55 protein-coding genes (2 of these 55 cut by a window edge) are annotated in these 57172 nt (G+C 56.1%); 39 read left to right on the top strand and 16 right to left on the bottom strand.

Annotated elements, in window-relative coordinates:
* From mnmG to AC0T7J_RS17630, 19 genes are all read left to right on the top strand, one after another.
* Positions 1-738 carry the end of a tRNA uridine-5-carboxymethylaminomethyl(34) synthesis enzyme MnmG gene (mnmG, locus tag AC0T7J_RS17720; RefSeq protein ID WP_473795604.1) on the top strand. The gene continues 1152 nt to the left of window position 1, outside the view, so the window shows 738 of its 1890 coding nt (coding positions 1153-1890); its start codon lies off the left edge, out of view; it ends in the stop codon at positions 736-738.
* 47 nt (positions 739-785) lie between these two features.
* Positions 786-1403: a 16S rRNA (guanine(527)-N(7))-methyltransferase RsmG gene (gene rsmG / locus AC0T7J_RS17715; protein ID WP_473795602.1), complete on the top strand. Its 618-nt coding sequence runs from the start codon at positions 786-788 to the stop codon at positions 1401-1403.
* Positions 1404-2114: 711 nt separating this feature from the next.
* Positions 2115-2495 (top strand): F0F1 ATP synthase subunit I, encoded by a 381-nt coding sequence (gene atpI / locus AC0T7J_RS17710; RefSeq protein WP_283546691.1) that lies wholly within the window; start codon positions 2115-2117, stop codon positions 2493-2495.
* A gap of 8 nt (positions 2496-2503) precedes the next feature.
* Positions 2504-3322: a F0F1 ATP synthase subunit A gene (gene atpB / locus AC0T7J_RS17705; RefSeq protein ID WP_283546690.1), complete on the top strand. Its 819-nt coding sequence runs from the start codon at positions 2504-2506 to the stop codon at positions 3320-3322.
* Positions 3323-3427: 105 nt separating this feature from the next.
* The gene (gene atpE / locus AC0T7J_RS17700; RefSeq protein WP_003849523.1) at positions 3428-3667 is read left to right on the top strand and encodes a F0F1 ATP synthase subunit C; all 240 of its coding nucleotides are present in this window, start codon (positions 3428-3430) and stop codon (positions 3665-3667) included.
* Between the two features lie 105 nt (positions 3668-3772).
* A complete protein-coding gene (gene atpF / locus AC0T7J_RS17695; protein WP_003849528.1) occupies positions 3773-4243 on the top strand; it encodes a F0F1 ATP synthase subunit B in 471 nt (156 codons plus the stop codon).
* A gap of 14 nt (positions 4244-4257) precedes the next feature.
* Entirely contained in the window at positions 4258-4791 is a 534-nt protein-coding gene (gene atpH / locus AC0T7J_RS17690) for a F0F1 ATP synthase subunit delta (RefSeq protein ID WP_003849530.1), read from the top strand.
* 14 nt (positions 4792-4805) lie between these two features.
* A complete protein-coding gene (gene atpA, locus AC0T7J_RS17685; protein WP_010258868.1) occupies positions 4806-6347 on the top strand; it encodes a F0F1 ATP synthase subunit alpha in 1542 nt (513 codons plus the stop codon).
* Between the two features lie 52 nt (positions 6348-6399).
* Positions 6400-7266: a F0F1 ATP synthase subunit gamma gene (gene atpG, locus AC0T7J_RS17680; protein ID WP_031590993.1), complete on the top strand. Its 867-nt coding sequence runs from the start codon at positions 6400-6402 to the stop codon at positions 7264-7266.
* 30 nt (positions 7267-7296) lie between these two features.
* The gene (gene atpD, locus AC0T7J_RS17675; protein ID WP_010258870.1) at positions 7297-8694 is read left to right on the top strand and encodes a F0F1 ATP synthase subunit beta; all 1398 of its coding nucleotides are present in this window, start codon (positions 7297-7299) and stop codon (positions 8692-8694) included.
* A 24-nt stretch (positions 8695-8718) separates the two neighbouring features.
* The gene (locus AC0T7J_RS17670; protein WP_031590994.1) at positions 8719-9138 is read left to right on the top strand and encodes a F0F1 ATP synthase subunit epsilon; all 420 of its coding nucleotides are present in this window, start codon (positions 8719-8721) and stop codon (positions 9136-9138) included.
* A gap of 160 nt (positions 9139-9298) precedes the next feature.
* Positions 9299-10669 (top strand): bifunctional UDP-N-acetylglucosamine diphosphorylase/glucosamine-1-phosphate N-acetyltransferase GlmU, encoded by a 1371-nt coding sequence (glmU, locus tag AC0T7J_RS17665; RefSeq protein ID WP_473795598.1) that lies wholly within the window; start codon positions 9299-9301, stop codon positions 10667-10669.
* A gap of 154 nt (positions 10670-10823) precedes the next feature.
* Positions 10824-12653 carry a glutamine--fructose-6-phosphate transaminase (isomerizing) gene (gene glmS, locus AC0T7J_RS17660; RefSeq protein ID WP_473795596.1) on the top strand — a complete coding sequence of 610 codons (1830 nt, stop codon included), beginning with the start codon at positions 10824-10826 and terminating at the stop codon, positions 12651-12653.
* A gap of 165 nt (positions 12654-12818) precedes the next feature.
* Positions 12819-13862 (top strand): phosphate ABC transporter substrate-binding protein PstS, encoded by a 1044-nt coding sequence (gene pstS, locus AC0T7J_RS17655; protein ID WP_473795594.1) that lies wholly within the window; start codon positions 12819-12821, stop codon positions 13860-13862.
* Positions 13863-13949: 87 nt separating this feature from the next.
* Positions 13950-14912: a phosphate ABC transporter permease PstC gene (gene pstC, locus AC0T7J_RS17650; RefSeq protein WP_473795592.1), complete on the top strand. Its 963-nt coding sequence runs from the start codon at positions 13950-13952 to the stop codon at positions 14910-14912.
* Entirely contained in the window at positions 14909-15799 is an 891-nt protein-coding gene (gene pstA, locus AC0T7J_RS17645; RefSeq protein ID WP_136196686.1) for a phosphate ABC transporter permease PstA, read from the top strand. Before pstC ends, pstA begins: the two co-directional genes overlap by 4 nt.
* 44 nt (positions 15800-15843) lie before the next feature.
* Complete coding sequence (gene pstB / locus AC0T7J_RS17640) at positions 15844-16617, top strand: phosphate ABC transporter ATP-binding protein PstB (RefSeq protein ID WP_473795590.1); 774 nt, start codon at positions 15844-15846, stop codon at positions 16615-16617.
* A gap of 17 nt (positions 16618-16634) precedes the next feature.
* Entirely contained in the window at positions 16635-17369 is a 735-nt protein-coding gene (phoU, locus tag AC0T7J_RS17635; protein WP_003849553.1) for a phosphate signaling complex protein PhoU, read from the top strand.
* A gap of 107 nt (positions 17370-17476) precedes the next feature.
* Complete coding sequence (locus AC0T7J_RS17630; protein ID WP_010258883.1) at positions 17477-18715, top strand: MFS transporter; 1239 nt, start codon at positions 17477-17479, stop codon at positions 18713-18715.
* Between the two features lie 118 nt (positions 18716-18833).
* Here the strand turns inward: AC0T7J_RS17630 and xylB are convergent, their stop codons facing one another.
* Together xylB and xylA are read right to left on the bottom strand one after the other, a co-directional pair.
* On the bottom strand, positions 18834-20276 hold the full coding sequence (gene xylB, locus AC0T7J_RS17625; protein ID WP_473795587.1) for a xylulokinase: 1443 nt from the start codon (positions 20274-20276) through the stop codon (positions 18834-18836).
* A 17-nt stretch (positions 20277-20293) separates the two neighbouring features.
* A complete protein-coding gene (gene xylA / locus AC0T7J_RS17620; RefSeq protein WP_473795585.1) occupies positions 20294-21616 on the bottom strand; it encodes a xylose isomerase in 1323 nt (440 codons plus the stop codon).
* A gap of 344 nt (positions 21617-21960) precedes the next feature.
* On the opposite strand from xylA, the gene xylF reads away from it, so the two are divergent.
* The 4 genes from xylF (at position 21961) to xylR (ending at position 26951) form a co-directional block, all read left to right on the top strand.
* On the top strand, positions 21961-22953 hold the full coding sequence (gene xylF / locus AC0T7J_RS17615) for a D-xylose ABC transporter substrate-binding protein (RefSeq protein WP_425024506.1): 993 nt from the start codon (positions 21961-21963) through the stop codon (positions 22951-22953).
* Between the two features lie 28 nt (positions 22954-22981).
* Positions 22982-24502: a xylose ABC transporter ATP-binding protein gene (locus AC0T7J_RS17610; protein ID WP_473795583.1), complete on the top strand. Its 1521-nt coding sequence runs from the start codon at positions 22982-22984 to the stop codon at positions 24500-24502.
* Positions 24495-25679, top strand: a complete 1185-nt coding sequence (gene xylH / locus AC0T7J_RS17605; RefSeq protein ID WP_424996767.1) for a xylose ABC transporter permease XylH — start codon at positions 24495-24497, stop codon at positions 25677-25679. Before AC0T7J_RS17610 ends, xylH begins: the two co-directional genes overlap by 8 nt.
* A gap of 93 nt (positions 25680-25772) precedes the next feature.
* Positions 25773-26951 carry a D-xylose utilization transcriptional activator XylR gene (gene xylR, locus AC0T7J_RS17600; protein ID WP_010258893.1) on the top strand — a complete coding sequence of 393 codons (1179 nt, stop codon included), beginning with the start codon at positions 25773-25775 and terminating at the stop codon, positions 26949-26951.
* Between the two features lie 57 nt (positions 26952-27008).
* Here the strand turns inward: xylR and AC0T7J_RS17595 are convergent, their stop codons facing one another.
* From AC0T7J_RS17595 to AC0T7J_RS17575, 5 genes are all read right to left on the bottom strand, one after another.
* Positions 27009-28142, bottom strand: a complete 1134-nt coding sequence (locus AC0T7J_RS17595) for an ROK family protein (RefSeq protein ID WP_473795581.1) — start codon at positions 28140-28142, stop codon at positions 27009-27011.
* Positions 28143-28445: 303 nt separating this feature from the next.
* On the bottom strand, positions 28446-29186 hold the full coding sequence (gene dnaC / locus AC0T7J_RS17590; protein ID WP_010258898.1) for a DNA replication protein DnaC: 741 nt from the start codon (positions 29184-29186) through the stop codon (positions 28446-28448).
* On the bottom strand, positions 29186-29722 hold the full coding sequence (gene dnaT, locus AC0T7J_RS17585; protein ID WP_473795579.1) for a primosomal protein DnaT: 537 nt from the start codon (positions 29720-29722) through the stop codon (positions 29186-29188). Before dnaT ends, dnaC begins: the two co-directional genes overlap by 1 nt.
* A gap of 111 nt (positions 29723-29833) precedes the next feature.
* Positions 29834-30514 carry a hypothetical protein gene (locus AC0T7J_RS17580; protein WP_010671597.1) on the bottom strand — a complete coding sequence of 227 codons (681 nt, stop codon included), beginning with the start codon at positions 30512-30514 and terminating at the stop codon, positions 29834-29836.
* A 75-nt stretch (positions 30515-30589) separates the two neighbouring features.
* Positions 30590-31276, bottom strand: coding sequence for an autotransporter (locus AC0T7J_RS17575; RefSeq protein WP_473795577.1), 687 nt, complete (start codon positions 31274-31276; stop codon positions 30590-30592).
* Between the two features lie 153 nt (positions 31277-31429).
* Between AC0T7J_RS17575 and AC0T7J_RS17570 the strand changes: the two genes are divergently transcribed.
* The 4 genes from AC0T7J_RS17570 (at position 31430) to AC0T7J_RS17555 (ending at position 34978) form a co-directional block, all read left to right on the top strand.
* On the top strand, positions 31430-31996 hold the full coding sequence (locus AC0T7J_RS17570) for a DNA-3-methyladenine glycosylase I (RefSeq protein ID WP_473795575.1): 567 nt from the start codon (positions 31430-31432) through the stop codon (positions 31994-31996).
* Between the two features lie 110 nt (positions 31997-32106).
* Positions 32107-32769 carry an OmpA family lipoprotein gene (locus tag AC0T7J_RS17565; protein ID WP_154210660.1) on the top strand — a complete coding sequence of 221 codons (663 nt, stop codon included), beginning with the start codon at positions 32107-32109 and terminating at the stop codon, positions 32767-32769.
* A 134-nt stretch (positions 32770-32903) separates the two neighbouring features.
* Complete coding sequence (locus AC0T7J_RS17560) at positions 32904-33887, top strand: LacI family DNA-binding transcriptional regulator (RefSeq protein ID WP_473795573.1); 984 nt, start codon at positions 32904-32906, stop codon at positions 33885-33887.
* A 65-nt stretch (positions 33888-33952) separates the two neighbouring features.
* Positions 33953-34978, top strand: coding sequence for a LacI family DNA-binding transcriptional regulator (locus AC0T7J_RS17555; protein ID WP_010258906.1), 1026 nt, complete (start codon positions 33953-33955; stop codon positions 34976-34978).
* A 170-nt stretch (positions 34979-35148) separates the two neighbouring features.
* Here AC0T7J_RS17555 and AC0T7J_RS17550 read toward each other — a convergent pair whose 3' ends face one another.
* The 3 genes from AC0T7J_RS17550 to AC0T7J_RS17540 all read right to left on the bottom strand — a co-directional run bounded on the left by AC0T7J_RS17550 (position 35149) and on the right by AC0T7J_RS17540 (position 37933).
* Positions 35149-36945 carry a DUF2235 domain-containing protein gene (locus AC0T7J_RS17550; protein WP_473795571.1) on the bottom strand — a complete coding sequence of 599 codons (1797 nt, stop codon included), beginning with the start codon at positions 36943-36945 and terminating at the stop codon, positions 35149-35151.
* Positions 36946-36947: 2 nt separating this feature from the next.
* Positions 36948-37496, bottom strand: a complete 549-nt coding sequence (locus AC0T7J_RS17545) for a DUF3304 domain-containing protein (protein ID WP_473795569.1) — start codon at positions 37494-37496, stop codon at positions 36948-36950.
* Positions 37497-37687: 191 nt separating this feature from the next.
* Positions 37688-37933: a hypothetical protein gene (locus AC0T7J_RS17540; RefSeq protein ID WP_473795567.1), complete on the bottom strand. Its 246-nt coding sequence runs from the start codon at positions 37931-37933 to the stop codon at positions 37688-37690.
* An 807-nt stretch (positions 37934-38740) separates the two neighbouring features.
* On the opposite strand from AC0T7J_RS17540, the gene AC0T7J_RS17535 reads away from it, so the two are divergent.
* The 5 genes from AC0T7J_RS17535 to AC0T7J_RS17515 all read left to right on the top strand — a co-directional run bounded on the left by AC0T7J_RS17535 (position 38741) and on the right by AC0T7J_RS17515 (position 44150).
* A complete protein-coding gene (locus tag AC0T7J_RS17535) occupies positions 38741-39490 on the top strand; it encodes a sugar phosphate isomerase/epimerase (protein ID WP_473795565.1) in 750 nt (249 codons plus the stop codon).
* Between the two features lie 9 nt (positions 39491-39499).
* Positions 39500-40456, top strand: coding sequence for a sugar kinase (locus tag AC0T7J_RS17530; protein ID WP_473795563.1), 957 nt, complete (start codon positions 39500-39502; stop codon positions 40454-40456).
* Between the two features lie 32 nt (positions 40457-40488).
* Positions 40489-41769: an MFS transporter gene (locus tag AC0T7J_RS17525; RefSeq protein ID WP_010258909.1), complete on the top strand. Its 1281-nt coding sequence runs from the start codon at positions 40489-40491 to the stop codon at positions 41767-41769.
* Positions 41770-41843: 74 nt separating this feature from the next.
* The gene (gene ghrB / locus AC0T7J_RS17520) at positions 41844-42818 is read left to right on the top strand and encodes a glyoxylate/hydroxypyruvate reductase GhrB (protein WP_473795562.1); all 975 of its coding nucleotides are present in this window, start codon (positions 41844-41846) and stop codon (positions 42816-42818) included.
* 81 nt (positions 42819-42899) lie between these two features.
* Complete coding sequence (locus AC0T7J_RS17515; protein ID WP_473795560.1) at positions 42900-44150, top strand: valine--pyruvate transaminase; 1251 nt, start codon at positions 42900-42902, stop codon at positions 44148-44150.
* On the opposite strand, the gene AC0T7J_RS17510 is transcribed toward AC0T7J_RS17515, so the two are convergent.
* On the bottom strand, positions 44147-45607 hold the full coding sequence (locus AC0T7J_RS17510) for an aminotransferase-like domain-containing protein (protein WP_473795558.1): 1461 nt from the start codon (positions 45605-45607) through the stop codon (positions 44147-44149). The genes AC0T7J_RS17515 and AC0T7J_RS17510 overlap by 4 nt on opposite strands.
* A gap of 168 nt (positions 45608-45775) precedes the next feature.
* Between AC0T7J_RS17510 and AC0T7J_RS17505 the strand changes: the two genes are divergently transcribed.
* Genes AC0T7J_RS17505 through AC0T7J_RS17480 form a run of 6 tightly spaced genes read left to right on the top strand, consistent with a single transcriptional unit; the run spans position 45776 to position 51498 of the window.
* Entirely contained in the window at positions 45776-47242 is a 1467-nt protein-coding gene (locus AC0T7J_RS17505) for a hypothetical protein (protein WP_473795556.1), read from the top strand.
* A 17-nt stretch (positions 47243-47259) separates the two neighbouring features.
* The gene (locus AC0T7J_RS17500; protein WP_473795555.1) at positions 47260-48534 is read left to right on the top strand and encodes an ATP-grasp domain-containing protein; all 1275 of its coding nucleotides are present in this window, start codon (positions 47260-47262) and stop codon (positions 48532-48534) included.
* Positions 48522-49229 (top strand): class II glutamine amidotransferase, encoded by a 708-nt coding sequence (locus AC0T7J_RS17495; RefSeq protein WP_473795553.1) that lies wholly within the window; start codon positions 48522-48524, stop codon positions 49227-49229. The genes AC0T7J_RS17500 and AC0T7J_RS17495 overlap by 13 nt, the downstream gene beginning before the upstream one ends.
* 5 nt (positions 49230-49234) lie before the next feature.
* The gene (locus tag AC0T7J_RS17490; protein ID WP_473795551.1) at positions 49235-50035 is read left to right on the top strand and encodes a 2OG-Fe(II)-dependent halogenase WelO5 family protein; all 801 of its coding nucleotides are present in this window, start codon (positions 49235-49237) and stop codon (positions 50033-50035) included.
* A gap of 29 nt (positions 50036-50064) precedes the next feature.
* Positions 50065-50565: a YbaK/EbsC family protein gene (locus tag AC0T7J_RS17485; RefSeq protein ID WP_473795549.1), complete on the top strand. Its 501-nt coding sequence runs from the start codon at positions 50065-50067 to the stop codon at positions 50563-50565.
* Positions 50566-50586: 21 nt separating this feature from the next.
* The gene (locus AC0T7J_RS17480) at positions 50587-51498 is read left to right on the top strand and encodes an EamA family transporter (RefSeq protein ID WP_473795547.1); all 912 of its coding nucleotides are present in this window, start codon (positions 50587-50589) and stop codon (positions 51496-51498) included.
* Positions 51499-51560: 62 nt separating this feature from the next.
* Here the strand turns inward: AC0T7J_RS17480 and ibpA are convergent, their stop codons facing one another.
* Positions 51561-51977 (bottom strand): small heat shock chaperone IbpA, encoded by a 417-nt coding sequence (gene ibpA / locus AC0T7J_RS17475; protein WP_010258920.1) that lies wholly within the window; start codon positions 51975-51977, stop codon positions 51561-51563.
* A gap of 290 nt (positions 51978-52267) precedes the next feature.
* Here ibpA and AC0T7J_RS17470 point away from each other — a divergent pair, with 290 nt between their 5' ends.
* Complete coding sequence (locus AC0T7J_RS17470; RefSeq protein ID WP_473795626.1) at positions 52268-52636, top strand: YceK/YidQ family lipoprotein; 369 nt, start codon at positions 52268-52270, stop codon at positions 52634-52636.
* On the opposite strand, the gene AC0T7J_RS17465 is transcribed toward AC0T7J_RS17470, so the two are convergent.
* From AC0T7J_RS17465 to gyrB, 4 genes are all read right to left on the bottom strand, one after another.
* Positions 52611-53870 carry a DUF3748 domain-containing protein gene (locus tag AC0T7J_RS17465; protein ID WP_473795545.1) on the bottom strand — a complete coding sequence of 420 codons (1260 nt, stop codon included), beginning with the start codon at positions 53868-53870 and terminating at the stop codon, positions 52611-52613. The two genes, AC0T7J_RS17470 and AC0T7J_RS17465, sit on opposite strands and share 26 nt — an antisense overlap.
* Positions 53871-53985: 115 nt before the next feature.
* Positions 53986-54795: a sugar-phosphatase gene (gene yidA, locus AC0T7J_RS17460; RefSeq protein ID WP_473795543.1), complete on the bottom strand. Its 810-nt coding sequence runs from the start codon at positions 54793-54795 to the stop codon at positions 53986-53988.
* 99 nt (positions 54796-54894) lie between these two features.
* A complete protein-coding gene (locus AC0T7J_RS17455; RefSeq protein ID WP_010258925.1) occupies positions 54895-55374 on the bottom strand; it encodes a NanQ anomerase/TabA/YiaL family protein in 480 nt (159 codons plus the stop codon).
* Between the two features lie 189 nt (positions 55375-55563).
* Positions 55564-57172: the 3' portion of a DNA topoisomerase (ATP-hydrolyzing) subunit B gene (gene gyrB, locus AC0T7J_RS17450; RefSeq protein WP_473795542.1), read on the bottom strand. It continues 800 nt past the right edge of the window; the window shows 1609 of its 2409 coding nt (coding positions 801-2409); its start codon lies beyond the right edge, outside the window; it ends in the stop codon at positions 55564-55566.

The following is a 57172-nucleotide window of genomic DNA, read 5'->3' as shown; positions in this document are numbered from 1 at the left end:
ATGCTGGCGGGGCTGAACGCCGCCCGCCAGTCTGCGGACAAAGAGGGTTGGGCACCCCGTCGTGACCAGGCTTATCTGGGCGTACTGGTTGATGACCTCTGTACGCTCGGCACCAAAGAGCCATACCGGATGTTTACCTCCCGTGCTGAATATCGTCTGATGCTGCGCGAAGACAATGCCGATCTGCGTCTGACCGAAACCGGTCGTGAACTGGGTCTGGTGGATGATGCGCGCTGGGCACGTTTCAATCAGAAGCTGGAAGCGATTGAACAGGAGCGTCAGCGCCTGCGCGATATCTGGGTCCATCCGAAGTCAGAACACGTGACGGAAGTGAATACGGTACTCAGCGCGCCGCTGACCAAAGAAGCGAGCGGCGAAGATCTGCTGCGCCGTCCTGAGCTGACCTATCTGAAACTGATGACGCTGGATGCCTTTGGTCCGGCACTGGCTGATGAGCAGGCCGCTGAGCAGGTTGAGATTCAGGTTAAATATGAAGGTTATATCGCGCGTCAGCAGGAAGAGATCGATCGCCAGCTGCGTAACGAGAACACACTGTTACCGGTGGAGCTTGACTATCGCCAGGTGAACGGCCTCTCAAATGAGGTTATCGCCAAGCTGAACGATCACAAACCGAGTTCGATTGGTCAGGCGACGCGTATTTCCGGCATTACGCCGGCGGCCATCTCAATTCTGCTTATCTATCTGAAAAAACAGGGTCTGCTGCGTAAAAGCGCCTGATCTGAAACGGGGCGAGGAGACTCGCCCCCGCTGAATGGACTTATGCTGTGATCAACACACTCACGTCGCTGCTACAGGCAGCCGGTATTTCCCTCTCCGATCCACAAAAACAGCAGCTGGTTGCCTATGTCGGCCTGCTGGATAAGTGGAACAAAGCCTACAATCTGACATCAGTGCGCGATCCGCAGCAGATGCTGGTACGCCATATCCTCGACAGCATCGTGGTGGCGCCGCATCTGCAAGGCTCACGTTTCATTGATGTGGGAACCGGACCTGGGCTGCCAGGCATTCCGCTGGCTATCGTGATGCCTGATGCGCACTTTACGTTGCTCGATAGCCTGGGCAAGCGGGTGCGCTTCCTGCGTCAGGTTCAGCATGAGTTAGGACTTACTAACATTACTCCGGTACAGAGCCGGGTTGAGGCGTTCCCGGCTGAGCCGCCTTTCGATGGCGTAATCAGCCGTGCATTTGCCTCACTGACCGACATGGTGAACTGGTGTCATCATCTGCCGGAAAGAGAAGGGCGCTTCTTCGCACTGAAAGGCGTGCGTCCGGACGACGAAATTGCGGCGTTACCGGCAGGCTATGTCTCTGATGCGGTGATCAAGTTACAGGTGCCGCAGCTGGAAGGCGACCGTCATCTGGCCATCATTCGTCACCAATAGGCTTTTGACCAGCAGATATTTAGCGTTCATCAGCCCGTGGTCTTCTTCAGGTCAGGGATGAAAAAAGTGCAGATGATGCGCTATCAATAAAAGATTTTGATTAAGCCCTGACTGACCGAAGGTTAAAACGCTGACGGAAATTATCCGAAAAGCTCTGTTACATTTAACGTTTAATTCACATTCAGTTATCAGAAATATCACTTGTATAGGCGGGTCACTGAATAAAAGTAGTCACGGCAGAAAATATATCGCGGTAATAACTTTGCGTGCGTAATATCAAATACAGGATTCTCAAGCACAGTTCGATGTCAATAGCGTGTTTTCTGCGAAATTAGTCTTACAGGGGCAATATTAAAATTTCAATACATTGATTTTAATCATTTATTTTGTTTTACAGATTGTTCTTAAATAGGTCACAGATAAAACTAAGTGTAGTGTGAGTGCTTATTATGTGATCTAAAGCACGCTTTAAAAGCAAGATGCGAGTGAATTTTCAGTCAGATTAGTGTGAATCTCTGCAGGGTAATCTTTGGAAAAATAGCCCTCCGGAAAGAAATTTAAATAATTGTTCACCTTTTCGCTACTTACCGATTGAAATCGCAGGTGCGGCCCGTATAATTTGCACGGCTTTTGCTGCTTGACTCAACTGCACAAAGGCAGTCTTATACGACACGCGACATACCCCTAACGGGGCAGGAGAGTAACAGCGTCATGTCAGTGTCTCTTTACAGTGTAAAATTCGCCAGAACGGTGCTGATGATTCAGCTGGTGACGATAGTCATCATCGGCGCACTCTTTGCTGTTAAAGATGTCACCTGGGGTGTTTCTGCTCTTGCTGGCGGAGCGGCAGCCTGGCTGCCAAACGTATTGTTTTTGTTTTTAGCCTGGCGCCTGCAGGGGCAACCCCCCGCTTCGGGGCGAGTCGCGTGGAGCTTCGCTTTAGGTGAAATAGCCAAAGTGTTTGCGACCATCATTTTGCTCATTGTGGCGTTGGGTCTGTTCGGGGCGGTCTTCTGGCCGGTCGGAATAACCTGGTTATCGGTGCTGGTGGTTCAAATGCTGGCACCGGCGGTAATTAACAACAAAGGGTAAGAGGCATCATGGCTGCAGGAGAAATCTCTACTCCGCAAGAGTACATCGGTCACCACCTGACTCATCTTCAGTTGGACCTGCGTACCTTCGAGATAGTGAATCCGCACGACGCTCCCGCGACGTTCTGGGTATTAAATATCGATTCCATGTTTTTCTCTATGGTGCTGGGAATCATCTTCCTGGTGTTGTTCCGTAGCGTGGCAAAATCTGCCACCAGCGGTGTGCCAGGGAAAATGCAGGCGGCTATCGAACTGGTTGTCGGTTTCGTCGATAGTAACGTGCGCGACATGTATCACGGTAAGAGCAAACTTATCGCCCCGCTGGCTCTGACAATCTTTGTCTGGGTCTTCCTGATGAACTTCATGGATCTGCTACCAATCGACTTGCTGCCATATATTGGCGAGCACGTGTTTGGGTTGCCGGCGCTGCGCGTCGTACCATCTGCAGACGTGAACATCACGCTATCTATGGCGTTGGGCGTATTTATTTTGATTCTGTTCTACAGCATCAAAATGAAAGGCATTGGCGGCTTCACGAAAGAGCTGACGCTGCAGCCTTTTAACCACCCGATCTTCATCCCGATCAACCTGATTCTGGAAGGTGTGAGCCTGCTGTCTAAGCCTGTATCACTGGGTTTACGACTGTTCGGTAACATGTATGCGGGTGAACTGATCTTTATCCTTATTGCCGGTCTGTTGCCGTGGTGGTCGCAGTGGGTGCTGAATGTGCCGTGGGCCATTTTCCACATCCTGATCATTTCGCTACAGGCTTTCATTTTCATGGTCCTCACGATTGTCTATCTGTCGATGGCATCTGAAGAGCATTGATTTTTTTCTCAACACTACTTTCCCTCTTGATTCCGGGTTGCAGCGCACACCGCTGAAGCCCGGAAGATGAAGGGAGCATTTAACTGAAACAAACTGGAGACTGTCATGGAAAACCTGAATATGGATCTGCTGTACATGGCTGCCGCTGTGATGATGGGCCTGGCGGCAATCGGTGCTGCGATCGGTATCGGCATCCTCGGAGGAAAATTCCTGGAAGGCGCTGCTCGTCAGCCTGACCTGATTCCTCTGCTGCGCACGCAGTTCTTTGTTGTAATGGGTCTGGTGGATGCAATCCCGATGATCGCTGTTGGTCTGGGTCTGTACGTGATGTTTGCTGTCGCCTAAAGCCCTGTGTTCACTCAGCGCACAATGTGCAAGGGTGAACGGATTCTGCCGCTTATCGTTGATAACGGCAGAAAAGTTAAATACTCAATCTAGAGGCATTGTGCTGTGAACATTAATGCAACAATCCTCGGCCAGGCTATCGCGTTCATCCTGTTTGTCGCGTTCTGCATGAAGTACGTATGGCCGCCGCTTATGGCTGCTATCGAAAAGCGCCAGAAAGAAATTGCTGAAGGCCTTGCTTCTGCTGAACGTGCGAAGAAAGATTTGGATCTCGCGCAGGCTAATGCGACCGACCAGCTGAAAAAAGCCAAAGAAGACGCTCAGGTCATTATCGAGCAAGCGAACAAGCGTCGCGCGCAGATTCTGGACGAAGCCAAAACCGAAGCTGAAAACGAACGTAATCGCATCGTGACGCAAGCGCAGGCCGAAATTGACGCCGAACGCAAACGTGCGCGTGAAGAACTGCGTAAGCAGGTCGCGTTGCTGGCTATGGCTGGCGCCGAGAAGATCATCGAACGCTCCGTGGATGAAGCTGCTAACAGCGACATCGTTGATAAACTGGTCGCTGAACTGTAAGGAGGGAGGGGCTGATGTCTGATCTGATTACTGTAGCTCGCCCCTACGCCAAAGCAGCTTTTGACTTTGCTGTTGAGCATCAAAGTATTGAACGCTGGCAACAGATGCTGGCGTTTGCCGCAGAAGTGGCTCGCAATGAACAGATGGCTGATCTTCTCTCAGGTGCATTAGCACCCGAAGCGCTGGCAGCGTCGTTTAACGCAGTCTGTGGTGATCAACTGGATGAACCCGCGCAGAACCTGATTAAGGTGATGGCGGAAAACGGACGTTTGACAGCGCTTCCGGCTGTACTGGCCCAATACATCGAACTGCGTGACGCTCATGAAGCCACCGCTGAAGTTGATGTAATCTCCGCCAGTACGCTGAGTGACGACCAGCTGAATAAAATCAGCGCCGCGATGGAAAAACGTCTGTCACGCAAAGTTAAGCTGAATTGCAAAATTGATAAGTCTGTGATGGCAGGCGTGATCATCCGTTCGGGTGATCTGGTTATTGATGGCAGCGTACGCGGCCGTCTTGACCGTCTGGCTGACGTCTTGCAGTCTTAAGGGGACTGGAGCATATGCAACTGAATTCCACCGAAATCAGCGAACTGATCAAGCAGCGCATTGCTCAGTTCAATGTCGTGAGTGAAGCTCACAACGAAGGTACGATTGTTTCTGTAAGTGACGGTATCATCCGCGTACACGGCCTGGCCGATGTCATGCAGGGTGAGATGATTGCCCTGCCGGGCAACCGTTACGCTATCGCCCTGAACCTCGAGCGTGACTCGGTTGGTGCAGTGGTGATGGGCCCTTACGCTGACCTCGCCGAAGGCATGAAGGTTAAGTGTACTGGCCGTATTCTGGAAGTACCGGTAGGCCGTGGCCTGCTGGGCCGCGTAGTGAACACCCTGGGTGCTCCTATCGACGGTAAAGGCGCAATCGACAACGACGGTTTCTCACCGGTTGAAGTCATTGCACCTGGCGTTATCGACCGTCAGTCAGTCGACCAGCCGGTTCAGACCGGTTATAAGTCGGTCGATGCGATGATTCCAATCGGCCGTGGCCAGCGTGAGCTGATCATCGGTGACCGTCAGACCGGTAAAACCGCGATGGCGATCGATGCGATCATCAACCAGCGCGACTCAGGCATCAAGTGTGTCTACGTTGCGATTGGTCAGAAAGCCTCAACCATTTCTAACGTGGTTCGTAAGCTGGAAGAGCATGGCGCACTGCAAAACACCATCGTTGTTGTGGCGTCTGCTTCTGAATCTGCTGCACTGCAGTATCTCTCTCCGTATGCAGGCTGTGCGATGGGCGAATACTTCCGTGACCGTGGTGAAGACGCGCTGATCGTTTACGATGACCTTTCTAAGCAGGCTGTCGCGTACCGTCAGATTTCTCTGCTGCTGCGCCGTCCACCAGGTCGTGAAGCATTCCCTGGCGACGTGTTCTATCTCCACTCCCGTCTGCTGGAACGTGCATCACGCGTAAGCGCTGATTATGTAGAGCGTTTCACCAATGGCGCAGTGACAGGTAAAACCGGTTCACTGACCGCGCTGCCGATCATCGAAACCCAGGCGGGCGACGTTTCTGCGTTCGTTCCGACCAACGTAATCTCGATTACTGATGGTCAGATCTTCCTGGAATCGAACCTGTTCAACTCCGGTATTCGTCCGGCCGTTAACCCAGGTATTTCGGTATCCCGCGTAGGGGGTGCTGCACAGACCAAGATCATCAAGAAACTGTCCGGTGGTATCCGTACCGCGCTGGCACAGTATCGTGAACTGGCGGCATTCTCGCAGTTCGCCTCTGATCTGGATGATGCAACCCGCAAACAGCTGAGCCACGGTCAGAAAGTGACCGAGCTGCTGAAGCAGAAACAGTATGCGCCGATGTCTGTTGCGCAGCAGGGTCTGGTTCTGTTCGCTGCAGAGCGTGGCTATCTGAACGACGTTGAACTGGCAAAAATTGGCAGCTTCGAAGCTGCACTGCTGGCCTTCGCCGATCGCGACCACGCTGAGCTGATGGCTGAAATCAACCAGTCGGGTAACTTTAATAACGATATCGAAGCCAAGCTGAAAGGCCTGGTCGAGACGTTTAAAGCAACCCAGTCCTGGTAATGTCTGGCGGCTTGTCTGAAAAGGCAGGCCGCAAGGCTTTGAGGAGAAGCTAATGGCCGGCGCAAAAGAGATACGAAGCAAGATTGGAAGCGTGAAAAACACGCAGAAGATCACCAAAGCGATGGAAATGGTCGCCGCCTCCAAGATGCGTAAAACGCAGGAACGCATGGCGGCCAGCCGTCCGTATGCAGAAACCATGCGCAAAGTGATTGGTCACCTTGCGTTGGGTAATCTGGAATACAAGCACCCTTACCTGGAAGAGCGCGACGTGAAGCGCGTCGGCTACCTGGTCGTTTCAACTGACCGCGGGCTTTGTGGTGGTTTGAACATTAACCTGTTCAAAAAGTTACTGGCGGATATGAAGTCCTGGTCCGATAAAGGCGTGCAGAGCGATCTGTCGATTATCGGTTCAAAAGGGGCGTCATTCTTTAATGCTGTGGGTGGCAACATTGTGGCGCAAGTCAGCGGCATGGGCGATAAACCTGCTCTGTCTGATCTGATTGGCCCGGTAAAAGTGATGTTGCAGGCTTATGATGAAGGCCGCATCGACAAGCTGATGATCGTCAATAACAAATTCAATAACACCATGTCTCAGACTCCGACCATCACCCAACTGCTGCCGTTACCGCCAGCGGAAGGTGAAGAAGAGATGAAGGCGAAGACCTGGGATTACCTGTATGAACCCGATCCGAAAGCGCTGCTGGATACCCTGCTGCGTCGTTATGTCGAATCGCAGGTTTATCAGGGTGTGGTGGAAAATCTGGCCAGTGAGCAGGCCGCACGTATGGTGGCGATGAAAGCCGCAACCGATAACGGCGGAAATCTGATCAAAGAGCTGCAGTTGGTGTACAACAAAGCTCGTCAGGCCAGCATCACCCAGGAACTTACCGAGATTGTCGGTGGAGCCTCCGCGGTTTAACCAGGTTTGGAATTAGGTAGAGGATTCAAGATGGCAACTGGAAAGATTGTCCAGATTATCGGCGCCGTTGTTGACGTCGAATTCCCTCAGGACGCGGTACCGCAAGTGTACAGCGCCCTCGAGGTTATGAATGGTGATGCGCGTCTGGTGCTGGAAGTTCAGCAGCAGCTCGGCGGCGGCGTAGTTCGTACCATCGCAATGGGTACGTCTGATGGCCTGAAGCGTGGTCTGAGCGTCAACGACCTGCAGAAACCGATTCAGGTACCCGTCGGTAAAGCGACCCTGGGCCGTATCATGAACGTTCTCGGCGAGCCAATCGATATGAAAGGCGAGCTGAAAGAAGAAGATGGCAGCGCAGTAGAGATCGCCTCTATTCACCGCGCAGCCCCTTCTTATGAAGATCAGTCTAACTCGCAGGAACTGCTGGAAACTGGCATCAAGGTTATCGACCTGATGTGTCCGTTTGCCAAAGGCGGTAAAGTCGGTCTGTTCGGTGGTGCGGGTGTAGGTAAAACCGTCAACATGATGGAACTGATCCGTAACATCGCGGCTGAACACTCAGGTTACTCAGTGTTTGCCGGTGTGGGTGAGCGTACTCGTGAGGGTAACGACTTCTACCACGAAATGACTGACTCTAACGTTATCGATAAAGTTGCACTGGTCTATGGCCAGATGAACGAGCCGCCGGGTAACCGTCTGCGCGTAGCACTGACCGGTCTGACCATGGCGGAAAAATTCCGTGATGAAGGCCGCGACGTTCTGCTGTTCATCGATAACATCTACCGTTATACCCTGGCCGGTACAGAAGTTTCTGCACTGCTGGGTCGTATGCCATCTGCGGTAGGTTACCAGCCAACGCTGGCAGAAGAGATGGGTGTGTTGCAGGAGCGTATTACCTCCACCAAGACCGGTTCAATCACCTCCGTACAGGCCGTTTACGTCCCTGCGGATGACCTGACTGACCCGTCACCAGCAACCACCTTTGCGCACTTAGACTCAACGGTAACGCTGAGCCGTCAGATCGCCTCTCTGGGTATCTACCCGGCCGTTGACCCGCTGGACTCTACCAGCCGTCAGCTGGATCCGCTGGTTGTCGGTCAGGAGCACTATGATGTTGCACGTGGCGTTCAGTCACTGCTGCAGCGTTATCAGGAACTGAAAGACATCATCGCCATCCTCGGTATGGATGAGCTGTCTGAAGAAGACAAACTGCTGGTGGCACGTGCGCGTAAGATTCAGCGCTTCCTGTCTCAGCCGTTCTTCGTTGCAGAAGTATTCACCGGTTCACCGGGCAAATACGTGACGCTGAAAGACACTATCCGTGGCTTTAAAGGCATCATGGAAGGTGAGTTTGACCACCTGCCAGAGCAGGCCTTCTACATGGTTGGCGCCATCGAAGAAGCCGTGGAAAAAGCGAAGAAACTGTAATAACGGTTTCCCGGGAGGAAGATTATGGCTATGACTTATCACCTGGATGTGGTCAGCGCAGAGGAGCAGTTGTTCTCTGGTCTGGTACAGAAAATTCAGGTGTCAGGTAGCGAAGGTGAACTGGGGATTTTCCCTGGCCATGCGCCGCTGCTGACTGCCATTAAGCCTGGAATGATCCGTATCGTGAAACAGCATGGCGAAGAGGAGTATATCTACCTCTCTGGCGGCGTGCTGGAAGTGCAACCGGGCAGCAGCACCGTTCTGGCCGATACCGCTATCCGCGGTACCGATCTGGATGAAGCACGCGCTCTGGAAGCAAAACGCAAAGCAGAAGACCATATGAACAGCAGCCACGGCGACGTGGACTATGCTCAGGCCTCTGCCGAGCTGGCGAAAGCCATTGCTAAACTGCGCGTGATCGAACTGACCAAAAAAGCGATGTAATCCAGCTTTATGCGTCATGAAATGCCAGCCCTCGGGCTGGCATTTTTTTTATCTGCGCCACCCGATCTGCCTGTCTGCCTAATTTCGGCCTGAGAAAAATGTAGTAATCTCAATCCCAAACCGTTTTACTTTCACCCGTAAAAATTCACTCAGGATAGTTATGTCTAACAGTGCGATGAGTGTGGTGATCCTTGCTGCTGGCAAGGGCACCCGTATGTATTCCGATCTGCCTAAAGTTCTGCATACGCTGGCAGGCAAACCCATGGTTCAGCATGTGATTGACGCGGCTAAGGGGCTGGGTGCACAGCAGGTCCATCTGGTTTATGGTCACGGCGGCGATCGCCTGAAGGCGACCCTCACTGACAGCACGCTCAACTGGGTGTTGCAGGCCGAGCAGCTCGGCACTGGCCACGCGATGCAGCAGGCCGCGCCTGCATTCGCTGATGATGAAGATATCATGATGCTTTACGGCGACGTGCCGCTGATCTCTCAGGCGACACTACAGCGGCTGCGCGAAGCAAAACCGCAGGGCGGCATTGGCTTACTTACCGTGGTACTGGACGACCCAACCGGCTATGGCCGCATTGTGCGTGAGAACGACACCATCACCGGCATTATCGAACAGAAAGATGCCAGTCCGGCGCAGCTCACCATTAAAGAGATCAACACCGGCATTTTGATTGCCAACGGCGGCGATTTAAAACGCTGGCTGGCGCAGCTCACCAACAATAATGCGCAGGGTGAGTATTACATCACCGATATTATCGCGCTCGCGCATCAGGAAGGTCGGGTGATCAACGCGGTTCATCCGGCACGCATCAGTGAAACCGATGGCGTCAATAACCGGCTGCAGCTGGCGACATTAGAGCGCACTTATCAGGCTGAACAGGCGGAAAAACTGCTGCTGGCCGGCGTGATGCTGCGCGATCCGGCCCGTTTTGACCTGCGCGGGACGCTGACGCACGGGCGGGATGTTGAAATTGACACCAACGTCATTATTGAAGGCCAGGTCACGCTGGGCGCACGCGTCAGAATCGGCGCGGGCTGCATTATCAAAAACAGCGTGATTGGCGATGACTGTGAAATCAGCCCCTATTCGGTGATCGAGGATGCGAATCTCGCCACTGCCTGCACCGTCGGACCTTTTGCCCGTCTGCGTCCTGGCAGCGAACTGGCCGATGCCGCCCACGTGGGCAACTTCGTCGAAATGAAGAAAGCGCGTCTGGGCAGAGGATCGAAAGCGGGGCACCTCTCCTATCTCGGTGATGCGGAGATTGGCGACAACGTAAATATCGGTGCAGGCACCATTACCTGCAACTACGACGGTGCGAACAAATTCAAAACCGTGATTGGCGATGATGTGTTTGTGGGCTCGGATACTCAGCTGGTGGCGCCGGTCAGCGTCGCGGCAGGGACCACCATTGCGGCGGGCACGACCATCATGAAAGATGTGACCCAGGCCGGTCTGGTCTATAACCGTAAAGAGCAGAATCATAAAGCGGACTGGCAGCGTCCGGTGAAGAAAAAATAAATTTTTAACGGCCCGCTTTAATGCGGGCCGATGCAGTGCATTGCCAAAACTATAATCCCCACTCTCTACAAGGCTCGGGGAACCGGCAAAGCCGGATATCAGGTCGCATGACAACAGAAGTGGCGAAAAGCCATGTAGTCAGGAAAACATCATTATGTGTGGAATTGTTGGTGCAGTAGCGCAACGTGATATCGCAGAGATTCTGCTGGAAGGTCTGCGTCGTCTTGAATATCGCGGATATGATTCGGCCGGTCTGGCCGTGGTCGATCGTCAGGGGCACGTCACGCGCCTGCGGCGTTTAGGGAAAGTGCAGAAACTGGCGGAAGCCGCTGAGCAGCAACCGCTGATTGGTGGCACCGGCATCGCGCACACGCGCTGGGCAACCCATGGCGAACCGTCGGAAGCGAACGCGCATCCGCACGTCTCAGAGCACATCATCATCGTGCACAACGGCATCATTGAAAATCATGAGCCATTGCGCGCTGAACTGATCGCGCGCGGTTACGTCTTTGCCTCTGAAACGGACACCGAAGTGGTGGCGCATCTGGTTCACTGGGAGCAGAAGCAGGGCGGTTCGCTGCGTGACGTGGTGCTGCGTGTCATTCCGCAGCTGCGCGGTGCCTATGGCATGGTGATCATGGACAGCCGCGATCCGTCACTGCTGGTGGCGGCCCGTTCCGGCAGCCCGCTGGTGATTGGTCGGGGCATGGGCGAAAACTTTATCGCCTCGGATCAGCTGGCTCTGCTGCCGGTGACCCGTCGGTTCATCTATCTGGAAGAGGGTGATATCGCCGAGATCAGCCGTCGTGATGTCACGGTGATCGACCGTGAAGGCAACACCGTGACCCGTGCTGAGATCGAATCGAACCTGCAATATGACGCCGGTGACAAAGGCATTTACCGTCACTACATGCAGAAAGAGATCTACGAACAGCCCATGGCGCTGAAAAGTACCCTGAGCGGTCGGTTCAGCCAGGGGCAGGTTGATCTCAGCGAACTGGGCGCGGGCGCAGAAGCGCTGCTGAGCCAGGTTGAGCATATCCAGATTATCGCCTGCGGCACCTCCTATAACTCCGGCATGGTGTCACGCTACTGGTTTGAGTCGCTGGCAAACCTGCCCTGTGATGTCGAGATTGCCTCGGAGTTCCGCTACCGCAAATCAGCCGTTCGCAAAAACAGCCTGCTGATCACCCTGTCGCAGTCGGGTGAAACGGCAGATACTCTGGCGGCGCTGCGTCTCTCTAAAGAGCTGGGCTACCTGGGCTCGCTGGCGGTCTGTAACGTGGCGGGTTCGTCACTGGTGCGGGAATCTGACCTGGCGCTGATGACCAAAGCGGGAACCGAAATCGGCGTCGCCTCTACCAAAGCGTTCACCACCCAGTTAGCGGTGCTGCTGATGCTGGTGGCGAAACTGGGCCGTCTGAAAGGGATGTCTGCCGAGACTGAACATGAGATCGTTCATGCACTGCAGGCGTTGCCGAACCGGATTGAGCAGATGCTGGCGCAGGATAAGCTGATTGAAAATCTGGCAGAAGGCTTCTCTGACAAGCATCACGCGCTGTTCCTGGGTCGTGGCGATCAATACCCGATTGCCATGGAAGGGGCGCTGAAGCTCAAGGAGATCTCCTATATTCATGCGGAAGCCTACGCCGCAGGCGAGCTGAAACACGGCCCACTGGCGCTGATTGATGCGGACATGCCGGTGATTGTGGTGGCACCTAACAACGAACTGCTGGAGAAGCTCAAATCCAACATCGAAGAGGTGCGTGCACGCGGCGGCCTGCTCTATGTGTTTGCCGATCAGGATGCGGGCTTCAGCGACAGTGACGGGATGAAGATTATCCCGTTGCCGCATGTCGAAGAAGTGATTGCGCCTATCTTCTACACGGTGCCGTTACAGTTACTCTCCTATCACGTCGCCCTGATCAAAGGGACCGACGTCGATCAGCCACGTAACCTGGCAAAATCGGTTACTGTGGAATAACCTGGTGGGCCCCGTCGCGGGCCCACTTCATTCTGGTCCTCTGTCATATAACTGTCATATTTCCTACATTTAGCTGTCATCAAACTGTCCTATTTTCCCTCCTGCAGCAATCACAGACTCTTACTAAAACGGCCCCAAGCCTGACTTTTCTCCCCTGGAGGGAATATGACACTGATGCGTAGCACCGTAGCCCGAATCCTCGCCACCACCTTCGCCGTAAGCGCGGTATCTGCTTTTGCGGCAACCGATCTCACAGGCGCAGGCGGGACGTTCCCGGCGCCGGTTTATGCCAAGTGGGCAGCAGAATATCAAAAAGCCACCGGTAGCAAAGTTAACTACCAGGGTATCGGTTCATCAGGCGGCGTTAAACAGATCATCGCCAAAACAGTCGATTTCGGTGCGTCTGATGCGCCAATGAAAGATGAAGATCTGCAGAAAAATGGTCTGTTCCAGTTTCCGACCGTGATCGGTGGCGTGGTGCTGGCGGTTAACCTGCCAGGTATCAAGTCAGGTCAGCTGACGCTGGATGGCAAAACCGTCGGTGATATTTACCTCGGCACCATCAAAAAGTGGAACGACCCGGCGATTGCCAAACTTAACCCAGGCGTGAAACTGCCAGAGACCAACATCAACGTGGTACGTCGCGCTGATGGTTCAGGCACCTCATTCGTCTTCACCAGCTATCTGGCGAAAGTGAACCCGGACTGGAACAGCAAAATTGGTAAAGGCAACACCGTCAACTGGCCGGTCGGTCTGGGCGGTAAAGGTAACGACGGCGTCGCCGCGTTTGTACAGCGTCTGCCGGGTTCAATCGGCTATGTCGAATACGCCTACGCCAAACAGAACAATCTGACCTACACCAAACTGATGGATGCCGATGGCAAGCCGGTTGCACCGAGCGAAACCAGCTTCAGTAATGCCGCGAAAGGCGCTGACTGGAGCAAATCTTTTGCTCAGGACCTGACCTTCCAGAAGGGTGCTGATGCCTGGCCAATCTCTTCAACCACCTTCATTCTGATTTACAAAGATCAGGCGAATGCGGCCAAAGGCAGCGAAGTGCTGAAGTTCTTCGACTGGGCTTACAAAAGCGGCAGCAAAACCGCCACAGCGCTGGACTATGCTGCGCTGCCAGAGAGCGTGACCGAACAGATTCGCGCGGCCTGGAAAGCCAATATCAAAGACAGTTCTGGTAAAGCGCTTTATCAGTAATTGACCGACCCTGACCGGACAGCGGTCCGGTCAGACCCAACGGGCGGCGTCATGCCGTCCTGATAACTTCTGAAGACTGAGACTTCTATGGCTGCAACGAAGCCGGCATTCAAAGCCCCAGGCAAACAAGGTGACAAGATTTTTGGCGCGCTGGTCAGGCTGGCTGCGCTGATTGTCCTGTTACTGATGGGTGGCATTATTGTCTCCCTGATCATCTCCTCGTGGCCCAGCATCCAGAAGTTTGGTTTCGCCTTTTTGTGGACCAAAACCTGGGATGCACCCAACGAACAATTTGGCGCACTGGTACCGATCTACGGCACCCTTGTGACCTCTGTCATCGCCCTGATTATCGCTGTGCCGGTGAGTTTTGGTATCGCGTTGTTCCTGACCGAACTCTCACCTGCCTGGCTGCGCCGTCCGCTGGGTACTGCCATTGAGCTGCTGGCGGCTATCCCGAGCATCGTTTACGGCATGTGGGGCCTGTTTGTTTTCGCGCCGCTGTTTGCCGAATATTTTCAGACGCCCGTTAATGACGTGATGTCGGGCATTCCGATCGTCGGCGAACTCTTCTCCGGGCCCGCTTTCGGTATCGGTATTCTCGCGGCGGGGGTGATTCTGGCAATCATGATCATCCCTTACATCGCCTCGGTTATGCGCGACGTCTTTGAGCAGACCCCGGTGATGATGAAAGAGTCTGCCTACGGCATCGGCTGCACCACCTGGGAAGTCATCTGGCGCGTCGTACTGCCGTTTACCAAAAATGGCGTGATTGGCGGCGTAATGCTGGGACTGGGTCGTGCGCTGGGTGAGACCATGGCGGTGACCTTTATTATCGGCAATACCTACCAGCTCGACAGCCCGTCGCTGTTTATGCCGGGTAACAGCATTACCTCGGCGCTGGCCAACGAATTCGCTGAAGCGGAATCGGGCGTGCACGTCGCCGCGCTGATGGAGCTGGGACTGATCCTGTTTGTGATTACCTTTATCGTGCTGGCGATTTCAAAGCTGATGATTATGCGACTGGCGAAAAGTGAAGGAGCGCGCTCATGACGACGATTGAAATTCAGGCGCGCGCCGAACTGGACGCATCACGCCGTAAAATGCAATCCTGGCGCAGTACTAAAAATAAAATTGCGCTGTCGCTGTCGCTGCTGACCATGGCATTTGGCCTGTTCTGGCTGGTGTGGATCCTGTTCACCACCGTCACGCGCGGTGTGGATGGACTTTCCTTGTCCCTGTTCACCGAATCAACGCCTCCGCCGAATACCGCGGGCGGCGGTCTGGCGAACGCCCTGGCCGGCAGCGGGTTGCTGATTTTCTGGTCTACCTTCTTCGGCACACCGCTGGGCATCATGGCAGGCATCTATCTGGCGGAATATGGTCGCAAATCGGCCCTGTCAGAAGTGATCCGCTTTATTAACGATATTCTGCTTTCGGCACCCTCAATTGTGGTCGGCCTGTTCGTCTATACCCTTGTGGTGGCGAAGATGCAGCACTTCTCCGGCTGGGCCGGGGTGATTGCGCTGGCGCTGCTGCAGGTGCCGATTGTGATTCGTACCACCGAGAACATGCTGCGGCTGGTGCCAGACAGTATGCGTGAAGCGGCCTATGCGCTCGGCACGCCCAAGTGGAAGATGATCTCGGCCATCACCCTGAAAGCGTCGGTCTCCGGCATCATCACTGGCGTGCTGCTGGCGATTGCCCGCATTGCCGGTGAAACGGCACCGCTGCTGTTTACGGCACTGTCGAATCAGTTCTGGAGTACCGACATGATGCAGCCGCTGGCGAACCTGCCGGTCACCATCTTTAAGTTTGCCATGAGCCCGTTCGCCGAATGGCAGAGCCTGGCCTGGGCGGGTGTGCTGATTATCACCCTCTGCGTACTGCTGCTGAACATTGTGGCGCGGGTGATTTTCGCCAAAGGTAAACACGGTTAACTTCCGGCGCGGCCCTGTGCGGCGCCGTATAAGAGAGATGAATTATGAGTATCGCGACAGCATCAGCCGATAAAATTCAGGTCCGTAATCTGAACTTCTATTACGGCAAGTTTCATGCGCTGAAAAACATCAATCTGGATATCGCTAAGAATCAGGTGACCGCGTTTATCGGGCCATCGGGCTGTGGTAAGTCGACCCTGCTGCGTACCTTCAATAAAATGTATTCGCTCTATCCGGAGCAGCGTGCCGAAGGGGACATTCTGCTGGATGGCGAAAACATTCTGGCGACTCAGCAGGATATCGCGCTGCTGCGCGCGCGCGTCGGCATGGTGTTTCAGAAGCCTACGCCATTCCCGATGTCGATCTATGACAACATCGCTTTTGGCGTGCGGCTGTTTGAAAAGCTGTCACGTGCCGATATGGACGCGCGCGTACAGTGGGCGCTGACCAAAGCGGCGCTATGGAATGAAACCAAAGACAAGCTGCATCAGAGCGGTTACAGTCTCTCCGGCGGCCAGCAGCAGCGTCTGTGCATTGCGCGCGGCATTGCGATTCGCCCGGAAGTCTTACTGCTGGATGAGCCCTGCTCTGCGCTTGATCCCATCTCCACCGGCCGTATTGAGGAGCTGATCACTGAGCTGAAACAGGATTACACCGTGGTGATCGTGACGCACAACATGCAACAGGCGGCACGCTGTTCTGACCATACGGCTTTCATGTATCTGGGCGAACTGATTGAGTTCAGCGACACCGACACGCTGTTCACCAAGCCCGCGCAGAAGCAAACCGAAGACTACATTACTGGCCGCTACGGCTGATCTGACAGGAGATCGACATGGATAATCTGAATCTGAATAAGCACATCTCCGGTCAGTTCAATGCCGAACTGGAGCATATCCGTACCCAAGTAATGATCATGGGCGGCATGGTCGAGCAGCAACTGACCGATGCGATCACCGCGATGCATAATCTGGATGGTGAACTGGCGCAGCGGGTGATCGACGGTGACCAGAAGGTCAATATGATGGAAGTGGAGATTGATGAAGCCTGCGTGCGCATCATCGCCAAACGTCAGCCGACCGCCATCGATTTGCGTCTGGTGATGGCGATCATCAAAACCATTTCCGAACTGGAGCGTATTGGCGACGTGGCGGAAAAGATCAGCCGCACGGCGCTGGAGAAGTTTGGTCAGCAGCATTTGCCGCTGCTGGTGAGCCTTGAGTCGCTGGGACGTCACACCGTGCAGATGCTGCATGATGTGCTGGACGCCTTTGCACGCATGGATCTCAATGAAGCGATCACTATCTACCGTGAAGATAAAAAGGTGGATAAAGAGTACGAAGGTATTGTGCGTCAGCTGATGACCTACATGATGGAAGATCCGCGCACCATTCCCAGCGTGCTGACGGCGCTGTTCTGTGCCCGTGCCATTGAGCGCATCGGCGATCGTTGCCAGAACATCTGCGAAATCATCTTCTATTTCGTCAAAGGTCAGGATTTCCGTCACGTGGGGGGTGATCGTCTTGATGAATTACTGTCGGGCGACGACGGCAGTAACAAACCCTCCTGATAAACCTTATCCCTGTGCCTGTCCGGCGCAGGGATAAGCCTTTTCAATTGGTCACATCCTGAACTCTCTTTATAATTGCGGCACTTTTCTCTCTGAGGTGCGCAAAGATGTCCCCTTCTCCCCAATCTAAGCCCGGCGTAACGCCAGGCAAAGCGATGCTGGCTGCAGTCAGCGGTTATGCCATGGATGGATTTGACCTGCTGATACTCGGCTTTATGCTGCCAGCTATCAGTGTTTCGCTGGCGCTCAATCCATCACAGGCGGGATCGCTGGTGACCTGGACGCTGATTGGCGCGGTCATCGGTGGCATCGTCTTTGGTCATCTCAGCGACCGTTATGGTCGCATCCGCATGCTTACCGTCACGATTCTGGTCTTCTCGGTCTTTACCGGCCTGTGCGCGGTGGCGCAGGGTTACTGGGATCTGCTCGCCTGGCGAACGCTGGCGGGTGTTGGTCTGGGTGGCGAATTTGGTATCGGCATGGCGTTGATTGCCGAAGCCTGGCCTGCGGAGAAGCGTAATCGCGCATCAGCATGGGTCGGCATCGGCTGGCAACTCGGGGTGCTGATGGCGGCCTTTATCACGCCGCCGCTGCTGACTATCATCGGCTGGCGCGGCATGTTTCTGGTTGGTTTGTTGCCTGCGCTGGTTTCGTTTGCCATTCGTCGCGGTATGGGTGAACCGGAGGCGTATCAGCGGCAGGTTAAACATGTGCCATCACTCTCGTTTCCGGCGCGCCTGAAACTGCTGGTGCGCGATCGCGCCACCGCCAAAGCCAGCCTCGGCATTTTTATTCTCTGTTCAGTGCAGAACTTTGGTTACTACGGGCTGATGATCTGGATGCCGAGTTACCTCTCCTCCAGCTTTGGCTTCAGCCTGACGAAGTCGGGCCTCTGGACAGCGGTGACCGTGGTCGGGATGACCTTTGGCATCTGGCTATTTGGCGTACTGGCCGATCGCTTCGCGCGCTGGAAAATCTTCCTGCTCTATCAGTTTGGCGCAGTGGTGATGGTGGTGGTGTATGCTCAGCTGCGCGACCCGAACATCATGCTGTTTACCGGCGCGATCATGGGGATGTTTGTTAACGGTATGATTGGCGGCTATGGTGCGCTGATTTCCGATACCTTCCCGCCGCAGGTGCGTGCCACCGCGCAAAACGTCCTGTTCAACCTTGGCCGCGGTGTGGGCGGCTTCGGCCCGGTAGTAATTGGTCTGCTGGCGAGCCAGTTCTCGTTTACGGCGGCGATTACCCTGCTGGCGCTGATCTATCTGCTGGATATTGCGGCGACGCTGTTCCTGCTGCCGAAGAAACAGGGTCAGGAAGACACGCTGGGCGCAATTGGCTGATGCTGCTGTGAGAATGATGCTGGGATCCGCGTGACCCCAGTGCTTACAGGATTAGTGGTAGTTATCTCCAGTGATGCAGAATGCCAGGCAAAAGGGCTAAATATGCCTGGCGTCCTCTTTACTTCATCAGCGGCAGGAGCTGTTGATACAGCGTCGCAAAGGTCTCACGACGCGGCTGGTAGTGCGCTACCCGGGCGGGATCCGGCTGGTGTCGCTGCACCAGAACCGGGGGCGGCACGGTGACCTCTGCATCCAGCGCCTGCTGTGCCAGCCTTGCGGCCCCCAGCGCCGGGCCCACCTCCCCACCATGGCAGTAGTCGAGCGTCTGGCCACTGATATCCGCCAGCATCTGACGCCACAGTGCACTGCGTGCGCCGCCGCCGATCAACATAATGCTCTTTGGCTGAACGCCGCAGTCGTGCAGCGCGTCCATGCCCTCCGCCAGCGCAAACCCTACGCCTTCCAGCACCGCTCTGGCCAGCTCGGGACGGCCATGCTGGTGGGTAAAACCAAAGAAAGCACCCCGGGCATTCGGGTTATTGTGTGGCGTGCGCTCACCGGAAAGATAGGGCAGAAACCACAGGCCGGGCACGTCATCGCGTGCGCGTTCAGCTTCAGCCAGCAGCTCAGGAACATCACTGCAACCGGTCAGCGTCGCTGCCCAGTCCAGACAGGAGGCTGCGCTGAGCATCACCGACATCAGATGCCAGCGCTGAGGTAACGCATGGCAGAAGCTATGCACAGCGCGCTCCGGATTGCTGAGATAGCCGTCGCTCACCACGAAATAGACGCCTGACGTACCCAGCGACAGCATGCCCTGGCCCGGTTCAGTCATGCCGACACCAATCGCACCCGCAGCATTGTCGCCGCCGCCCGCCGCCAGCGGCACCGCGTTCATCTTCCAGCGCGCGGCCAGTTCAGCATGTAAGGTGCCGGTCAGGGCATTGCCTTCATAGAGTTGCGGCATCTGATCGCGGCTGAGGTCGCAGGCGTGCAGCATCGCATCGCTCCAGTCACGCTGCGCCACATCCAGCCACATCGTGCCTGCGGCATCTGACATATCGGTGGCGAAATCGCCACTTAATCGCCAGCGCAGATAATCTTTGGGCAACAGCACGTGAGCGATCTGACTGAATATTGCCGGTTCATGTTGCTGAACCCACAGCAGCTTGGGAGCCGTGAAGCCGGGCATCATCAGGTTGCCGGTGATCGCCCGCGAATCTGGCACCTTCTGTTCCAGCTCCCGGCACTGCGCCTCGCTGCGCCCATCGTTCCAGAGCATGGCCGGTCGTAATACCTGGTTTGCCCTGTCGAGCAGCGTTGCACCATGCATCTGTCCGCTCAGTCCGATGGCCTGCACCGCGCGCAGATCCTGCTGCGCGCTTAGCGCCTGCATGGCCAAATCCAGCGCCTGCCACCAGCTTTCGGGATCCTGCTCGCTCCACAATGGCTGCGGACGCGAAACCTGCAGCGGCGCTGTTTCCGTCGCCACCACGTTGCCTTGTGCATCCGTCAGCACCACTTTGACGCCAGAGGTGCCTAAATCGATCCCGATAAACATGCTCTGCTCCTGAAGGGTTAGAAATCAAACAGGTAGTGATTCACCAGATTTTCCAGCTGCTCCTGACGTCCGCTCTGATGCTGCGGATTGAGCTGCTGCTGCTGAGCATGCGCCGCCAGTGCCTCCAGTGAAAACTCACCTTTCAAAATTTGCTGGCCGAACTCACCATTCCAGCCGCTGTAGCGCTGTGCCACACGCTTATCGAGTTCACCATCGCTGATCATGCGAGCGGCGACTTTCAGCGCCAGCGCCATGGTATCCATCGCGCCAATATGACCGTAGAAGAGATCGTATTTATCAGTGCTCTGACGACGCACTTTGGCATCAAAGTTTAAACCGCCAGTGGTAAAGCCGCCCGCCTTGAGAATTTCGTACATCACCAGCGCATTCTCTTCCACGCTGACCGGGAACTGATCGGTATCCCAGCCGCACTGCGGATCGCCGCGGTTGGCATCCACTGAACCAAAAATGCCCAGCGCAATGGCCGTCACAATTTCATGATGGAAAGAGTGACCGGCCAGCGTGGCATGGTTCGCCTCAACGTTAACCTTGATCTCTTTCTCCAGTCCGAACTGTTTCAGGAAGCCATAAACCGTCGCGACATCATAGTCATACTGATGTTTGGTCGGCTCCTGCGGTTTCGGTTCGATCAGCAGCGTTCCCTGGAAGCCAATTTTGTGTTTGTGCTCGACCACCATCTGCATAAAGCGGCCAATCTGCTCGCGCTCCTGGCGCAGATCGGTATTCAGCAGAGTTTCGTAGCCTTCGCGTCCGCCCCACAACACATAGTTTTCGCCGCCCAGGGTTTTGGTCGCCTGCATGGCGCTGCAGACCTGCGTCGCTGCCCAGGCAAAGACGTCAGGATCGGGATTGGTGGCAGCCCCGGCTCCGTAGCGCGGATGGGTAAAGCAGTTGGCCGTGCCCCACAGTAGTTTCACGCCGGTCTCCTGCTGCTTCTCCAGCAGTTTATCGGTCATGGCGGCAAAATTCTCTTTGTAGCTGTGCAGCGAATCGCCTTCTGGTGAGACATCAACGTCATGGAAGCAGTACCACGGCACATTCAGCTTGTGGAAAAATTCAAAGGCCACATCCGCTTTCAGTTTTGCCTGCTGCAGTGCATCTCCGCTTTTCTGCCACGGACGATCAAAAGCGCCGACACCAAACATATCTGCGCCATTCCAGCAGAAGGTGTGCCAGTAACAGGCAGCAAAGCGCAGATGCTCCGCCATGGTCTTGCCGAGGATTACCTCATCGGGATTGTAGTGGCGGAAAGCGAGAGGATGAGTCGACTGGGTGCCTTCATAACGAACCCGATCGATCTGATCGAAATAAGCGTGCATGGTTTGCTCCTTAGCATCAGTACCCGAATGGCCTGCGTTGAAGCAATATTTGATATTGGCTGCTGTCTCATCTCAATTACGATATTTCACTACGGGTGTCAGATAATTATTATTTGTGCGCTGGCTCGCAAAATAATGTTATTTACGGGGTGGTTTATCATTATCTCTCTCTTGTCCGAAAAAGATAAAACCTCGATCGCGCTCAAAAAAAATGAAATAAACCAAAAAACGTAATAGCCGGATAAAAATCAGTAATTGCTGTAACAGGAAAATAAGGGCAACAATTCATCCGCCTGGTTTATAGGCCTGAAACGACAATAGCCTCAACCTACAGGATGATCACAATGAAGATGAAGCATGCACTGCTCGCCGCCTGTGCGGCGCTGGCGCTGTTCAGCCAGACCAGCGCGGCAAAAGAAGTGAAGATCGGCATGGCGATTGACGATTTGCGACTCGAGCGCTGGCAGAAAGACCGCGATATTTTCGTAAAACAGGCTGAGACGCTGGGCGCTAAGGTGTTTGTTCAGTCAGCCAACGGCAACGAAGAGACACAGATGTCGCAGATTGAAAATATGATTAATCGTGGTGTCGATGTGCTGGTGATTATTCCCTACAACGGTCAGGTATTGAGTAACGTTGTCGCTGAAGCGAAACGGGAAGGCATTAAAGTGCTGGCCTATGACCGAATGATAAATAACGCCGATATCGACTTTTATATCTCTTTCGATAATGAAAAAGTGGGCGAGTTGCAGGCCGAAAGCATTGTGAAACAGGTGCCTAAGGGTAACTATTTTTTAATGGGCGGATCGCCTGTGGATAATAACGCACGCCTGTTCCGTGCCGGACAGATGAAGGTGTTAAAACCCTATATTGATAACGGCAGCATTAAAATTGTTGGCGACCAGTGGGTCGATGCCTGGCTGCCGGAAAATGCCCTGAAAATTATGGAAAATGCCCTGACCGCCAACGGCAATCATATTGATGCGGTGGTGGCCTCTAACGATGCCACCGCAGGCGGCGCGATTCAGGCTCTGAGCGCGCAGGGGCTGGCAGGAAAAGTGGCGATCTCCGGTCAGGATGCCGATCTGGCAGCCATAAAGCGTATCAAAGCGGGCACCCAGACCATGACGGTTTACAAACCGATCACTGAGCTCGCCACCGAAGCGGCGAAAATTGCCGTCGAGCTGGGCGAGGGCAAAACACCTGCCAGCAACAGCACGCTGAACAATGGTCTGAAAGAGGTGCCGTCACGGCTGCTGAAGCCGATTCCGGTCAACAAAGACAATATTGAAAGCACCGTGGTGAAAGACGGTTTCCACAAACAGAGCGAACTCTGACTGCGCATAGCGTGAGGGAGAACAGTCGATGCTGCTGGAAATGAAAAATATCACCAAACGTTTCGGTGCCGTGAAGGCGCTGAATGATGTCAGCCTGCAACTTGAGGCGGGCGAAGTGATGTCGCTGTGTGGTGAGAATGGCTCGGGCAAATCGACGCTGATGAAAATCCTGTGCGGACTCTATCCGCACGGCGATTTTGAAGGGCAGATTCACTTCTCCGGCGACGACATTCAGGCGCAGACCATTCGCGATACCGAGCGTAAAGGCATTGTGATTATTCATCAGGAGCTGGCGCTGGTGCGGCAACTGACGGTGATGGAGAACATCTTCCTCGGTGCCGAACTGAGCCGTTTCGGCATGGTGGATGATGAAACCATGACCCTGCGCTGCCAGCAACTGCTGGCGCGGGTCGGGCTGAACGTCTCTCCCGCTACCCGGGTCGGTGAGTTAGGACTTGGGCAGCAGCAACTGGTGGAGATTGCCCGCGCCCTTAACAAACAGGTCCGGTTGCTGATTCTGGATGAGCCGACCTCTTCCCTGACGGAGCAGGAAACGGACGTGCTGCTCGGCATCATCCGTAATCTGCGTGAACACGGCATCGCCTGCATCTACATCTCACACAAGCTGAATGAGGTTAAGGCGATCTCTGACACCATCTGCGTGATTCGTGACGGTCAGCATATTGCTACCCGTCCGGCCGCGGGCCTGAGCGAAGATGACATCATCACCATGATGGTGGGACGCGAGCTGACCGCGCTCTATCCCCACGCGCCGCATCAGATTGGCGACGTGATACTCAAAGTTGAAAACCTCACTGCCTGGCATCCGATCAACCGCCACATTCGCCGCGTTAACAATGTCTCATTTACGCTCAGACGCGGTGAAATCCTTGGCATCGCCGGGCTGGTGGGCGCGGGCAGGACTGAAACGGTGCAGTGTCTGTTTGGCGTCTGGCCGGGGCGCTGGCAGGGCGATATCTGGATTAATGACAAACCGGTCAACATCACCGATTGCCGCGCCGCTATTGCGCACGGCATCGCCATGGTGCCGGAAGATCGTAAAAAAGATGGCATCGTGCCGCTGATGGCGGTGGGCAAAAATATTACCCTGGCGGCGCTGGACCAGTTCAGCCACCGACTCTCAACGCTGGATGAAGCGCAGGAGCAGCAGGCGATCAACGACGCGATCACCCGCCTGCGGGTGAAAACCTCCTCCTCAGAACTGCCGATTGGTCGTTTGAGCGGCGGCAACCAGCAGAAAGCGATTCTGGCGAAATGTCTGCTGCTCAATCCAAAAATCCTGATCCTCGATGAACCGACGCGCGGCATTGATGTGGGCGCACGTCAGGAGATCTACCTGCTGATCAATGCGCTGGTTCAGCAGGGTATCGCGGTGATTGTGATTTCCTCTGAGCTGCCGGAAGTACTGGGCTTGAGCGATCGGGTGCTGGTGATGCATGAAGGGCAGATCAAAGCCGATTTGATTAACGATAACCTGACTCAGGAGCAGGTGATGGAAGCTGCCCTGCGGAGTGAACATTATGCTTAAAAGTGAAACTACCCAAAGCCGCCTCTCCGGCACGCCGGGCAAACCGTCACCAGGCAGGTTCACACTGCCCAATCTGCAGGTTCTGGTGATGCTGGGCGCAATTGTGCTGATTGCATTGTTCTTTACCTGGACCACAGACGGCTCGTGGCTCAGTGCGCGTAACGTCTCTAACCTGCTGCGCCAGACCGCCATCACCGGCATTCTGGCCGTGGGTATGGTGTTCGTGATTATCTCGGCGGAGATCGACCTGTCAGTGGGTTCCATGATGGGCCTGCTGGGCGGTGCGGCGGCGATATTTGACGTCTGGCTCGGCTGGCCGCTGCCGCTGACCATCGTGGTAACGCTGGTGATGGGATTACTGCTTGGCACGTGGAATGGCTGGTGGGTGGCCTACCGTAAAGTGCCTTCGTTTATCGTGACGCTGGCGGGGATGCTGGCTTTCCGCGGTGTTCTGGTCGGGATTACTGATGGCACTACGGTTGCGCCGATCACGCCGGGCATGTCGCAAATTGGTCAGAGTTATCTGCCGGGCGGCGTCGGTTTCGGCTTTGGCGTTGCTGGTCTGGCGCTGTTTACGTTGTGGCAGTGGCGGCTGCGGCTGCGTCGTCAGCAGCTCGGACTGGCGCAGGGCGCAGCCAGCGGCACAGTCGGGCGTCAGGCGATCACCGCCATCTTAGTGCTGGGTGCCATCTGGTTGCTCAACGACTATCGCGGCGTGCCGACGCCAGTGTTACTGCTGGCCGTGCTGTTGCTGGCGGGCATGTTTATGGCAACCCGCACCGCGTTTGGCCGTCGTATCTACGCCATCGGCGGCAACATTGATGCTGCGCGCCTGTCTGGCATTAACGTGGCACGTACCAAGCTGGCGGTGTTTGCCATCAACGGTGTGATGGTGGCGATTGCCGGGCTGATCCTCAGTTCACGACTGGGCGCAGGCTCGCCGTCGGCGGGTAACATTGCGGAACTCGACGCCATCGCCGCCTGTGTCATCGGCGGCACCAGCCTGGCGGGCGGCGTGGGTTCGGTGGCGGGCGCAGTCATGGGGGCGTTTATTATGGCCTCGCTGGATAACGGCATGAGCATGATGGATGTGCCGACTTTCTGGCAGTACATCGTTAAAGGCGCGATTCTGCTGCTGGCGGTGTGGATGGATACGGCAACGCGGCGTCGGGTGTAATCGCGCGGGCGATCACATTGTGGCGCAAACAATTTTTTTGCCCCTTTCAGCCGTGTTATGCAATGCGCTGAGGATTTAAGGGAACGCGCCATCATGCATGAGAAACGCTATCGCATTACCCTGCTGTTTAACGCCAACAAAGTGTATGACCGTCAGGTTGTGGAGGGCGTCGGTGAGTATCTGCAGGCGTCGCAGACTGACTGGGATATCTTTATCGAGGAAGATTTCCGCTGCCGCATCGACAACATCCGGGAGTGGCTGGGCGATGGGGTGATCGCCGATTACGACGATCGCTCCATCGAAACCCTGCTGTCGAATGTCTCCGTGCCGATTGTCGGCGTTGGCGGCTCTTATCACCGGCAGGAGGATTATCCGCCGGTGCACTATATCGCGACTGACAACGCCGCGCTGGTGGAGAAAGCCTTTCTGCATCTGAAAGAGAAGGGCATCAACCGCTTTGCCTTCTATGGTTTACCGGCCTCCAGCGGCAAGCGCTGGGCACAGGAGCGTGAACAGGCGTTTCGCCAGCTGGTGGGACGTGAGCGCTATCAGGGCGTGGTCTATCAGGGCATGGAAACCGCGCCGGAAAACTGGCAGCACGCCCAGAACCGTCTCGCCGACTGGCTGCAGACGCTGCCGCCGCAAACCGGCATTATCGCCGTCACGGATTCACGGGCGCGACACCTGCTGCAGGCGTGCGAACACCTGAAAATCCCGGTGCCGGAGAAGCTTACGGTGATCGGGATTGATAATGAGGAGCTGACCCGCTATCTGTCACGCGTGGCGCTCTCGTCCGTGGCGCAGGGCTCGCGACAGATGGGCTATCAGGCGGCCAAACTGCTGCATCGGCTGCTGGATAAGCAGCCCTTACCGCTTCAGCGCATCCTGGTGCCGCCGGTGAAAGTCATCGCCCGGCGCTCTACCGACTTCCGTTCACTGCGCGATCCGGCGGTGATTCAGGCGATGCACTACATCCGCTTCAACGCCTGTAAGGGGATTAAAGTGGAGCAGGTGCTGGATGCCGTCGGGCTGTCGCGCTCTAATCTGGAAAAACGCTTTCGGGATGAGACCGGCGACACCCTTCATGCGATGATCCACCGTGAAAAACTGGAGAAAGCGCGCGAGCTGCTGGCTTCTTCATCGCTCAACATCAATGAGATCTCGCAGATGTGCGGCTATCCGTCGCTGCAATACTTCTATTCGGTGTTCCGCAAAAGCTACGACACCACGCCAAAAGAGTATCGCCAGCATTTTGGGGAGAATGTATTGTAGGGGAAGCATTCAGTCTGAGGTGGATGGAAACCGGATGAATCAGAGCGGCCTGAGCCACTAGATCATCCGCTGCTCACTCTGCTCCAGTACCGCCAGCGCCAGCCCGTTGGCCGGATCGATCCGCTGCTCAGGAAAGTGCAGCAGGGTATGTGCGGCGGTAAAGGCCAGCGCGTTGCCGTGTGCGGTAGTGCGCACCGCCTTGCAGAAGACCTCACTGGCGTTCCACGGACTATCAATGATGATGGTAGCGGGATTGAGCAGCAGCATAATCTGACTCAGCGCCGCGCCCAGATAGCCACCCGCCTGCGCCATCACCTCATCCACCACGCGCGGCGCACTGTCGCGGTGCTGCCAGCTCAGGCCAGGCTGACGCTGCGCCAGCTGCTGTTTAACCGCAGGCTGGCTGACCAGTGCTTCCAGGCAACCGCGGCGGCCACAGCTGCAACGCGGGCCGTCAGGCTGGACAACCAGATGTCCCGCCTCGCCCGCCGTCCAGCTGTGCCCGGTAAATACTTCGCCATGCTGTACCAGTGCGCCGCCAATTCCTTCGGAAATACGCAGATAAAAGTGACCGCTCTCCACAGATAATCCACGCTGCTGTACCGCCAGCAACGCAGCGGCTTTGACATTATTCATAATGCGGATGGGGAGACTGACGTGCTTACTCAGCGCGACCAGCAGGTCAACATCCTGCCATTCGAGGGGCAATGAAATATGCATCCAGCCGCGCCGGGGATCGACGATACCGGGAAAACCCAGGCCAATGCCGAGCAAATCAGGATAGCTTTCCACCAGTTCACGGCACAGCATCGACAGTTCAGCCAGCAGTCGGGTCGGGTTACTGGTATCGGTGCGCAGCGTCTTTTCAGCCAGTACCTGTGAAAAATAGTCGCAGACCCGCCAGTGGATAACGTTGCGTTCCACCATGATGCCTGCGCTCTTGAGCTTTTCCGGTCGCAGGGTAATTCCGATTTTAGGCCGTCCGGCCGCCGCCACGCTGACCGGCCCCAGCTCTTCTATCAGGCCCTGCTCCAGCAGGTCATCAATGATTAAGGATACGGTGTTTTTGCTGAGTGTCAGCGTCTCCGCCAGATCCTGACGCGACGTCACGCGCAGCTTACGCAGCTGAGTCATCACCCGTTTCTGGTTATTCAATCGCAGTAGTGCAGGGCCTTTACCGTTCGTTTTCATTACGGGTTCACTCAACAGAGGAGTAAGAATTGAGTGTATCAGCCCATACGTATTCCACATCCCACACTTTTGCGGGCGGTTTCACACAACCCGATCGCCTGTGGCTAAGATCGTGACCGCGATCAGATCGTGGGATTAACGCCGGGTTTTCTGCTGCACCAGTGGCCGGGCGTCGGGATGATCCTGATTCAGCGTGTCCGGCTGCGCCGGCATGGGCGGAAGGACAAGGCGGTGTAGCTCGTCGCTGTGACGAGGGGCTTCAGGCCCGATGAGCGCAGTGACCCGGCGCTGCCGGGTCACTGTTTAATATTCGTCGCCGCGTACCCGACTACGATAGCTTTCCCAGTCGAAGCGCACCCACAGGCTGTTGCCGAGGCGCATACGGTCCATGACACGCTCGCCCAGCAGCGTATTCATGCCCGCATGGTCGAGGTTGGATAACATACCGGTCGGTCGTTTCGAGGAGGATCGGCGATCGACAATCTGGTTAATAATCACTTTTTCGTAGCGCGATTCGCTCTGCATACCGATCTCATCAATCACCAGCAGATCAACACTGCTGAGATCCTGAATCAGCCGCTCTTCGGTAATGCCGCTGCTGCCGCTGAAGGTGCCCTTCATGCTCGACATCAGATCGGCAACCGTCACGATCAGCACGCTTTTACCGCGCAGGATCAGGTCATTACCAATCGCGGCGGCCAGATGGTTTTTACCGGTGCCGGGACGGCCTGAAAAGACAAAACTGGCGATGCTGCCATCAAATTCAGCGGCATACTGACGCGCCAGTTCCAGCGCTTTGCGCTGCCCCTCATTCTCTACCCGGTAATTATCAAATGAGCAGTTCATATGCAGCTCGCGAATGCCGGAACGGCCCATTACGCGCTGCATTTTCATTGCGCGGTTCTCACGCACAATCGCCTCTGATCGCAGGCGGCCCTGCTCCTGATTCCACGCCAGCAGCTCTTCGCCATTGGCAAATTTAGGACGGGTGCCTGCGGGCATCATTTTTTTCAGACGGTTAAAGAGATCGTTTGGCGTTTTCATCATTCACCTCGGAAACCATCGGGAATGGTACGGTCAGGATCGGGCAACTGCGTGATATCACGCTTCGGTTGCCCGCCGTTTGCGGCACGGTTCATCTGAATGCTGCGTGCCAGTTTCTGTTGCCACTGTACATGATGGAACATCCGGCCTTCCGCCTGCCAGTAGGCCACAAAGGCCGCCAGCTCGCTGGGGGTCACTGGTTCGCCCAGCGACACACCCCAGATCGCGGCCTGGCGCGTAAAGTCGGCATCCGGCTGCCAGCCCTGAAACATGGCGAACTTACCTGCCGGCGTATGGATCGCGGCGGGGGAATCGTCATACAGGCTGTCATCCAGCGCCACATCATTCGGCTGCCGGGCGGCGGCTTCCAGCGCCAGCAGCTCAGCCAGACGCGCCGGGGTGATGGCGTACATCACCGGCGCATAATTATCTAACACCGCCAGCGTGCCCTTTTCCGCCTGCTGCAGGGCAGTCAGCGGATCCTGTCGGAAGGCATCCAGGCCAATGAGCGTTGAAGTTAAGATTTTAGCTGACATGAAAAGACCTGAGGTTAACGAACACCTTGCGCCGGGAACCCGTCGCCGACGCAGAAGTGTTTATTGTACCTTTTTTAATGATGCGGATCGCTTAAAAAGCAAGAGTGCGGATCAGTGCGAGGTGACCGGAGACGTGGCGTGACGGGCCGGTGCAGATTCGGTGGCGTGCACGCTGACGGCAGCGGCGGCCGGACGGGTCTGCCATAGATAGCGAACCGAGGCCAGCCAGCACAGGCCGTAACCCAGCAGTTCGGTGCCCTCTTCGGCCATGTTTTTCACCACGCGGTTGTAATCCCCCAGCATCAGGTGCTGCCACAACGCATGAATGCCAAACAGGCGGGAGAAGACCAGCACCACTAAAAAGCCGGAGGCCATTACCGGCCAGCTGCGGTGTTGCAGCAGCCTGGCCAGCGCGTGCAGGGTTTTTTTCGGCGTCCGCAGCGCGACGGCCAGGCAACCGGCCGTCACCGCCAGGGCGAACCAGATCCAGCTGCCATGCTGGATGGCATCAAACACAAAGTCGAGCTCACGGATCAGCATACAGCTATAGAAGCCCGCCACTAAGGTCAGCGCGCCGCGCTGAGCCGGACGGCGCTGGGCCGCAATAAAGAACAGGGCGGCAATCACCGCCAGCATGATTTCCTGGGTAGTTTCAGTAAAAGAGGTTTCGTGCAGCGCATCATTCATCCAGGCCACATCAATATAGATGGGCAATATCATCAGAGCGAGAAAGAGTGCTGCCAGTATGAAGACCGTCATTTCGCGGCCAATAATTGTCAAATCGTTGCGCATAGTGTTACCAGTATAATGATTAGCGGACTCATTATATTTTAAACGCCCGATTCCCTTTCTCTTTTCATGCCCCGGTCAGAAGCTGGCGCTGAAGCCAAAGGTGTAAAGTTGCTGCTCCTGGTTATTCAGCGCTTCGCTTTGTGAAAACGCGGCGAAAGCCGCCAGATTATCGTTCAGAGGCATTTGTGCACCGATGCTCAGATCGATGCCTTCGGACTGATCGGTGCCGTTCGTCGCCTCACGCCGGGAGTTCTGTGGCGTGTCTGCCAGCAGATAGTGATAACTCAGCTGCGCCCAGGGCGATATCCATCCCTGCTGCGAATCGATGCGCCAGCCGACGCTGGCGCTCTGCTCACGACTCTGTTGATCGCTGTAGTCACATTGCAGACAGTTCATCTGCTGCGGATCGACCGCATACTGCGCTACCGGCCCGGTGGTAAATGACGGGGCGATGGGCAGGTCAACCCCAGCCCGATAGCGTTTTCCCAGCGGGGTAGTGCCTACGCTGCCGGTTTCACTGTGGAGCGCGATGGGGGACGCGGTAGGAGAGTTGATGGCGGCTTCAAACAGGGCGCGGCTCTCATCGCTGAAGGCGAGTGGCGTCAGGGCGATCTTCTCCGCCAGAATCGTATCGTAGTCGGGCAGAAAGTCGGGATGCTGAGGCGCAGAGATGCCGCCGCGCGCAAAAGTCGGTTGCGTTAAGATTAACAGCCATACAGCACAGCAGATCCGCAGACCTTTCCAACCGCTTCTCGGCAACATCGCTTCTCCAGGCAAGGCTGAAGTTATTATCCGGCGTTTAAATTAAATTTCGGCCCGTCTCTGTTATTTAACCGGTGATCGTTTAACTATCAACCGATTAATTCTAAGATCAAGCGGACCGCTAAAATATTCTCGTTATAAAGGAACAAAGCGATGCAACGATGTGGTTGGGTAACGCAGGACCCCCTCTATCTGGCTTATCACGACAGGGAATGGGGTGTGGCGCAGAGAGACAAGCGTGCGTTGTTTGAGATGCTCTGTCTGGAAGGACAGCAGGCGGGGTTATCCTGGATTACCGTGCTGAAAAAGCGGGAAAACTATCGGGCGGCGTTTCACCAGTTTGATCCGCAGGCGATTGCACAGATGGATGCGGCAGAGATCGACACGCTGATGCTCAACAGCGGCATTATCCGCCACGCCGGTAAAATCGCGGCAATTATCGCCAACGCCCGTGCTTATCTCCAGATGGAAGCGCAAGGAGAGGATTTCGGCCACTTCGTCTGGCAATTTGTCGATAACGTACAAATCATTCACCATTATCCCGACTATAGCCAGGCTCCCACCACGTCAGAGCAGGCCATTACGCTCTCAAAGGCGTTAAAGCAGCGTGGTTTCAAATTCATCGGCCCCACAATCTGCTACTCCTTTATGCAGGCCTGCGGGCTGATAAACGACCATCAGAGCAACTGTTTTTGCCATCCTGACAACCAAAAGGCGTAATTCCCGCTAAATCAGGATTTTTCCTCACTACATTCCCGAGCGCCAGGCGGCATAATCGTGCCACTTATGGGAAAGGTTTTCCCCTGTGTGTCGAATGTAAGGGAACAAAAATGCAGAAGAAATTAATCGCCATCACCTTGTTACTAAGCGGCAGTCTGGCCCTGCCAGGTTGTACCACCAATCCTTACACCGGCGAATCTCAGGCGGGTAAGTCAGGTGTGGGCGCAGGCCTGGGTGCGTTAGTGGGTGCCGGTGTCGGCGTACTCTCCTCGTCGAAGAAAGATCGCCGTAAAGGTGCACTGATTGGTGCTGCAGGCGGAGCTGCACTGGGCGGCGGCGTGGGCTACTACATGGATGTGCAGGAAGCGAAACTGCGCGACAAGATGCGCGGTACGGGCGTCAGCGTGACCCGTAATGGCGATAACATCGTCCTGAATATGCCAAACAATGTCACCTTCGACTCCAGCAGCAGCAATCTGAAGCCTGCCGGCGCGAACACCCTGACCGGTGTTTCAATGGTGCTGAAAGAGTATCCAAAAACCGCGGTAAACGTAGTGGGTTATACCGACAGCACCGGCACCCGCGCGCTGAACATGCGTCTGTCACAACAGCGTGCTGAAAGCGTCGCCAGCGCGTTAATCGTGCAGGGTGTTGCCAGCGATCGCCTGCGCACACTGGGTGCAGGCCCGGATAATCCGGTTGCCAGCAACAGCACCGAAGCAGGCAAAGCACAAAACCGTCGTGTTGAGATCACGCTCAGCCCGCTGGGATAATTGCGGACGCCCCCGCCCGGGGGCGCCTTTTTCTGTAAAGCAGCGCGTTAAAAGTATCAGTAATGTTTCTGCGAATAGAGCCAGCAGAGGCTTTATGATAGTCTGATCAAAAATTGATCAATGGATGCCTTCCCATGTCTCTTAAAGCCATCGCTGCGGTTTTAGGTCTTTCCGTAACGACCGTCAGCCGCGCCCTCAACGGTTATCAGGATGTCGCTCAGGAGACGCGTAAACGCATCGAAGAAGAAGCGCAGCGGCGTGGCTACCGGCCTAATGCGGCTGCCCGGCGTCTGAAAACCGGCCGTGCTAACGCGGTGGGATTCGTCTACCCGATCAATGCTTCTCCCCTGAGTGGCAGCGATTTTAGCGACATGTTGCTGGCGCTGGATCATCATCTTGCCCGTTATGACATTAACCTGTTGTTGCTGGCGGATAAGCAGCAGCAGAGTCAGTCGACCCTGACACGCCTGCTACGCAGTGGGGCAGTTGATGCCCTGATTGTCGGCCACACCACGCCAGAAGACAGTCGGCTTCATTCGCTGCTTCAGACCAATTTTCGCTTTCTGACGCTGGGCCGCAGCGATCTGCCATCGACCTATGCCTGGTTTGATGTTGATCACCTGGCCGGTTCACAGCTGGCGGTGGGCTGGTCGCTGGCGCAGGGACGGCAGCGGATAGCCTGGCTTGGCAGCAATGAAAACAGTACGCGGGTACGTGACCGGCGTCAGGGGTATCTGACGGCGCTGGGGGAAGTTGCCCCTTATGCGATGGCGGCGGTCGCGCCGTCACGCCGCGCCGGCTATCAGCAAACGCGGGAGTGGCTTGCAGAGGGGCCAGTACCGGAAGTGATCATCACCGACTGCGCTGCGCTGGCTGAAGGAGCAGCCCTGGCGCTGCAACTGGCCGGGCGTGCCGCGGGCGAGGGTGCCATTCTGCTGGCGGGCTGGGAAGGATTGCCGCGAGATGCGATTCTCGATCATCCCATTGTCGCCATTTGCCAGGCGACGCCGCATCAGGCCGGTGAACAGGTGGCTGAAATGGTCATCCAGCTGATTGATGGCGCACCGCCGGAAACGTTACAGACCCTGTGGCAACCCTGGCTGCAATTACCGGCGTAGCGCTTTTTGCGCCGGGCTTTGCTTGTGCTAGTCTCTGCCTGGTTTCTTATTACGCAGGATATCTCATGAAAATCAGGCCGCCTCGCGCCACTATCAGCGATGTTGCTCACGCGGCACGAACCGGTAAAACCAGCGTTTCACGCTATCTCAATGGTGAACTGCATCTGCTTTCTGCCGGTCTGAAAGCGCGGATCGAACAGGCTATTGCTGATCTCAGCTATCGCCCGAGCCAGATGGCGCGCGGCCTGAAGCGCGGACGTACCCGGCTGATTGGGCTGATTATCGCCGATATCACCAATCCCTATTCTGTTGATGTCATGAGCGGTATTGAAGCCGCCTGCCGCGAGCAGGGCTTCACGCTGCTGATGTGTAACACCAATAACGAAGTGGATCTGGAGCAGCACTATCTGCAATTGCTGAGCAGCTATCAGGTTGAGGGCATTGTGGTTAACGCCGTCGGGATGCGTGAAGAGGTGCTGAACCATCTGCAACAATCCCTGCTGCCGATGGTGCTGATTGACCGTAAAATCCCCGATTTTCCCTGCGATGTGGTGGGCCTGAACAATGCCGAGGCAGCCGAAACGGCAACGCGGCATCTGGTCGACAATGGCTACGATGCGCTGCTGTTTCTTAGCGAGCCGCTGGGCAGCGTCAACACGCGCCGTGAGCGCCTGCAGGCCTTCCGCCAGCTACTGGCAGAGCATCCGCAGGTTGAGCATGAGAATACCGAGGTGGCGCTGCACCAGCCCGCTGCGCTGGATCAGGCGCTACTGGCCTTTCATCAGCGTCACACCGGCAAACGTTGCGCAGTGATGGTCGCCAACGGGGCGCTGACGCTGCAGGTAGCGCGATCGCTACAGCGACTCAATCTGCACTGGGGCCGCGATATCGGCCTGCTCGGTTTTGACGAACTGGAGTGGGCGGCGCTGGCCGGTGTGGGTATCACCACGCTGAAACAACCCACCTGGCAGATTGGCTACAGTGCGCTGGAACGCCTGATTACGCGCATCGAAGGCAGCGGATTACCGGTTGCCGAGCAGGTCTTCTCTGGCGAACTAATCGTTCGCGGCTCCAGCCAGCCTCTTAACTGAATTTCATTCAGCTGCGAAGTTTGAAGCCTGATGAAACGTAACGCATGCTAAGAACGTAATCCTATGATTTATCCTATGGATACTTACCATTCCTGGTCTTTTTTACGTTGATCGAATCACGCGCAGATAAAAGGGTCTCAGGAAGACCCTTTGAACGATGGTCAGTTCTGCTATATCAGTGGCTCTGTCCAGCGCACAGAAAAATACCCGTCATTGATGCCTTCAGTACGCTGCACATCATGCACAAACCACGCATAAAGGGCTTCCGGTGCTCTGTACCACATCACCGGCAGCGGCTTTCCGTCAAACCCTGCGGTTCCGCATTCAATAAAATGCCTCGCCCGGACACAGGCCGGTTCATAAACATTCTCCAGAAACATCTGAGGCGGAGAACTCATCTTTCTGGTGAGCAAAATATTCGCCGCGTTGACCACATCCGAGAGCCAGCCCCAGTGTTTTTTCAGAATACGGATATCTTCAGCTACCTCTCCCGACGCCTGTCTGGCCTGCGGAGTAATCCCCGCCAGTCCCATTGACGCGCCGGGAGACGACAGAATGCCGTACTGAATACTTTCCAGGCGGCGAAGCTCACTCTTGTACTCATAGTGCTGTTTACCCAGCCATTCAAAATAGCTGTCCAGATGCCTGTTCATCGCCGGGTAGCCGAGCAATTTATCAGGAATAGCTTTCTGATAGCGGCTTACCCACTGTCCGGCAGACTGGTTTTCCACCCCGTCACTTAGGTCGAAATAAGACCATACCAGTCGGTCGGTCTTGTACAGCGTGCTGAAATCAGGAAAGGGCACGGTGGCCTTCATGGCCTCCGCGTACATTTTTCTCAGCGACACCCGGCACAGCTCCGCGCTCGGCTTCTGTACATCCGGTTTCAGCCCGCCCCCGATATCCTCGCTGCACCCCGGCATCAGCATCTCCTGATGCCCGTAACCTTCCCGACCGGTACGGTACACGCACCGCCAGCGTCGCCGTTCATGGGCCGCCACCAGGTGCATCGATTTTTTGACCTCCTCCGGCAGCGGAGACATATGCTCAAGATATTTTCGTCCGAACAACGCCCCCACCGTTCCTGCCGTTTTCGCGACCGGGCCGGGTAGCCAGCTGACCGCCGACGCCGCATAGTCCAGACCGTCATCGCTGCTCTCCGGCGTATCCCGCGAGCAGTCAAACAGCCCGGCAAACACGATGTCGACCGGGACGCCGCGAAAGGTAGGGTTTCCACTCGTTTTTTGGTCGCATATCTCACCCAGCAGCATATCGATAAACTGCCGGGCCAGCGTGCCGCCCATGTCAAAACCAAAAACGGACACCGAAATCAGCCGCACGGGAACATCCTCGCCTTTTACCGCCTCCTCAAATGACTGCTCAAAGCGCATTTTCGTGCTGTTAAGGCGCGTATCCGCGCCGGTCACAAAGTTGTAGGCCATAAAGGCCGAGTCGCGCAACCACGGCGTCGCCTCAATGCTCACCCGCTTGAGGGCATTCACCGCCGAGTCCTTCAAAATCCCCAGCCGCCCCTTCGGGGTCAGCAGCGTGTCCTTCATCTCCGTCAGTACGTCTTTGCCGCTGGCACCGCCTACTGACGACTGAAAGGCCTCTTTGGTCATATCCACGGGCTTGTGCTTCAGATCTTCCAGCAGCGAGCCCAGAGACTTATCCATTATCCCCTGAAGCCGTTCTGCCGTCGCCTCATCAAACGGCGTGCCCAACCCGGATATGTAGTGCTTTTTATATGCAACTAAGTCCGTTTTATTTTCTTCTTCTGGGTAAGCTCTGAACAAACGGGCAATATTGCTCAGCCGGTTCGCTGGCGCGTCCTGCTCAATATTGCGCCCCACACCGTCAAAAAAGAACCCAATATGCAGCACCCGCGAGCAGTTCCCCAGTCGGTAGTCGCAGGACTGCTGCGCCCGGTTCGCCGCCGCGATAATCGCATCCAAATCCATTCCCATAGCTATTTTACTTTAAGAAGCTCCGAGGGGGTATAGTGCGGGCTGCGCGGATCGTAGGGCGAGAACGCGTTATCACTCCATCCCAGTAACACCTTATCTCCCGGTAAAAAGTAAACATGCAGATCGTTCTCGCCCCGCTTACGCTCAGGCAATGGCATCACCACCCGCCGCTGCTCCGGTCGCATCCCCGCCTCGTACTGGGGCCCGGTGACGCTGAGCGTCCAGATCACCTCGGCGCTCTTCCCGCTGATACTGCCGCAGCAGGTTGTCGCACCGCCGCTTTCATTTGTATATTTATTATTCGGATCATGAGCGCTAGCATTCCCCCCAGCGACACCGTTCACGCTGAACCCCAGAATAGGCCGATCGATTTTACTGTGAATAATCAGCGTCACGCCGCCCGCCGGCGGGGCCCAGAACATCACCCACACTATCCACCCGAGCAGAAACACCACCGGCAGCGACAGCACACCCCAGATCCACACTTTTCGGCGGGCATAAAACCGGTTTACTGCCAGGTCGACCCGCTCCAGTCGTTCGAAAAAATCCATAATTCATCTCTGTTATTCGTTAACGAATCTGCCCCTGCCTGGAGCTATCGTGATTTATCTGTTGCTGCAACCACTCTGGCTCCGGACTTAAGTCAGCAGGAGGAATACCAGAGCGGGTCACACAGTCGTTTGGGTAGATATTGCTACGCCGTGTATCGAAGTCGCTTCCAGTAACTGAATTAGATATGAAATCATGAAACCGCAACGCTACTGAAGACGGGCTTCTTTTCGGTATTAAAAACGTAATCCAGTGATATAATATCCACCAGGGAACATGATGATTGATGGTATGCCTGGCTTCCAGCAGACGTTTGCTGCATCAATCCATTTTCTTGATTGACTCCATTAAGATTAATGGTGTTCATTGATTCTCTTAAGTCGTTTAAATTCATTGCACCAGTAACACGTTCTGTTTCTTTCCTTTCTAAGCCTTTCATTTTTAAATCTCCTTTATTTGCATCCGTGTAACATTATATTCCTAATAACCTTTCCTAAAGGTTCCTGTTTGAGTATGTCGCCTGTTAATAGCGTGACACTCAAGTCTTCATATTCTTTTTTTATTTTTATTTTGTCTGATTTTTTTTCTCCCTAAGACCACAAGCGTCATAGGCCTTGGATTCAGGAGAGGATGTTGCATCTTCTATTATCGTTTGAAATATATTTACGGGATTGTTAACTGTTAATGCTTTTTCGTATATTATTTGTTGCGGCATTTTCTTGCGACAAAACCATTAAACCAGTCGAGAGTAAATTAACGGCGCATAATTCCTTTTCAAGTTACTTAATGGACTAAGTTGAGGCCGTTGATAACATTGAAATAACAAGTAAGGGTATTAGATTGCATTTCATCAAACGCTCCGTTTGTGATTTTTTTCCCGACTATAAAAGGATTTTAAACACAATGGAATGGATACGTATGTAAACTTCCTAACCAGCAACTTTTGATTCTATAAAGTTGATACGTTATCGATTAGTTTCACGTTAATCACATTGTTGCTGTTTTAACACCGCAAATGTCTGGATATCAGTATCTATCCGATAGACCAATAAACTCGTCTGCACTCATCAAACCTCATCAAAAATCCACTTAGCGTACAATCCTGCCCTTTTGTGCTTAAAAGCCTGTTTACGTGCTCGCTTCGTGAGCACGATCATAATTTCACAGTTTGCTGCTTTGCTTTGGAACCGGTTCCATTTAGGGTTTTTGTATTCGTTATGGGCAGAACCCTGCCATGGAGTAGAACATGAAACCTGACATCATCGTGGTGACCGCCGCTTATGGCCACGCACAGATTGTCGCTCTCGGCGGTCAGCGTGCGCTGCTGCCGATTATCCAGCAGGCGGGCGCTGACGGGGTCGAAATCCGCCGCGAACTGCTTGATGACGCGGCGCTGGCCGATCTGCCAGCACTGGCCCGGGCGGTGGCGCAGCATCAGCTGCACAGCAGCTATTCGGTGCCCGATACGCTGTTTTGTGACGGCGGCGAAATCAATCCCCGTATAACCCACTACGTTGAAGAAGCACGCCAGTTAAACGCTCAGCGGCTGAAAGTGGCGCTGGGAGCGTTCACCGGTGCGCTGCCTCGCGAAGCGTTGCAGGCGCTGCTGGCGGATCTGCCGTTTCAGCTGACGGTGGAAAACGACCAGACTGAACATGGCCGACTGGCTCCGTCAGTTGCGTTTTTTACGGCGGTCAGGGAAGCGAATCTGCCGATCAGCATGACCTTTGATATGGGTAACTGGTGCTGGACCGGTGAGGATGCCGATCAGGCGGCGCAGCTGCTGGCTGCACAGGTGGGCTATGTGCATGTCAAAGCCGCCGTGGCGCACCAGGATAGCTACCGCGCGATTGCGCTGGATGAGGCTGACGACCACTGGCGCGCACTGCTGCAACAGTTGCCCGCACAGGCACCGCGCGGTATTGAATTTCCGCTGGAAGGCGACGATCTCACTGCGGTGACACGCCACTACGTGTCGCTGCTGCGTAACGTGTAAGGAACAGATATGACGCACACTCATCACAACGGGCCGCTTGATGTGGTCACTATCGGTGAAGCGATGGCGATGTTCATCGCCCGTGAAACCGGCGACCTGGCCGCAGCAGAGACCTTTGTTAAACGCGCCGCGGGCGCTGAGCTCAATGTGGCGACCGGCCTGGCACGTCTTGGCCTGAAAGTGGGCTGGGTCAGTCGTATTGGCGATGACGCGTTTGGCCGGTTTATCTGCCAGCAGCTGGAAAAAGAGAGTATCGACCACGCCCGGGTGACGGTCGATAAGCGCCATCCCACCGGTTTTCAGCTCAAGTCCAAAGTCGATGACGGTTCTGATCCGCTGGTGGAATATTTTCGTAAAGGTTCGGCGGCCAGCCATCTGTCGGTCGACGATTTTGACGCGGACTATTTTGGTTCGGCGCGTCATCTGCACCTGAGCGGTGTGGCAGCCGCGCTGTCAGAAAGTTCGCTGGAGCTGCTGAAGCACACCGCCAAAGAGATGCGTGCGCGCGGTAAAACTATCTCGTTTGACCCTAACCTGCGGCCGGTGCTGTGGCGCAGCGAAGAGGAGATGCGTAAGCAGCTCAATCTGCTGGCGGAGTATGCCGACTGGGTACTGCCGGGCGAAAAAGAGGGGCTGATTCTGACCGGCTATCGTCAGCCAGAAGCGATCGCGGATTTCTATCTCGATAAGGGCGTGAAAGCGGTTGTGATTAAAACCGGTTGTGACGGTGCCTGGTATAAAACGGCGCAGGGTGAGCAGGGCCAGGTTGAGGCGATCAAAGTCGACAACGTGGTGGATACCGTGGGCGCCGGAGACGGCTTTGCCGTTGGCGTCATCAGCGCCCTGCTGGAAGGTCAGTCGCTGCCGCAGGCAATTCGTCGCGGCAATAAAATTGGTTCGATGGCGATTCAGGTCATTGGTGACAGCGAAGGTCTGCCGACGCGTCAGCAACTGGGCGACGTGTAGTTCGCGCCCCTCTACAGTCACAGGAGTTCCCGATGAAAAAGCAGACAATCGCGCCAAAACGCTGGTGGTTCATCATGCCCATCGTGTTTATCACCTACAGCCTGGCGTATCTCGATCGTGCAAATTTTAGCTTCGCTTCTGCTGCCGGAATTAATGACGACCTCGGCATCACCAAAGGCATGTCCTCGCTGCTGGGTGCGCTGTTCTTCCTGGGTTACTTCTTTTTCCAGATCCCGGGTGCAATTTACGCCGAACGCCGCAGCGTCAAGAAACTGATCTTCTGGTGCCTGATCCTGTGGGGCGGCTGTGCCTCACTGACCGGCGTGGTCAGCAATATTCCGATGCTGGCGGCCATTCGCTTTATTCTGGGCGTGGTGGAAGCCGCGGTGATGCCCGCGATGCTGATCTACATCAGCAACTGGTTTACCAAATCGGAACGTTCACGCGCCAACACCTTCCTGATTCTGGGTAATCCGGTCACGGTGTTGTGGATGTCGGTCGTGTCAGGCTATCTGATCGAATCGTTTGGCTGGCGTGAGATGTTTATCTTCGAAGGGATTCCGGCGGTGGTCTGGGCGATCGCCTGGTGGTTCCTGGTGCAGGATAAGCCGGCGCAGGCGCGCTGGATGAGCGATGCCGAGAAAGCAGCGTTGCAGGCTGAACTGCAGAAAGAGCAGGAAAATATTAAAGCGGTGCGCAACTACAGCGAAGCGTTCCGCAACCGCAACGTGATCATTCTCTGCCTGCAATATTTTGCCTGGAGCATCGGCGTCTATGGCTTTGTGCTGTGGCTGCCGTCGATTCTGCGTAACGGCACGCAGATGGGCATGGTAGAAGCGGGCTGGCTCTCCGCGGTGCCTTATCTGGCGGCGACCATTGCGATGGTGGTGGTCTCGTGGGCGTCGGATAAAACCCAGAACCGTAAGCTGTTCGTCTGGCCGCTGCTGCTGGTGGGCGCGCTGGCGTTCCTCGGCTCTTATCTGGTGGGGTCGAACAATTTCTGGATGTCCTACACCCTGTTAGTGATTGCCGGTGCCGCGATGTATGCGCCTTACGGGCCGTTCTTCGCCATTATTCCTGAGATGCTGCCACGCAATGTCGCCGGTGGCGCAATGGCGCTGATTAACAGTATGGGTGCGCTGGGGTCGTTTATCGGTTCATGGATTGTCGGCTATCTTAATGGAGCCACCGGCAGCCCGTCCGCGTCCTACATCTTTATGGGATCGGCCCTGCTGGTTTCGGTGTGGCTGACGCTGATTGTGAAACCGGCGCAGAACAAAGCGCCGCCGCTGCAGGGTGCGAAACCCGCCTGAAAGCGTAAACGTTAGCCTCTATTTCTCCGGGCGGCCTGCGAGCCGCCCGCTACTTATTGACCGGGAGCCACCGAATGAAACCCGCTGTAATTCTTTATAAAAAACTGCCTGACGATCTCTATGCGCGCCTGGCTGAACAGTGTGACGTGACGGAAATCAGCGATCTCTCGCCGGAAAGCCAGCAGGAACATGCTGCGGCGTTCCGGCAGGCAGAAGGTCTGCTGGGATCGGGCGGTAAAGTGAATGGCGATCTGCTGGCGAAGATGCCCAATCTGCGCGTCTGCTCCAGCGTCTCTGTAGGTTATGACAATTTTGATGTGGATGCGCTGAATCAGCGTCACGTGGTGCTGATGCACACGCCGACCGTGCTGACCGAAACCGTGGCGGACACCATGATGGCGCTGGTACTGAGCACCGCGCGTCGGGTGCCGGAACTGGATGCCTGGGTCAAAGCGGGCAACTGGCAGAAGAGCATCGGTCCGGCGCAGTTCGGCATCGACGTGCACCATAAAACGCTGGGTATTCTCGGCATGGGACGTATCGGGATGGCGCTGGCGCAGCGCGCCCACTTTGGCTTCGGCATGAAAATCCTCTACAACGCCCGCCGCGAGCATGAAGAGGCGCAGTCGCGCTTTGGCGCGGAGCGTTGCGAACGGGAGGCGCTGCTGAAGCAGAGTGATTTCGTCTGCATCAGTTTGCCGCTGACAGAAGAGACGCACCACCTGATCGGTGCCGCCGAGCTTGAACTGATGAAGCCGGATGCGGTGCTGATCAACGCGGGTCGCGGGCCGGTGGTAGATGAGAAGGCGCTAATCGCCGCGTTGCAGGCGGGCAAACTGCATGCCGCCGGGCTGGATGTATTTGAGCAGGAGCCGGTCTCTGCTGACTCTCCGCTGCTGTCGCTGCCCAATGTGGTGACGCTGCCGCATATCGGTTCTGCCACCCACGAAACCCGCTACGGCATGATGCAGGATGCGGTAGAGAATCTTCTCGCTGCACTCGGCGGAAGCGTTGAGAAAAACTGCGTGAATCCGCAGGCGCTGAAGTAATCCCCTCGCCTTTCCATTGCGCCCGCCCATGGCGGGCGTTATGGTGGACCCCCGATTCGCTATCACAAATATTTAACCGCTATGTCTTTTTCTCAGTTCGGCGACAAATTTACCCAACATTCCGGCATCTCACGTCTGATGGAAGATATGGGCGCGGGCCTGCGAACGCCCGGCACCATCATGCTGGGCGGCGGTAATCCGGCGCAGATCCCGGCCATGAACGACTACTTTCAGCAACTGCTGCAGCAGATGCATGAGGAAGGCAAACTCAGCGAGGCGCTGTGCAATTACGATGGCCCGCGCGGTAAAGCGACGCTGCTGGCGTCGCTGGCCGGGCTGCTGAGCGATCAGCTTGGCTGGCCCATCACCGCACAGAACATCGCGCTGACCAACGGCAGCCAGAGCGCCTTCTTCTATCTGTTTAACCTGTATGCGGGTCGCCGGGCCGATGGCAGCAAAAAGCGGGTGCTGTTCCCGCTGGCGCCTGAGTATCTGGGCTATGCGGATGCCGGTCTGGAAGAGGGGCTGTTTGTATCGGCGAAGCCGAACATTGAGCTGCTGCCGGAAGGTCAGTTTAAATATCATGTCGATTTCGAGCATCTGCCGATGAACGAGGAGGTCGGGCTGATCTGCGTATCGCGCCCGACCAACCCCACCGGCAACGTGATCACCGATGATGAGCTGATGCAGCTCGATGCGCTGGCGCAGCAGCATGATGTGCCGCTGCTGATCGACAATGCCTATGGCGTGCCGTTCCCCGGTATCATCTTCAGCGAGGTGCGCCCGCTGTGGAATCCCAACATCATTCTCTGCATGAGTCTGTCGAAGCTCGGCCTGCCGGGTGCGCGTTGCGGCATCATTATCGCTGACGAGAAGACCATTACCGCGCTGAGCAACATGAACGGCATCATCAGTCTGGCGCCCGGCAGTATCGGTCCGGCCATTGCCAATGAGATGATCCGTCGCGGCGATTTGTTGCGACTCTCCGAAGAGGTGATTAAGCCGTTCTATCAGCAGAAGGTGCAGCAGACCATTGCGATCCTGCGGCGCTATCTGCCGGAAGAGCGTTGCCTGATCCACAAGCCGGAAGGGGCGATTTTCCTCTGGCTCTGGTTCCGCGATCTGCCGATCACCACCGAATTGCTTTATCAGCGGCTGAAAGTGCGCGGCGTACTGATGGTGCCGGGACACTTCTTCTTCCCTGGACTGGAACAGGCGTGGCCGCACACCCATCAATGTATGCGGATGAATTACGTGCCGGACGCAGAGAACATCGAGCGGGCGGTGCAGATTCTGGCGGAAGAGGTTGAAAACGCCTGGCGCGACAGCTAATCCTGCCCATCCTGCCGAACGGTTAACGACAGCTGGCACCACTGTGCCAGCTGCTGAATCGCCTGTTCCACTTCCGCATTCCAGCCAAAACCGGCATTCAGCCGGAAACAGTGATCGTAGCGCTGATCGGTGGCAAAAATATGGCCCGGCGCGATGCCGATGCCCGCGTTGCGGGCTTTCAGAAACAGCTCGCGCACGTTCAGCGCCTGTCGGGGCATCTCGACCCACAGCACATAGCCTCCTTCCGGATCGGACACCCGGGTTCCCGCCGGAAATTCCCGTAACACCGACTGACGCATTTCACGGATTTGTCGCGCCAGCTCACGCCGCAGCTTGCGCAGATGCGCATCATAGCCGCCGCTGCGCAGCAGTTCCGCCACCGCCGCCTGCGACAACACCGAGGTGCCCATGGTTGAGGTATATTTCAGTGAGGCGATTTTGCGCATGTAGTTGACGCTGTGAACCCAGCCGATACGAATGCCTGGCGCCACGGTTTTAGAGAAGCCGCTGCAGAGAATGGCGTTGGGGCTGAAGGCGCGCATCGGGAAAGGGCGGCGTTCACCAAAGGCGGTATCGCCAAAAATATCATCCTCGATGATCACCACATCGTTTTCATCCGCCTGCCGCGCAATATAGGCCTTATGCTCGTTGGGAATGCTCTTGCCCAGCGGATTGTTGACGTTGCACAGGGTGAGAAAGACCCGCACCGCCTTGCGCTGAAACAGCCCGGTGAGCTTCGCGACATCGACATACCCTTCCGGCCCGGCTTCCACTTCAATTACCCGTAAATTGAGGTTATGCAGCATCTGCAGCAGCACGAAATAGCAGGGTGATTCCACGGCGACCACATCGCCCGGCTGGGTGGTGGCGCGCAGCGACAGCGAGATCGCCTCAATGCAGCCGTTGGTGATCAGAATATCGTCAGCGCTGATATTGCAGCCGTAATCCACTGCCCGGCGGGCAATCTCTGTTTTCAGCGGTGCATAGCCGGTGCCCTTCACCGTATTCCCGAGCAGGGCCGGTTTGCTGTAGCCCATCTGACGCATCAGCAGGCCGATGCGCTTGACCGGATAGAGCGCGCTGTCGCCGTTGGCCAGATCGAGACGCACCCGGCAGTCTGAGCCGAGCATCGCCAGATGCAGTTCTGTCTGCTCATCAAGGGGCGCGATGGCGCGCGGCTGTTCGCTGACGGCGGGCAGTTGACGGGAAGAGGGCCGCTGCGGCGCAACAAAAAAGCCCGATTTGGGGCGGGCAACGGCGTAGCGCTCATCTTCCAGCGTGCGCAGTGTCTTCAGGGCGGTGGTGAGGCTGACATTGTACTGCGTCGCCAGCGTGCGCACCGACGGCAGACGGCTGTCAGGGGCCAGTGAACCGGCATGAATGGCCTGCTTGATCTGTTCTGCGATCTGGCGGTAACGACTGCTCTGACTCTCCTGTTCCCCGATAATATCGGCCATCTGTTCCACCCCATATCGCGCTGATCTGTGCATATTCAACAGAGTACATTCAAAGTACTTTAGGCTGCATCTCTTAATTATTCATAACGCTAAACGGCCCGCAGACCCCGTCAGCCGCCGGGCTTCAGACCATAAAGTGATTCTGTTCACCTGAGGAAAACGTGAGAAATGAATAATCTGCCCGCCATGATGAAGGAGATGGCAGCGTATCTGTCACCCGCCATCATTGAGTCCGCTCAGCGCTGCTCTCTTCGCCTGCTGGCCGCGTTGCCGGATCAGCAGCAGCTGGAGAATAACCGTGTGCTGCTCGCCTATGGCGGGGGAAAAGACAGCAGCTACATGGTGGCTTACGTGCGTTACATTCAGGGGCTGATCTGGCAGCAGCAGGGCAGCACCTTTCATCTGCGGATCAGCACCAACCGCCATACGGCGATGAATCAGAGCGTGATGGAGAATATCCACCGCGTTTATCAGTCGCTGGCAATGCATGATGATGAACGGGTGGAGTGTCTGGTGGTGGATGGCCTGCTGATCCGGCCGTTTGACCGCGACCTGCCGATGCCGGAGAGCGTGCGGCAGCAGAACCGCAATGACGTGCTGATGAATGGCCACCGGTTTCGCGCCGACGCGCGCTCGACCTTCTGCAACGCCTGTAATCTCAGCATGGTGAACTCCTTTGGCCTGGCGGCAGACTACAACGGTGGCGTGGATCTGATTATCACCGGCGACTCGCCACAGGAGCAGGCCGCCTATGTCGCCTGGGCGCGGCACCTCTCACGGCTGTTTGATGCGCCGGTGGCGGATAAAAACCGGGGCTTCAGCGGGTTTCTGCAGACGCTGGATGGCGTGGCAGAGCGCTACTTCAGCGATGTTTATGGTGCCGATCAACTGACGCCTGCGCACCGCATCACCCACCAGCTGGCGCGCAATCCACTGTTCTTCAACATCTATCAGGACACCGCCTATGAAGCGGGTGCGCACTGGGCGCTGCTCAGCGAATTTATGCGCTTCCGTTTTGATGCGCTGATGTTCAGCTTCTCCGAGTCCGACTGCGGTAATCCGACGCTGATGGCGCACCTGCGCGGATTGCGGGCAGAAACGCTGCTGCAGCGCCATTATGCCGAAGGGATCCGCGAATATGTGCGCTTTGCGCTGGGACTGATGGTGAAGAAAGATTTTCCGCCCGCGCTAATTGATGAGATGGCGGCGCGCTATCAGGATGACGCCGCGATCCAGCAGCAGCGGCAGCGCGCGGCGGACTTTGCCATACAGGCGTTTGACCTCAGCGAAGATCAGCTGATCTGCATGATCTACTCCCCGTTCCTGGCGCAGGGAGAGCAGCTCGGACACTGGCTGATGCAGCAGCAGATTACGCTGGATGAGGCGGCCATCCGCGACCTGCTTGAGCAACGCAGTGAAGATCGCGCGCTGGTACAGCAGTTAACCCAACTCTCAGGCATGACGCTGACGCAGATGCGGCACTGCTGGCAGAGCAAGCCGGTCAGTTCGCTGCTGGCGGGAAAAAGCGCCGATCCGCTGTCTCGCGTGCTGCGTTTTGATCCCCACAAAGCGGTGATTCAGGTCAATAACGGTGTGCTCAATGACATCGTGACAGAAATCATTTCCGGGCGTTAACCCGGTAAGGCGAGGCGATGAAAAAGATTTTTCTGCAAATTGGCGCCACCCGCGACGGGCAAAATCCGTACTGCGCGGTGGCGAAGCGCGACGGCTATTTTACCGTGCTGGCTGAAATGGGTGATTTTGTCGATTACCAGTCGTTAAGCCTGGCCCTGCCGTTTGATCTGATCATTCGCCTCGACCGCCCCGAGAATCCCTGGGAGGTAATGCAGGCCTATCTGCACGCCGGTTTACTGGCGCATCCGCTGGTGGTGCTGGCGGGCTTTGAAGCCTACAACGCCAGCGCCGGACGACTGCGCGAGATGCTGGCCGGGCCGGATGCGCCCGCCGCCTTTATTCCGCTGGATAAATATGCGCAGCGCATGGCGCTGAAAAAAGCCTGGCCGCGCTTCCCCCAGCCGGAGTTCCGCTTTTTCGCCTCGCCGCTCAGCATTCTGGATGCCGGACAGGCGCTGATCTATCCCTGCGTCGTGAAGCCGGTGGATGGCGGCGGCGGCCTGGGCATCTGGCTGATTGAGCATGCCGATCAGCTGCATAGCGTGGTGAAACAGCTGGTGCAGACCATGAACTACGGCGGACGCGGCTTCAGTGGCTTTATTGTGGAAAGCGCCCTGATCGGCGATGAGTTTTCGTTGCAGGGCGTGGTGCATCAGGGACATCCTCACGCGCTGACCTGCTGCCAGAAGGTGATTGAGCAGCACCGGGATGCTGAGGGCTGCGTCAGCTTTTATGAGTCGGGGCATGTGGCGATGGCGGCAGCGGCCCTGCCGGCCTCGTTCAGCAGCCTGATGACCTTCTGTTGCGAAACCTTTGGCTACCATCAGGGTGCATTTCATATCGATTTTATTGTGGTCAACGGCGTGCCGCATTTCCTGGAGATGGGGTTCCGGCTCTCCGGCATGGGCGTGGCGACGCTGGTGCAGGAGGCGACCGGCATCAACTGGGCGGAAGTCACTTTCCGGCTGGAGGCGGGTGGCACCTTACCCGCTTTTACCTTCACCACATCCGGCGCGGTCGGCCAGCTGCGGTTGCGGCAACCGGCGCAGCTGCAGGCTGCCGAACGCTGGATCGATCAGCATCAGCAGGGCGCGCTGTTACCGCCACTCAGATTGCCTGCGTTACAGGTTTCGTCACGCTCCTCGCTCTATGCCGACCTGACGCGTCACGTGGGCATTCTGGCCACGTTCAGCCTGACGGCCACAGCGCGTGAGCCGATTATGACCACTTTTCAGCAGGTGATTGCCGCACAGTCAGTCACAGCCGGGAGAGACAAAGTATGTGCAGGATGATTCTGGCGCATGGCCGGTTCGACAGCGCAGAGATTCTGGAGGCGGCGCGCGCCATGAGCTGCGGTGAAAGCGCCGAACACGATGGCCCTATCAAATCACACCCTAACGGCTGGGGCTGTCTGTGGCTCGAAGAGGGCGAGATTCGTACCCTGCACGGCACCGGCGCGTTCGCAGAAGCGCTGCCGGGTATCGATGTGGATCGGCTGCGCAGCCGGTTTCTGGCGGTGCATGTGCGGCACGCCACGCTGAGTAAAAATCAGGGACTGGCGTTTTCTCATCCGCTGTGGCGCAACAGCGCCGGACATCGGTGGTACATGATGCATAACGGCTTTCTGCCGACGATTTACCGCCAGCTCGGTCTGGCGGAATCGCGCTTCGATTCAGAAGAGTATCTGCATTATCTGGTGGATCAGACTACGCCCGCCGATTTCACCCGCGACTATCTGCGCGCAAAGATGGCGCAGGTAGAGCCGGGCGGCAGCGCAGGCAATGCCATTTTTGTTACCCGTGACAAAGCCTGGGCGTGGCAGTGGTATCCGCACGATACGCCCTGGCCCGACTATTTTACGATGCATTTTCGGCAGCAGGACGGTTGCACGCTGATCGCCTCTGAACCCGTGACAATACCAGGCAGCGCCGGTAGCTGGCGGCGAATGAACAATCATGAACTCTATGAAATACCGTTTAGGGAGTGATAAACATGGCAATTTTCAATCAGTTCCGCGTGATTAATCCCAACATGTTTGTGGAATCGACCTGGCTGGATGACATCGTTACCGCACGGGTGCCGCTGCTGGTGCTGCGTAATTTTCTGTCATCAGAGGTGCGGGAATCGGTGGTGACTGACCTGCAGAGCTGCCGGGAAAAGATCCGTGTCTCCCACTATCCCAATGGCGCGCTGACCACGCTCGGCCCCTATCTGGCGCGTCATACTGCGGCTCCCGATAACTACTTTACCGAGCTGCGCGATATCCAGCCGGTGTTGCCGCCATCGCTGAATACGCTGCGCGAACAGATTTACCGCTGGGTTCAGCATGCGCTGCGGCTGGAAAGCTTAACCATCGCCCATGAACCGGGCTGTGGTGACTACGCCGGTTCTATCGTGCGCTTTCATGCCAATGGCGTCGCGAACCCGCTGCATAACGACAATATCGTGCGCGATGCCGCAGAGACTTCGCTGATGGTGACGCAAATCCTGCATCAGCTCAGCTGCGTGGTCTGCCTGCAGGAGTGCAACGCGGGCGGGGCACTGCGCATCTACAACAAAAAGTGGTCGCCGGAGGATGAGCAGTTCAAAACCGCCGGTGAGCTGGGTTATCGCAGTGGGGTGATTGAAAACAGCGAGATCTGCGAATTTTCACCACGCAGTGGCGATATCTATCTGTTTAATCCCGCGTTTTATCATGAGATCGATCGGGTCGAAGGCGATACCCGTATCACCATGGGTTTCTTTTTCGGGCTGACCGATAAAAAAATGAAACACGCTATCGCCTGGAGCTAAGCCGGGCTGTGCCAGAACAGGAGAAGGGAATGACGACGTTTGAAAAAATCACTGCGCTGCTGGATCAGCAGCAGGCCAGCTACCGCGTGGTCGAACATGAGGCGATAGGGCAGACCGAACAGATCAGCCAGATACGCGGCAACGCGCTGGGCCAGGCGGCCAAAGCGATGGTGCTGGAGGTCAGCATGCCGGATGGTGCGCCGTCGCGTCAGCTGCTGGCGATAGTGCCGGGCGACTGCCGGATCAATTTCAAAAGTGCGGCGCGCGCCATCGGCGGCAAAAAATCCTCTTTCGCCGCGCCGGAGCTGGCACAGGCACTGACGGGCTGTGTGATGGGCGCGGTGCCGCCGTTTAGTTTTGATGACCGGCTGGCGCTGCGGGTGGATACCCGGCTGCAACAGGTCGGAACGTTATGGTTTAACGCGGGCGAGCTGGAGAAGTCGATCGCGCTGGCTACAGATGATTATTTTCGCATCGTAGGTGAAGCGTGCTGTGCAGATATCGCATCCCCGATTGCGGTCACCGTCTGACGGCGGGACAAGGAGTTTCTGATGTCGGTAAAAGATATGCTGTTAGCGCTGTGCGTGGTGGTGGCGTGGGGCGTCAATTTTGTGGTGATCAAGCTGGGGCTTCAGGGTATGCCGCCTTTTTTGCTCGCCGGGCTGCGTTTTAGCCTGGTCGCCTTTCCCGCCATTTTCTTTGTGCGTCGCCCGCCGATTCCGCTGCGCTGGCTGGTGGTTTATGGCATGACCATCAGTTTTGGTCAGTTCGCGTTTCTGTTCCTGGCGATCAAGCTCGGCATGCCTGCCGGTCTGGCCTCACTGGTGCTGCAGGCACAGGCATTTTTTACCCTGTTGCTGGGCGCGCTGTTGCTGGCGGAGAAGCTGCGCTGGAACCATATCGTCGGGATTATCATCGCCACGCTGGGGATGTTTATGCTGGCGACGGCAGGCATGGAAGGACAGACCAGCGGCGGTATTACGCTGACCACCATGATGCTGACGCTGTCGGCGGCGCTGTCATGGGGGCTGGGTAATATCACCAATAAGATTATTATGCGGAACCGTAGCGTACCGATCATGTCACTGGTGGTCTGGAGTGCGCTGGTGCCGATCGTTCCTTTCTTTGCCTGTTCATTGCTGTTCGATGGCCAGGCCGCCATCGTTAACAGCCTGCTGCATATCGGCCTGCAGACCGTGCTGGCGCTGTTCTATCTGGCGTTTGTCGCCACCATTGTGGGCTACGCCATCTGGGGGAATTTGCTGAGTCGCTATGAAACCTGGCGCGTCGCGCCGCTGTCGCTGCTGGTGCCGGTGGTAGGGATTATTACCGCCGCGCTGGTGCTGGATGAGCATCTTTCCGGGCAGCAGATGCTGGGTGCGGTGGTGATTATACTGGGGTTACTGGTCAATGTGTTTGGTGGCGTGCTGGGTCAGCGCTTAGCGATGCGAACGCAGTCGTAAGGACAAGTCCGCCTTCAGATATAAGGGCAAAAAAAACGCCGCTAACGCGGCGTTTGTCATGATTACTTCAGAATCTCAATACGGCGTGGTTTTGCCTCTTCCGGCACCAGTCGTTCAAGATCGATGCTCAGCAGACCATTCTCGAGACGGGCATCGCGCACCACAATGTGGTCGGCGAGCTGGAATTTACGCTCGAAGTTACGCTCGGCGATACCCTGATACAGGTATTTACGCTCGGTCTGCTCTTCAGGATGGGCACCCCGCACGATCAGCACGTTATCGTGCGCCGTGATATCCAGTTCGCTCTGAGCAAAACCGGCCACCGCAATAGTAATGCGATAGTGATTTTCATCGACCAGTTCAACGTTATAGGGAGGGTAGCCGCCATTGCTCTGATTCTGATTAGATTCGAGCAGGTTAAACAGGCGATCAAAACCAATAGCAGAGCGATAAAGTGGGGTGAGATCAAAATTACGCATATTAAGACTCCTGAATTTCAGCAAGTTTTGGCAACCTTCCACTAGTGGACAGGCTGGATACGGCACCCCACTGTCCCTTGCGGCAACGGTGAGTGCGTCCGTAAACTAAAAATGGGTGCCACAAGACCATTTTCAAGAGGGCGAAACGCAATTTTTTTCGCCAAATTGCGGAAATGACATACACTCAGGACTACTTTTGCCAGACCCAGACGGACTTCGCCCCAGAGTGTTGACGTTGTCTGGCAAGCCAACTCAGCCAGGCTTATGCCATGACTGAAGGGATGATGATGATGAAATTGATGAAGGCCTTACCTCTGGCTGGAATGGTGTGCTGCGCAATGGCAACAACCGGCTGTTCCAGCGTGATGTCTCACACAGGTGCGAGTCAGGGCTACTATCCAGGCACCCGTGCCAGCGCTGATATGCTGTCCGATGGTGATACCAGCTGGGCGCTGAAGCCGCTGGCGTTAATCGATCTTCCTTTCTCTGCCGTGCTGGATACGCTGCTGCTGCCGTGGGACTACTATCGCAGCGACAAAGATAAATCTCTCGACTCTCCACGTGAACGCATCCTGCAGAGCGAAAGGCTGGCGCATACGCAGGAAAGCCTGGCGCAGGCGCAGCCTATGCCTCCTATGCGGTCACTGCCGCAACCGTAAAGAGTTGCCGCCAGCCATTCACCTCACGCATATAAGCAATCTGTGTACCATCAGGTGACCAGACCACCGCGTCACCTGATGGCGCCTCTTCCGTTCTGCGGGTCAGACGCTGACACGCACCGCTATCAACGTCACATCGCATCACGCTGTTATCGCAGATAAAAGCGATCGCCTGGCCGTCAGGATGCCAGCTAAAGGCGGACTGAATGCTGTGGCTGAGTCGGGTGATCTGACGCGGTTCACCGCCGTTGGGGGAGACCGTCCAGAGCTGGATCACCTCTGCGGCATCCGCCATCAGAAATGCTATCTGGCTGCCATCCGGTGCGGTGCGCAGCCAGTGGCGAGGTTGCAGAGCCACACCACGGCTGTGCGTCAGGCGACGCTGCTGCACGCCTGCCGGTGGCGCAGGTAACTGCTGGCTGCTGCCCTCCAGCGGCATCTCTCCGGCGCGGGCGTAATCCTCCAGCGCATCAGGCAAATCAACAATAAAAACTTCAGGCCGTTTTTCGCCCTGCGCCGTCAGCGTGTCGCCAATAAAGGCGATCGCCCAGCGCTGCCAGCTGCCGTCCGGCTTCTGGTAGCCACGCTCACCGACCCAGCACTCCTCACAGGCACGATTAATCTGGTCACTGCCTGGCAGCGGTTCCGCATGCGTCTGGCTCACCAGCAGGCAAAAAAAGGTGCCGTCATATTCGCGCGGATGCTGCTTTTCAGGCGTTACCGCGCAAAGGGGCACCGCGATGCCGACGTTGCGCAGATCGAGCCGGCTATCCAGTTCGTGCATCACGTGGTCATTGTAGGTAAAGCTCAGGCGGGAACCGTCGGGACTGAAGACATGTACATGCGAGCCGCCACGCAGCGCGCCAGGAGTAAACGGTGGCGTGATATCGCAGGCATCCAGATTCACCGCCGCACCGTTCTGAACGATCACCCCGCGCCGGTGGTGGAAGTCATACTGCCAGCTGGCATCGGGATGTTCCGGGCCATGAATGCAGACGTAGCGCGGTGGCAGATCGGGACTGACCGTGACGACGCCGACATGGGCACCGTGCCGGGCCTGATAGAGCACCTCTACCTCACCGGTCATCACATTGACCCGCTCAATGGTCTGGCTGGTAAACGACGCACCCGATGGACGAACGTCAAACGTCAGCCACTGACTGTCGGCAGTCCAGACATTAATATTGGTGAGCTGATGCTGACGGGCAGCAAAGGTGATCTGTTTTTCTGACATGATGAAACCCGCGGAGAAAGAGTTGCCCGACAAATTACGCGATTCTGTTTTGCGGTGCAGCTTTTTTGCCGGGTTAAGGGATCCGGGCCGTAGTGGCCCGGCAGAGAACAGGCCGTTACAGCACTAACTCTTCGATGGCATGCGCGACGCCATCTTCCATATTGGTTTTGGTAATGAACTGAGCCATTTTCTTAACAGAGTCAATGGCATTCCCCATTGCGACACCCGTTCCTGCGTATTCAATCATCGCCAGATCATTCTCCTGATCGCCAATCGCCATCACTTCTTCCTGCTTCAGGCCAAGCTTCTCAGCCAGCATTTTAACGCCCTGGCCTTTATTCACCCGACGATCGAGGATTTCGAGGTAATAAGGCGCGCTTTTCAGGATGGTGTAGGTCTGCTGAGCATGCCCGGGCAGGCGGGCAATCGCCGCGTCGAGCAGGGCGGGCCGGTCGATCATCATCAGTTTCGGGAAGCGCATGGCACGATCCATCTCCTCCACTGCGCGGTAGCGCACCGGAATGCCGGTCAGGCTCGCTTCATGGATGGTGTATTCGCTGATGTCTTTGTTAGGGGTATAGAGATGGGTTTTGTCGAATGCCTGGAAATGCACGCCAAGCTCACGCGCCAGATTCTCGATGTAGAGATAGTCGTCAAAGGTCAGCGTCACTTCCGCCACGCACTCACCATCTTCGGCCTGATGAACCAGCGCACCGTTGTTGCTGATCGCGTACTGGCCGGGCGCCTGCATATCCAGCTCCATCAGATAGCGCTGGATACCCACAAATGGCCGGCCAGTGGTCAGCACAATCGACACCCCTTGCTGACGGGCGCGATCCAGGGCGGATTTCACCGCCGGTGTGATCTCATGTTGCGGGTTGAGCAGGGTGCCATCCATGTCGATAGCGATCAATTTAATAGCCATAGAGTCCTCGTAGCGTCTGGGTTTTGTTCAATGCTAGCGCGATTCAGCGCACATTGACCAGTTTCATAGCAGGCGGGAACGGCCAGCTGACCGCCAGGTTCAGGCGGTAAAGAGATCGCGGTGGATTTTAATCACGGCTTTTCGGATAGTTGCGGGTTCGCCAGGGGCGCAGCAGGGGCGATGGATATCGTGCGGGAAAAAGAGCGCGAACATGCCGGGCATCAGCGTAATCACTGACTCATTCAATATCTTCTGATAAAAAACGACGTCACGTTGCTGAGCGAAATCTTCGGTGATGTGCTGGTCGGGATGGGCGCGGGCCACGCCAATATTTTCGGTGCCTGCCAGCAGATACTGAATATCGATGTAGTTGAAGTGGGACTCCGCTTTGCGTGCGCTGGCCGGTTCGGTCATCATCTCCTGCACCAGACAGAACATTTTGTTGTCGGGCAGGATCTCATATTTACCGGTTTCCAGCTGGCTGAAGTCTGTACTGGCAATCCAGCTTATCGCCTGGTCGACCACCGGATGAAAGGCGTGACGTTCTCTGTCCCAGTCGTGACGATCGCAAACAATCATGGTGTAACTCCCTGTGTTGAATGGTGCGCGGTAAATGCGCAAAGAGGGGCAAGAGTAAGGGAGCTGACCGGGTTAAAACGTGATCGGGATCGCAGCCTTTGGGCAGCAGGACGCGGCCGGGCGGGTTTCCGCTCGTACGGCACAAAAAAAGCCATCACCTGGGTGATGGCCTTTCATCTCTGATGCCGCTTAAATGTCGATATTGGCGGCTTTCAGCGCATTTTCTTCGATGAAGGCGCGGCGCGGTTCAACCGCATCGCCCATCAGGGTAGTAAACAGCTGGTCAGCGCCAATCGCATCTTTAATGGTGACGCGCAGCATACGACGGCTGTCTGGATCCATGGTGGTTTCCCACAACTGCTCCGGGTTCATCTCGCCCAGACCTTTGTAGCGCTGGACCGAGAGGCCGCGACGCGACTCTTTAATCAGCCACTCAATCGCCTGTTCGAAGCTTGCCACTGGCTGACGACGCTCGCCACGCTCGATGTAAGCATCTTCTTCCAGCAGACCACGCAGTTTGCCGCCCAGGGCGCAGATTTTGCGGTACTCAGGCCCCTGAATGAAATCAGCATCCAGCGGATAGTCAGTATCTACACCGTGGGTACGGACGCGCAGTACCGGCTCGAACAGGTTTGATTCGCGGTTTTCACGCACGTGTGCCAGATAGGTGCTGCCATGCGCTTCGCGTTCAGTCAGATAGCTCACCAGACCGTTCAGCCAGGTTGTAACCTCTGCTTCATTGCTCAGGTCGCTCAGCGTGTCGTGATAAATCATCGCACGCAGCATGGCCATCGGATAACGGCGCTCCATACGTTTGATCATCTTCTGGGTGCTGTTGAAGTCAGTGACCAGCGTCTCCAGCGGCTCACCGCCCAGCGCCGGCGCGCTGGCATTGGTGTGCAGCGTCGCACCATCAAGCGCGATAGCGATCTGGTATTGATCCATCGCCTCGTCATCTTTGATGTACTGCTCCTGCTTGCCTTTCTTCACTTTGTAGAGTGGCGGCTGGGCGATATAAACGTGGCCGCGCTCAATGATTTCAGGCATCTGACGATAGAAGAAGGTCAGCAGCAGGGTACGGATGTGCGAACCATCGACGTCGGCATCGGTCATGATGATGATGCTGTGATAGCGCAGCTTGTCCGGGTTGTACTCGTCGCGACCAATACCGCAGCCCAGCGCGGTGATCAGCGTGGCCACTTCCTGGGAGGCGAGCATCTTGTCGAAACGCGCTTTCTCAACGTTAAGAATCTTACCTTTCAGCGGCAGAATCGCCTGGTTTTTACGGTTACGGCCCTGTTTGGCCGAACCGCCTGCGGAGTCACCCTCCACCAGGTAGATTTCAGACAGTGCCGGGTCGCGCTCCTGGCAATCCGCCAGTTTGCCTGGCAGACCAGCCAGGTCGAGCGCGCCTTTACGGCGGGTCATTTCACGGGCGCGGCGTGCCGCTTCACGGGCACGGGCGGCGTCGATGATTTTGCCGACTACAATTTTGGCGTCTGATGGGTTTTCCAGCAGGTATTCAGCCAGCAGTTCATTCATCTGCTGCTCAACCGCTGTTTTCACCTCGGAGGAGACCAGTTTATCTTTGGTTTGCGAGGAGAATTTAGGATCCGGCACTTTCACCGAAACCACAGCGATCAGACCTTCACGGGCATCATCACCGGTGGCGCTGACTTTGGCCTTTTTGCTGTAACCCTCTTTTTCCATGTAGGCATTCAGGGTACGGGTCATCGCTGAGCGGAAACCGGCGAGGTGTGTACCGCCGTCGCGCTGTGGGATGTTGTTGGTAAAGCAG

It is taken from the genome of Pantoea sp. E956-1 (assembly GCF_982223955.1).
The sequence above is the reverse complement of the archived record's forward strand: the minus strand, read 5'-3'. Positions and strand labels throughout refer to the sequence as shown.

Bases quoted from the DNA above. Each gene is read 5' to 3' on its own strand.
- AC0T7J_RS17540 (WP_473795567.1), bottom strand. From the start codon at position 37,933: ATGAAAGGCTTAGAAAGGAAAGAAACAGAACGTGTTACTGGTGCAATG.
- AC0T7J_RS17500 (WP_473795555.1), top strand. From the start codon at position 47,260: ATGAAAAAGATTTTTCTGCAAATTGGCGCCACCCGCGACGGGCAAAAT.
- xylF (WP_425024506.1), top strand. From the start codon at position 21,961: ATGAAGATGAAGCATGCACTGCTCGCCGCCTGTGCGGCGCTGGCGCTG.
- AC0T7J_RS17550 (WP_473795571.1), bottom strand. From the start codon at position 36,945: ATGGGAATGGATTTGGATGCGATTATCGCGGCGGCGAACCGGGCGCAG.
- AC0T7J_RS17555 (WP_010258906.1), top strand. From the start codon at position 33,953: ATGAAAATCAGGCCGCCTCGCGCCACTATCAGCGATGTTGCTCACGCG.
- xylH (WP_424996767.1), top strand. From the start codon at position 24,495: ATGCTTAAAAGTGAAACTACCCAAAGCCGCCTCTCCGGCACGCCGGGC.
- glmU (WP_473795598.1), top strand. From the start codon at position 9,299: ATGTCTAACAGTGCGATGAGTGTGGTGATCCTTGCTGCTGGCAAGGGC.
- AC0T7J_RS17630 (WP_010258883.1), top strand. From the start codon at position 17,477: ATGTCCCCTTCTCCCCAATCTAAGCCCGGCGTAACGCCAGGCAAAGCG.
- AC0T7J_RS17565 (WP_154210660.1), top strand. From the start codon at position 32,107: ATGCAGAAGAAATTAATCGCCATCACCTTGTTACTAAGCGGCAGTCTG.
- pstS (WP_473795594.1), top strand. From the start codon at position 12,819: ATGACACTGATGCGTAGCACCGTAGCCCGAATCCTCGCCACCACCTTC.
- AC0T7J_RS17595 (WP_473795581.1), bottom strand. From the start codon at position 28,142: ATGAAAACGAACGGTAAAGGCCCTGCACTACTGCGATTGAATAACCAG.
- atpI (WP_283546691.1), top strand. From the start codon at position 2,115: ATGTCAGTGTCTCTTTACAGTGTAAAATTCGCCAGAACGGTGCTGATG.
- xylR (WP_010258893.1), top strand. From the start codon at position 25,773: ATGCATGAGAAACGCTATCGCATTACCCTGCTGTTTAACGCCAACAAA.
- pstA (WP_136196686.1), top strand. From the start codon at position 14,909: ATGACGACGATTGAAATTCAGGCGCGCGCCGAACTGGACGCATCACGC.
- atpE (WP_003849523.1), top strand. From the start codon at position 3,428: ATGGAAAACCTGAATATGGATCTGCTGTACATGGCTGCCGCTGTGATG.
- AC0T7J_RS17610 (WP_473795583.1), top strand. From the start codon at position 22,982: ATGCTGCTGGAAATGAAAAATATCACCAAACGTTTCGGTGCCGTGAAG.
- phoU (WP_003849553.1), top strand. From the start codon at position 16,635: ATGGATAATCTGAATCTGAATAAGCACATCTCCGGTCAGTTCAATGCC.
- xylB (WP_473795587.1), bottom strand. From the start codon at position 20,276: ATGTTTATCGGGATCGATTTAGGCACCTCTGGCGTCAAAGTGGTGCTG.
- AC0T7J_RS17575 (WP_473795577.1), bottom strand. From the start codon at position 31,276: ATGTTGCCGAGAAGCGGTTGGAAAGGTCTGCGGATCTGCTGTGCTGTA.
- xylA (WP_473795585.1), bottom strand. From the start codon at position 21,616: ATGCACGCTTATTTCGATCAGATCGATCGGGTTCGTTATGAAGGCACC.
- AC0T7J_RS17470 (WP_473795626.1), top strand. From the start codon at position 52,268: ATGAAATTGATGAAGGCCTTACCTCTGGCTGGAATGGTGTGCTGCGCA.
- pstB (WP_473795590.1), top strand. From the start codon at position 15,844: ATGAGTATCGCGACAGCATCAGCCGATAAAATTCAGGTCCGTAATCTG.
- atpG (WP_031590993.1), top strand. From the start codon at position 6,400: ATGGCCGGCGCAAAAGAGATACGAAGCAAGATTGGAAGCGTGAAAAAC.
- AC0T7J_RS17545 (WP_473795569.1), bottom strand. From the start codon at position 37,496: ATGGATTTTTTCGAACGACTGGAGCGGGTCGACCTGGCAGTAAACCGG.
- AC0T7J_RS17515 (WP_473795560.1), top strand. From the start codon at position 42,900: ATGTCTTTTTCTCAGTTCGGCGACAAATTTACCCAACATTCCGGCATC.
- AC0T7J_RS17580 (WP_010671597.1), bottom strand. From the start codon at position 30,514: ATGCGCAACGATTTGACAATTATTGGCCGCGAAATGACGGTCTTCATA.
- AC0T7J_RS17525 (WP_010258909.1), top strand. From the start codon at position 40,489: ATGAAAAAGCAGACAATCGCGCCAAAACGCTGGTGGTTCATCATGCCC.
- AC0T7J_RS17480 (WP_473795547.1), top strand. From the start codon at position 50,587: ATGTCGGTAAAAGATATGCTGTTAGCGCTGTGCGTGGTGGTGGCGTGG.
- AC0T7J_RS17455 (WP_010258925.1), bottom strand. From the start codon at position 55,374: ATGATTGTTTGCGATCGTCACGACTGGGACAGAGAACGTCACGCCTTT.
- atpD (WP_010258870.1), top strand. From the start codon at position 7,297: ATGGCAACTGGAAAGATTGTCCAGATTATCGGCGCCGTTGTTGACGTC.
- dnaC (WP_010258898.1), bottom strand. From the start codon at position 29,186: ATGAAAACGCCAAACGATCTCTTTAACCGTCTGAAAAAAATGATGCCC.
- dnaT (WP_473795579.1), bottom strand. From the start codon at position 29,722: ATGTCAGCTAAAATCTTAACTTCAACGCTCATTGGCCTGGATGCCTTC.
- ghrB (WP_473795562.1), top strand. From the start codon at position 41,844: ATGAAACCCGCTGTAATTCTTTATAAAAAACTGCCTGACGATCTCTAT.
- AC0T7J_RS17560 (WP_473795573.1), top strand. From the start codon at position 32,904: ATGTCTCTTAAAGCCATCGCTGCGGTTTTAGGTCTTTCCGTAACGACC.
- AC0T7J_RS17505 (WP_473795556.1), top strand. From the start codon at position 45,776: ATGAATAATCTGCCCGCCATGATGAAGGAGATGGCAGCGTATCTGTCA.
- AC0T7J_RS17530 (WP_473795563.1), top strand. From the start codon at position 39,500: ATGACGCACACTCATCACAACGGGCCGCTTGATGTGGTCACTATCGGT.
- AC0T7J_RS17535 (WP_473795565.1), top strand. From the start codon at position 38,741: ATGAAACCTGACATCATCGTGGTGACCGCCGCTTATGGCCACGCACAG.
- yidA (WP_473795543.1), bottom strand. From the start codon at position 54,795: ATGGCTATTAAATTGATCGCTATCGACATGGATGGCACCCTGCTCAAC.
- ibpA (WP_010258920.1), bottom strand. From the start codon at position 51,977: ATGCGTAATTTTGATCTCACCCCACTTTATCGCTCTGCTATTGGTTTT.
- atpB (WP_283546690.1), top strand. From the start codon at position 2,504: ATGGCTGCAGGAGAAATCTCTACTCCGCAAGAGTACATCGGTCACCAC.
- AC0T7J_RS17465 (WP_473795545.1), bottom strand. From the start codon at position 53,870: ATGTCAGAAAAACAGATCACCTTTGCTGCCCGTCAGCATCAGCTCACC.
- AC0T7J_RS17485 (WP_473795549.1), top strand. From the start codon at position 50,065: ATGACGACGTTTGAAAAAATCACTGCGCTGCTGGATCAGCAGCAGGCC.
- AC0T7J_RS17510 (WP_473795558.1), bottom strand. From the start codon at position 45,607: ATGGCCGATATTATCGGGGAACAGGAGAGTCAGAGCAGTCGTTACCGC.
- AC0T7J_RS17490 (WP_473795551.1), top strand. From the start codon at position 49,235: ATGGCAATTTTCAATCAGTTCCGCGTGATTAATCCCAACATGTTTGTG.
- glmS (WP_473795596.1), top strand. From the start codon at position 10,824: ATGTGTGGAATTGTTGGTGCAGTAGCGCAACGTGATATCGCAGAGATT.
- AC0T7J_RS17570 (WP_473795575.1), top strand. From the start codon at position 31,430: ATGCAACGATGTGGTTGGGTAACGCAGGACCCCCTCTATCTGGCTTAT.
- atpH (WP_003849530.1), top strand. From the start codon at position 4,258: ATGTCTGATCTGATTACTGTAGCTCGCCCCTACGCCAAAGCAGCTTTT.
- pstC (WP_473795592.1), top strand. From the start codon at position 13,950: ATGGCTGCAACGAAGCCGGCATTCAAAGCCCCAGGCAAACAAGGTGAC.
- AC0T7J_RS17495 (WP_473795553.1), top strand. From the start codon at position 48,522: ATGTGCAGGATGATTCTGGCGCATGGCCGGTTCGACAGCGCAGAGATT.
- atpA (WP_010258868.1), top strand. From the start codon at position 4,806: ATGCAACTGAATTCCACCGAAATCAGCGAACTGATCAAGCAGCGCATT.
- AC0T7J_RS17670 (WP_031590994.1), top strand. From the start codon at position 8,719: ATGGCTATGACTTATCACCTGGATGTGGTCAGCGCAGAGGAGCAGTTG.